This window comes from Terriglobia bacterium (assembly GCA_035712365.1).
GTDB lineage: Bacteria > Acidobacteriota > Terriglobia > UBA7540 > UBA7540 > SCRD01.
Genome location: DASTAW010000059.1, coordinates 1 through 49,060 on the forward strand (window position 1 = coordinate 1; position 49,060 = coordinate 49,060).

A 49,060-nucleotide genomic window follows, 5' to 3' on the forward strand; every position below is an offset into this window, starting at 1 on the left:
GCACAAAGTGTTGGAACTGCTCCGTCATCGGTGCTACTTTCGCCATGGGGTGTAAGCTCCTTTTCTAAGGATTTGGTTCCGCTTGCTCGGCGAAACCAACTTACACCCTCCTCACTTTTACACACACAAATTTACGTCACCTCCTCGATTGATGCATAAATATATGAAATTACGAGCTTTAATTGCTCAACTCGATTGGCCAATCGCTCTCAGGCGATGGGTCTTCCCGGCTGGAATTCATAGGGAATTTCCGCAGCGCAAATAGGTGGATTCCCTGATTGTTAGCATCTCTGCTCCGAGTTACTTTTGCGTTAAGGGTTCACACAGGTAAAGGGGGAAAATCGGCAGATCGCATCAGCCGACAGTCCCAGGAAAGCCAGGCATCACCCAGCACGCCGCATGAAGCGAGCGGATGATGCCGCGCATTTCTGGTCAGTATGGCCAGTGATTGTCAGTCGCCGAACGTGAAAGTTTGTACGGGGGAGACGGCCAGCGGCGCCCTTCCAGTTGAGGGTCACCGGCTGGAAATTCGCTGGCGGGAGGGGGATTTTCAAAGCAAGAGCGCACCATCAGCGGGAACGAGTGAGCTGAGAGTAGAAGGGGGATACCGGAATGATTAATTCTGAAGACAAGGTGAGATTGGCACTGGAGATGCTTTGCATTGCTATGGTGTGGGTTGCTGGATTGGAGTGGGTGGCAGCGGTGTTGTTGCTGACAGTTCTGCCGTGGAACCCCCTCTACCCGGCATTAAAATTGTTGGCCGCTCTTGGTGGATGGCTGGCGGAGCCAGTGGCAGACAAGGTGGAGGAACGGCTCGTCAGCGCGCAGCACGCAGATTCTGTCGCAAAGCTGGAGGAGATGGTCAGGATCGGGTGATCCTGACAGTTAGCCTGGCGCGACGTGCGGAGCGCGCCTTCGCCGCCGCGATATGTGCGCCACCGAAACTGATTGCCCGTGGTCGCGGCTTCGCGAAGGGGCCTGTAGGCGCCCGAGATCATGCTTCCTGCAGGCGGGGACGGCACAATGAGCAGCTTACGGTTGGAGGCTGAGCGCCTGCTCGGCCCAGGCGTTAGAAGCCTCGTGAGAGGGAGTATGGGCCGAGCGGGGCTGCAGTCTGAATTCCGCCACGACCGGCAGATGGTCTGAGGCAACCAGCGCCTTGCGGCTGCGGTGGAGCGCCAGCCGGTGGAGCTTGAGGGTATCGTCAAAATAGATGTGGTCAAGCCGCAGCAGCGGCAGGACACAAGGGTACGTCCGCCGGTGGGCGAAGCGTGACCGACGGGCCCAGCCGAAGTGGGCGGAGAGCAGCCGGGTGGCTTCTCCGGGAATCCACTCATTAAAGTCACCCAAAACGATGCGCGTTCCGGAGAGTTCGCTGTTGCAGAGGATTCGCAGGCTGGTCAAGTGGCGGGCCTGCTCGCCCCGCTCGCGGTAGGCGGTGCCGAGGTGCACGTTGAACAGGTGCAGGACGCATCCGTCGGGCAGCCGCACGTCGGTTCGGAGCACGCCTCGCGGCTCGCGGCCACGCGTTGTGATGTCGTAATTCCGCCATCGGACAATCGGAAAGCGCGAGAGCAGCAGGTTGCCGTAAGCCGCCCCGTTGTGCCGCCTGTTTTCGCCGAAGGCCGGATGATAACCGAGTGCGTCCGCCACGTAGCAGGTCTGGTCCTCGCACATAGGTGAACCGCACCCCACCACTTCCTGAAGTGCCACAATGTCCGCATCGATTTCTCGGAGCACCTGGGCAATCCTACGGGGACGCACGCGCTGGTCGAGTCCGCGGCATTTGTGGATGTTGTAAGTGGCTACGCGAAGGGTATGAGACCGTCCTGTTTCAATTTCCATAAGCGGATTAGCCCACTGGGTTGAAGCCCGGCGCTACAAACCCGTGAAATGCCGGGCGCTACAAACACCTGCCCATCTAATTATTAGATGCAAAGCCGGCGGCCGTCGGCTGAGTTTGGCGGAAAATTTCTGCTGTCTCAGGGCGATTCCAAGGGAGCGGGCGGGCTGCCCTCGGCGTCTCTCGCGTGCTCGGCCGGCTTCTTCCGTGGAAAGCGCAGCCGCCATGCCTGCACGAGGAGCGTCAGCGCGATCCAGGCGGCCAGAAAGGCCAGCACCCCGGCAACCACTTTGGGTAACAGGACGGCAAAGGCCACAAGCCCCAGAAGCGTGAGTCCCCCCGACAGCATCACGGAAGCCTCCGCCGGCCCCAGAACACGGCTGCTGGTGACCGCAGCGCCCACTGCCTTGCCGAGTCGCAGCACTCCCGTGGCCGCCCAGGTGGCGCTGCCACGGGCAGCCCCGCGGGGCCTCCTGCGCATTCCTCGCGGCACGACAGGGCTGGGATGGTGCTTGGCAGACAGGACAATCTCAGTGGCGCCGTGCAGATCGTCCAGATACATGGCCTGCATCTCGCCCGCGAATCCTTCGTCTTCTACAATCACGTCGAGTTCCCAGTTGCTGACCCAGCTCGCGATGTTGAGATTGGTTGAACCTACGCGCGCCCAGCGGCCGTCTGCGACCGCGGTTTTGGCGTGGAGCATAGGGCCATTCCACTCGAAAATACGCACGCCGGCTTCGAGCAGCGTGCGGTAACCGGCGCGCGAAACGGCCCGGATAAACGGCACGTCGGAGGCGCGTGGCAGCAGCAGGCGAACGTCCACACCGTCAGCCGCGGCGGCACAAAGGGCCTGGACGTAGGATGACGTTCCTAAAAAATAGGCATCGGTCAGCCAGATGGATTCCCGCGCCACGGCGGCAATCAACTGGTCGAGCCGGTACATCGACGCCACGCCCGGCTGGGTGGCGATGATCCGCAGGGCTACATCCCCCGTAGCCTCAGGGCAAGGTCGGCCGATCCCCAGATCGCTCTCAGGCAGCGGCGCGCCGCAGGTGGCCCAGGTTGACGCAAAGGCCCGTTCAACCTCGGGCAATGCCGGCCCTTCGATTGAAACGCCTGTGTCGCGCCAGGGAGCGATACGCCGCGCGGGATTGCCCGCCCACTCCCGGCCCACGCACAGCCCTGTGACGAAGGCGATCTGGTTGTCCACAATAATGGTCTTCCGATGGTCACGGCTGAGCCAGCCGAAGGCGCTATCGACGCGCGGCGGGTTAAAGCATCTCACCTCGACTCCGGCGCGCCGGAGTCGCCGCCAAAAGCTCCACCCGGTGCGGGCGATGGCTCCCATCCAGTCATAAAGCACCCGCACGTGGACGCCTTCGCGGGCCTTGCTGACAAACAGGTCTGCGAATTCGCGCCCTATGTCGTCGTCGTGGATGATGTAACTTTCAAAATGGACCGTGCGCCGGGCTTCGCGAATGGCTTTTTTCCAGGCGGGGTAATTCTCTTCCGCGTCGCGCAGCAATTGGACTCTGTTGCCGCCGATCAGCGGCGCCCCCGCCGCGCGCGAGAATGCCTGGTCAGCAAGCACGCGAACCGACGAAGGCGCGTTGCCTGCCACGGGCACAATGGGGATGTCGGGTGCGGCCATCAACCACTATCATACCGCGTGGAATGCAAGGAATCTCTGGTAGTGGCTCAGTTTGATTTGTGCACGGGCGTCCTCGCCCGTACTGCCGCGAAAAGACACGGCCAGGATGGCCGTGTCACAAATAGGAACCAAACTGAGTCACCACCGAATCTCGCCCTGACTTGCGGCGCCGTTATGGAAGATTAGGACCCCGGGCCTGGAATGACGAATGCGGAAATAAGGCGGGAGCTCTTGTAAGATTCCAGGCATGAAGAAATTGAAATCCGGCAAGGGCGCCGCTGTGGCGAAAGCCAAAGGCCCTGCGAAAAACGTCGATGAATATCTTGCCGGAGTCCCGGAACCAGCCCGAAGTACGTTGCAGAAGGTTCGCGCGACGATTCGATCCGCGGCTCCGCCCGAGGCCACTGAGACCATCAGTTACGGAATGCCCGCACTCAAGCACAATGGAATTCTGGTGTGGTTTGCCGCGTTTTCGAACCACTGCAGCCTGTTTCCAACCTCATCAGTCATAGAAGCCTTGAAGGATGAACTGAGGGGACTCCACATTTCAAAAGGAACTGTCCAATTCCCCACGGACAAGCCGTTGCCGGCTGCGCTTGTTAAGAAGATGGTGAAATTGCGGGTCACGCAGAACGAAGACAGGAAGCGGCGCTGACCTCACAGTTTGTCTGCTGTTTTTGCCTGGGTGGGTCTTGACGCGACCACCAACCATCAGCCCATCACTGCGTCGCCGATAATTCTGGCCGCAACCGGGCAGCCGACGGTGAAGCCGAAGAAGGGGCCGAAGTCGCGCGTGGCGGCCAGGCCGCTGATATAGAGGCCGCGGAGATTGGTCTGGAATTCCGGGTCGAGCGCAGGAAAACCGTCAATCGTCGCCAGCCGGTCAAGGACCGTATCGCGGTCCAGGAAGCCTACATTGCCCATGGCCGGGCGGTAACCGGTGGCGAGGATGACGTGGTGCACATTGCACCTTGAGTTGTCGCTCAACTTGACTTCATACGTGCCGTCGGCCTGCGCGCCCGCCGATTCGATGCAAGCCTTCTCGTGCCGGTGGATGTTGGGTTGATCGACGCGCGCGGCGAGCCACTCTTCCAGGACCAGTCGGCCCGCCATCCAAAAATCCTTTTGAATTTGCTCCCGCTCGCCGGACCCGAGCTTTCTCCACCAGGCATGGTCCTGGAGCGTTCGCCACACCATGGGCTTCACCCACGACCAGTCCGGCCCCGTAAAACTGGGCGTGGCATGGCGGTACACCACGTGGACTTCCTCTGCGCCATGCTCGCGGATCAGCGCCGCCCATTCGAAGGCGCTCTGGCGTCCACCGACAATCAAAACGCGCTTACTTCGGTACTGCTCGAAATGGACTGCGTCGCAGGTGTGCGTGAATGAGCCGGGAGGCAGTTTCCGGGTGAGATCATCCGGGTAGTGTTTGAAACAAGCGAACCCAAGACCGAGCAGGATCTTGCCGGCGCAAAGGCGCGATCCGTCGTCGAGCGACGCGACATAGATGCCCCCGGACCACATCAAGTGAACGACGTGGGCATTGCGCGGGATGACGCCGTATTGCCCCATGAACCACCCGGCATAATCGAGAAAGGTGTCGAGCGGCACGGGGCTGGCTTCGGCGGGCGTCAGTTCGCGCCCGCTCAGGTAGGCTTCAAACGTGGCGGTCTGGCGCGCATCAAGGTGCCAGTCCCGGCCTGAACGCAGGAACATGCCCGGCGGCATATTGCTCTTCCAGAAGTCCAGGGTTTTCCCGACGATAGTGACGCTGATTCCGAGCGATTGGGCATATGCCGCGGCAGCAAGACCGTATGGTCCCGCGCCAATAACGAGGAATTCAGTCCGTTCCAACCCCTGATTTCCTCCTCACCCTCGTCTATTCCGACCTGAGAGAAGCCATATCGATGGAGAAGCGGTATTTGACGTCGGACTTGAGCAACCTCTCATACGCTTCGTTGACCTTCTGAATGGGGATGACTTCGACATCGGAGGTGATGTTGTGCTGGCCGCAGAAATCAAGCATCTCCTGGGTCTCGGCGATGCCGCCGATCAGCGAGCCGGAGAGACTGCGGCGCCTGAGCAAAAGCCCGAAGGCGCCGACACTGAGAGGCTTTGCCGGCGCGCCAACCAGCGTGATGTTACCGTCGCGTTTCAGCAGGTTGATGTAGGCGTTGATGTCGTGGTCAGCGGAAACGGCGTCAAGGATGAAGTCAAAGCTGTCGGCATGCTTCTGCATCTCATCGGCATTTCGTGAAACCACTATTTCATCAGCGCCGAGGCGTAGCGCATCATCCTTCTTGCCGGGTGAAGTGGTGAAAACAACCACGTGGGCTCCGAGCGCGTTGGCAAACTTCACTGCCATGTGGCCAAGCCCGCCAAGACCCACAACCCCAACTTTCTTCCCCTTGCTCACGCACCAGTGCCGCATGGGCGAGTACGTTGTGATTCCTGCGCAGAGGAGAGGCGCCGCCCCGGCGAGGTCGAGGCCGGAAGGAACCCGCAGCACGAACCGCTCGTCAACCACTATGCTGTCGGAATAGCCGCCATAGGTGACGCCCCCGAGGTGCTTGTCCGGAAAACTGTAGGTGAGGGTCACGTTTGGGCAGAACTGTTCCTGGCCGGCACGGCACTCCGGGCAGGTGCGGTCGGAATCAACCATGCAGCCGATCGCGGCGATGTCGCCGGATTTGAACTTCTTCACGGCGGAACCGACTTTAGTGACGCGTCCGACGATCTCGTGGCCGGGGACGCAGGGATAGCTGGTGGGCATCGCCTCGCTCCATTCGTTACGGACCGTGTGCAGATCGGAGTGGCAGATGCCGCAGAACAGTATCTCAAGCTGCACATCGGTTTCAATCGGATCGCGCCTCGAAATTACCGCCGAGGCAAGTGGTGATGTGGCGCTCGAAGCAGAATAGGCCTTCGCTTTGTACATGGATTCAAGCTCCTATATAGAAATTATACTTTGCGTGCAGGGTGGGCCGGCGCGCGAGGCCAATAACAGGTCGTTGATCATGAATCTCCCGCTCCGCCGCAATCCTGCAGGGTCTCGGGCTTTGATGCTCACTTTCAAGTTCGGTTGCGGGCAAGCTGTCTTCTCCCGTTCTCCCCAAAATGGTCTCCGGACTTATTTCCGGTATTGTTCGTCGGATACCTTCTCCATCCACTCGACCACCTTGCCATCCTTTTTTTCGTGGACGGCGATGTGCATCATGGCGGTGGCCGGCGTGGCCCCGTGCCAGTGCTTTTCGCCTGGAGCGAACCAGACCACATCTCCCGGCCGAACCTCCTCGACTGGTCCGCCCCAGCGCTGCACCCAGCCACAGCCGGAGGTAACGATGAGAGCCTGGCCCAGAGGATGGGTGTGCCACGCAGTGCGCGCGCCCGGCTCGAATGTTACGCTGGCGCCTTGAACAAGCGCTGGATCAGTCGTCTGAATAAGCGGATCAATCCGCACCGTGCCGGTGAACCACTCTGAAGGACCTTTCACAGAAGGTTGCGAGCCCACTCTTTTGATTTCCATTCGCTGCACTCCTCTTGTCGATGCTGAGAATCATAGATTTCCTGTTCCCGGTTCACTGCCGCTGTCGAAAGGGAACCGGCAATTACACAGACGTCTTGGCTTCGGCCAGCATTCGATCGATCTCTTCCGTTCACCGAACCCCAAGGGTGGAGACTTCCAAGTTTACTCCTTTACGCTGCCTGGCAGGAAGAAGATACGACTCTATGTCCGTAAATGGACGGGCGCTCGTCCTAAAGCTTTGAAGCAGGGGAGGGAGGATGGCCGCGCCCGCCAAAGAAAGCAAGTCAACCGGCAGGATATGGATCACGTGCGGCGCTCAATGCTGTTGTGCTTTACACGCCGGGTTTCCAACCGTGCTCGATAAGTGAACCCCGGGGTAGAAATCCTGGTTGGTTTTCGAAATCGGATAGGCGCGGCTGGCGAAGTATAGATCCGCCCGGTCCAAGTTCCCACCGAGAAGAACTGCTGCCGAACCAAGCTCTCTTGCATAACGAACACGGGTGGTCAAGCGTGGCAGTGGGCGTTTACAGACAGTACAGAGTCATCCAATTAGCAGGAGCACTCACCGGCCCGATTACTGCTTCTCCTCCGTGTGCGCCGTTGGAATCGTGCGGCTGGCGCGCCCGGCCCGCCTTCCCGGGATACAAACAGCTTGTGTGCTTCACACCGCCTGCCTCTCACAGATATCTCAGCAGACGATTGCAGCGTTTTTTATCCGCAGCAAAAAATTAATTTATCCAAAAGTTTTTTATCGCACGCAACATAACTATTGATTGGACAGCAAATACACAATTTCATTATGGTAACCACGCTGGTTGGGGCAGAACTCCAAAAAGACAAGGAAGGGCCCTGGAATGAAACTCTCACGGCTTACCGTGGGGCCAATGGTGGTCTTCTTCACAATTGTAACGAACTGTTTCTGGTTGAATGCCCAGCAGGCCCCTGGAACGGCAGGATCGACAATCGCGGCTGACGCTTCTGCGAAGATCGAGGAACTCCAGAAGGAACTGGATGCGCTCAAAGCCCAAATTGATCAATTGAAGAAAGCCCGGGAAAAGAATGAGGCGCCGGCAGCCGATCCGGGATCTGCGGTGGTGACGCCAGTGCCAGCCGCGACCGCCCGGAAGCCAGGCTTGGCGGAAACCCTCTTTGATTCCACTACGATCAGCGGTTCTGTTGATGGGTACTACGGACTTGATTTTGAACACCCGGCAAGTCGTCAGGCGGGGCTGAGAGTCTTTGACAATTACACCAACCAATTCTCGTTGAACCTTGCTGAACTTGTTGTCAAAAGAAGCCCGGACAAGAACACCCGGTTGGGTTACAACCTGACCTTAGGATTCGGAAATGCCATGCACGTGGTTAACGCATTGGAGCCGGGAGGAGAATCGTTTGCTCAAAATGTGAAGGAAGCATATCTTTCGTACCTTGCGCCAATTGGCAAGGGAGTTCAAATCGACTTCGGGAAATTTGTAACTCCAGCAGGTGCAGAAGTGATCGAATCCGCTCCCGGCTGGAATTACAGCCGGGGCATCCTGTTCGGTTTTGCCATCCCGTTCTACCACTTTGGACTTCGAGCTGCATACTCCTTCAGCCCCAAGGTCGCGCTGACGGGTTATCTGGTCAACGGCTGGAACAATATTGTTGCTGTCAACACTGGAAAGACCTACGGGTTCAGCCTGGCATTGGCGCCCAGCTCCAAGGTGAGCATCACTCAAAATTATCTGGGCGGGCCCCAAACGCCAAACACCAATGCACATTGGCGGCATCTGTCGGACACGGTGGTTCAGTTCAACGTAACCCCCAAATTCTCCCTGCTGGAAAACTTTGACTACGGAGCCGGGGACATGATCCCAGGAGTAAATTCGGTGAAGTGGACCGGGATCGCAACCTACGCGCGATACGCGTTCAATGACAGGAACGCATTTGCCGCCCGGTACGAATACTACGACGATCAAAACGGCTTCACCACCGGGACCGTCCAGCACATCCAGGAATACACCCTAACTCTGGAACGCACTTTCGCTCATGGGCTGATCAGCCGCCTGGAATTCCGGCGCGACATGTCGGATGTCCCATTCTTTCGGCGCAGCGTGGACCTGACGAAGAACCAAAACACCATGGAATTAGGTCTCATCTACGTCTTTGATATTCATGGGGCCAGGTAAGTGTCAGACATGGCGTGTTGAAGAATGAAATTCAAGAGCGATTGCACATTTCACATTCAGGGCGAACCCGAACCATATTGATGCCCATTGTATTCTTTTCGTCGAAAGGAGAAAAACTGATGTCCGCCACTCTGAGAGAAGGCCCACAGCTTTCAATGTCAGAAAAACTCTCGCGACTGCGGAAGCGGTTGCGCGACCCTGAATGGCGCCAGTACGGGAAGATTTTGCTGGGCGGCAAGGCATTGGGAGTGGGACTCGTGATCCTCGTTGTGATGATTGGCGCCGGGAAATTTTTCACCAGCGCATACGCCGCTGACACGCCGGTAAAAGCAGGCGACGTGATTAACCCGGTGAACACTGCATGGACCCTCATCGCGGCGTTCCTGGTTTTCGGTATGCAAGTCGGCTTCACGATGCTTGAAGCCGGTTTCTGCCGCAGCCGCGAAACCGTTAACGTGCTCGTCGAATGCGTGGTAGATACTTGCCTCTGCGGCATCCTGTTCTACGCCGTAGGTTTCGCATTTATGTTCAGCCACGGCAATGGGTTCATCGGCTATCACTGGTTTTTTCTGCAGAACGCGCCCGCTACCTACGAAAGCACCGGTGTGGCATTTTTAGCGGTTTGGATATTCCAATTCGCATTTGCCGACACGTGTTCGACCATAACCTCCGGTGCGATGATTGGGAGGACCGGATTCGTCGGCGATCTTCTCTACAGCATCTGCGTCACGGGGTTTATTTACCCGATCATTGGACACTGGGCGTGGGGCCCCGACGGATGGCTGGCGACTATGGGAAGCTCCGGACATTTCTTCTCAGCCTTGGGGACGGGCTTCCATGATTTTGCGGGGTCGACAGTCGTCCATACGATAGGTGGATTCATCGCGTTGGCGGGCGCCATCGTTTTGGGTCCGCGCCTCGGACGGAAATTCAAACGCGACGGCGGCGCTCCGATGCTTCCCCATGATTTGACCATCGCCGTCACTGGCGGACTGATTCTGTGGTTCGGCTGGTACGGCTTCAACCCGGGAAGTACTCTATCCGCCATGGACTTTGAAGGCATCGGCCGGGTTGCAGCAAACACGACCCTGGCCGCGTGCGCTGCCGGCCTTACGTCCATCCTTTACGGCTATCTTAGGAACCAAAAATGGGATGCGGGCTATACCACGAACGGATTTCTGGCCGGACTCGTTGCAATTACCTGTCCCTGTTATTGGGTCAGCCCGACGGGCTCAATATTGCTGGGCGGAATCGCCGGAGTACTGGTCATTCTGGGAGTTGACTTGCTCGAATGGCTGCGAATCGACGATCCCATCGGCGCAGTTCCCGTCCATGGTCTTTGCGGTATTTGGGGAACCTTATCGCTCGGACTTTTTGCCTGTGGCAGTTATGGAGCCCCCGGACCTCTTGCCGCCGATAACTCTGCTCCTCTAAAGGGACTGTTTTACGGGGGCGGAACCCATTTGCTGGTTGCGCAAGCGATCGGTAGCGCAATCGTCACATCGGCGACATTTGCAATCGCCATGGCCGTTATGCTGGCTGTGAACGCAACCGGAACCCTTCGACTTTCACCAGAGGCGGAACTCTACGGTATGGATCTGCATGAACACGGGATCTCAGCTTACCCAGAGTATCAGATTTCACCGTTCGCCGCGCCGACTGGGCTGGCTGTCCAAACTGATGCCGCCACCAAAGCCTCGGGTCTTTCAGCCAAATCGCTGGCTCGTGCCAGTGTCTCCCCTGAGGAATTAACACCCTGACGCCGAGATCCATAGGGCAGGCCGGAAACTCGGCGAGGTCTTCCAACAAAGGCGAGGTCGACAAAACTTGAGCCACAGGCGCATCGTTGGCAGTACCCTATGACGCGACAGAAGTTACGGGCGATACGGAATCACGCGAGCCCAGGTGATATCCGCGCTGCAAAAGGAGAACGATGATGACGAAGGTCGAAGCGATAATTCAGCCTGCCAGATTCGAGTCTGTCAAACAGGCGTTGATTGAGATTGGCATAGAGGGAATGACGGCCTCGGAGGTGCGCGGCCACGGCCGGCAGAAAGGCCATACGGAAATGTATCGCGGTCACGAATACAGGTCCGATATGTTGCCGAAAATAAAATTCGAGATTGTGATAGACGATAAGAGCGTGGATGCCGTACTGGATGCCATCATTGAGAATGCTTCCACCGGGAAAATCGGCGATGGCAAAATTTTCCTTTCCAAGATCGACGATGTCATCCGGATCCGCAGTCGAGAGCGCGGGGTCGCAGCTCTATAGCCTGGATCGGCTGAGGATTCACGGAGCTATCGACTGCCGGCGCGTCACCCACTTCTCTAGCTCAACGGCGGCGAGGACTATCGAGCTAACCGCGGCTGTCAGCAGTAGATCTGGTACCGGCAGGGCGACCGTTTTGAAAATCGGTTGGAGGAACGGCACATAGATCAGGGCAAGCTGCAAGACTACCGTCAGCCCTACCGCGCCCAGGAGCGGCAGGTTGGATTTCAGCCCGATTTCAAAAACAGACCAGCGCTCTGACCGGATGGCCATAACGTGCGCCATTTGCGAGAGCGTGAGGGTCGTGAATACCATGGTCTGCCAGGCGGGATCATGGGCCTTCCAGTACTCGTAGCCGACAGCGAGAGAAAGGATCCCCATCAGCACTCCCACCCAGAGAGTGTGCCTTCCCAGGCCGCGCGCGAACATGCTCTCCTGCGGCGGTCGCGGCGGGCGCCGCATCACATCGGACTCTGCCGGTTCCACGCCGAGGGCAAGGGCTGGCAGGCCGTCCGTCACGAGGTTCATCCACAGTATCTGGAGCGGAAGCAGAGGCAGGGGCATTCCCAGGAATGGGGATGCCAGCATCAGCCAGATTTCGCCCGAGTTCGTTGCCAGGATGTAACGGATGAATTTGCGGATGTTGTCATAGATCACCCGGCCTTCTTCTACAGCAGCGACAATGCTGGCAAAGTTGTCATCCAGCAACACCATGTCAGCAGCTTCCTTTGAAACGTCTGTCCCCGTTATTCCCATGGCGATGCCGATGTCGGCTTTCTTCAGCGCCGGAGCATCGTTCACGCCATCACCGGTCATCGCGACGATATGGCCGCGCCGGTGAAGGCCCTCCACGATCTGCAGCTTGTGCTCCGGAGAAACCCTTGCGTAAACCGCGGCGGATTCCGTCAGTTGCGCAAGTTCCGCGGGCGAGGTCCGCTCGAGTTGCGTGCCTGTCACGACCGTCCCGCCATCGGAGATTCCAAGCTGGCTGGCGATATAGCGGGCGGTCAGAGGGTGGTCGCCGGTGATCATCATTGGCCGGATGCCGGCCGCCTTACAGGTGCTGACCGCAGCCGCGGCTTCCTGCCGGGGCGGATCAATCATTCCAATCATGCCAACAAAGGTGAGATTGCGTTCCACATCTTCCACATCGCCTTTGGGCGGGGCAGCAGCCAGGCAGCGATAGGCCACGCCGAGCACGCGCATCCCGTTGGCCGCCAGGTTGTCGTTCTCAGCAGAGAGCCGGTCACGCCAGGCGCCGTTCAAAGGCTCTTGCTGGTCGCTGAGCCAGACGGTATCCGAAAGGCCCAGGAGAACATCAACCGCTCCCTTGGTGAAGGCGATATAGAAGGCAGGCCTCATGTGGCAGGCCTGGTGAACTGCCGGAGGGAGGTCCGCGCGATCGGAATCGTAACGGTGGACTGTTGTCATTCGTTTGCGTTCAGACGTGAAGGGGGCTTCGGCAATTCTCGGCAGTGAGAGATCCAACTCCGGCTTCAGGAGACCTGTCCGGGCTGCCGCCACAACCAGAGCGGTTTCGGTAGGATCACCCAGAGGGCCAGACTGCTTCGAACTGCCGTCGGTTGACCGCATCACGGCGTCATTACATAACGCGGCTCCTGCGAGCATCAGGTCGAATCCAGGCTGCCTGAGTTCAGGAAACTCCTTGCGGTAGTCGTCCGAGCCGCGGTTTTGCAATTCTACCCTGTGATCGGCAAGCTGGAAAGAGGTCGCAGCCATCCGGTTTTCGGTCAACGTTCCGGTCTTGTCCGAACAGATCACCGTAACGGATCCCAGGGCTTCGACAGCAGAAAGCTTGCGGATCAAAATCCTGCGCTTCAGCATGCGCTGGGCGCCCAGTGTCAAAGCGATGGTCATGATGGCTGGCAGACCCTCCGGCACGGCAGCAACAGCAATGCTGACGGCAGTCAGAAAAAGGACCTTCAGGTCTTCACCCCGAAGCCAGCCAAGGGCGAAGATCAGAAGGACGATTAATAACGCCGCCGCAGCCAGGATCTTTCCGAGCTGCACTAGACGCTTTTGCAGCGGCGTGGCTTCCTGCCGCACGGCCTGGATCATGCCGGCGATCCGCCCCAATTCCGTCCGCATGCCGGTTTCCGCAACAAGAGCTTCTCCTCGCCCTGAGGTTACGTGGGTCCCCAGGTAAACCATGTTGTGGCGGTCAGCGAGCGCCAGATCGGGTTGCAGAAGCGCCGCGCTTGTTTTCCCGACGGGCAGTGACTCGCCGGTCAGAGCGGCTTCCTGAGTCTGGAGATTCGCGCTTTCTAGAACACGGCAATCAGCGGCAACAGAGTTACCCGCCTCGAGCAGGACGACGTCGCCGGGAACGAGTTCCTTGGCGGAGATCTCGCTAATTTCTCCGTCCCGCCGCACTTTCACTGTTGGTACGGCCAGCTTCTTCAGGGCCGCCATCGCCTTTTCCGCTCGATACTCCTGGGAAAAGCCGAGGACCGCGTTGAGGATCACGATGGCCCCGATGGCAATGGCATCATTGTAGTCGCCGAGTAGAGCGGAGACTATGGCAGCGATGATCAGGATGACCACCATCAGTTCCTTCAACTGATCGAGGAAAATCAGCCAGGGGCCCCTGGCTCCGCTCTCTTCAAGTTCATTGCGGCCGAACTCGGAGAGCCGCCGTGTGGCTTCAACCCTGGTCAGACCGGTGACGGGATTACTCCCCAGTTCTTTTGCCGCGGACTGTGGATCGATCTGGTACCAATTGGCCATGGAAATAGCGGGCTGTGAAGGATCCGCTGCAGCAGATGGCGAAATCTAGGCCCTGGTGTCTATCCTCGGTTGAGAATACACGAGAAGGAGAGGGATGCAAAGTTGCACCTCGACGAATCTTCCATCTCTCCCGATTTCCGCGGTCCGCGCGAGAACGGTGTTTATCGTAACCTACAGACTAATAAGCGCTAAATCCCAAGGAACAAAGCAGTTCAATTCGGGACTTGATTCCTGCCCGAGACGGTGGTACTTATGGTTACATGGACAGGCAAAGTCCACCGGAAGTAACCGTTTCCTGATCACACCGCTCTTGCGGTGCGGACCGACCCAGCGGCTAATCACTGGGCGACGGTCAGAGAGGAACCATGGGGGGAGCCACACGGCTCCCCCATTTGCTTTTTCTCGCGCGCGGAGGGCCTGCAGTTTCTCAATCGGAACCCATCAGTTAGCACCGGTCCAGCAGGATGTGGTTAGGGGTGGGGGGCGGCGAAACCGCCGTCTGGCGTGCGCCCAAAGTCCCAGGCGAGATGCTTGCTGGCTTCAGAAGTTCGCAATTTTTGGAGTTGGTCTGCCATCCCTATTCCCCAGTACAACATCCAAGCGAGAGTGAACCAAGCCGCCAGCATGGGTTGCCAAAAAGGCATTGTCGAACCTACTATTGAAGCTTGCCTGATTCTGCAACACAGAGGGAGGGGGTTAATAAGGTCGATTTGAGGACTATTGTTTATTTTGCTCTGCTGTTGCTGGCCAGTTCGTGCCGATGTCTTGCTATTAGTCCCGGCACATGCTCTGCCGGCACTCCCGTCACTCAGTTCCGCCTGATGCTGGTCCCGGAGCATGGCCAGCCTCCGCTTCCAATCAATTCGGTCAACGAGGTGCTGCGCGGTGAGAAGCTGAAATACGAACCGCCATCCGCCGATCAGAAAAGTGCGCCCAGAGGAAAGATCACCGTTATCCTTGTTCCCGCATCGAGCGGCCCATCCAGCAAGATTGAAGTCCTCGATCCCAAACCCGCGAATGCGGTTCAGGAATGGAACGTACCAGCCCGCGCGTCCATTGTTGGCGTGGTTTATGGACCTCATGGGCTTGATGTCAAGAAGTTCAATTCTCTCATCGAGCACAACCAAAACCTGATACCGCAGCTTGCGGATTATGCTGAAAAGGCTGCGACGGTCGAAGCCCTGGTTCAGACCCTTTCAAATTACGAGCAATCGCCGCCGGCCAGTCGCGATCTTGATGCCGTGCTTAAGGGATTTTCGTCGCAGTATGGAGTTTCGCTGCCCTCGATCAATTCGACCGCTCCGGCAGACCAGCAAGCCTCACAGTTGCTGCACGCCGTCGTTCCGGTGCTTTCTTCGTACGATCCGCTGGCAGAACGGAAAAGTTCGGCGGCGCTCCAGCAGTCCGCGGGTGTCGCCGCCTGGGTAGCGGCCTTGTTCTGGGGCAGCACTCCCGTCGGGTTGGCGGCGGGCGGAGCCTCATTGCTGCAGAATATGATGACCCTTATGTTTCCTGACACGGACTTCCGCGCCGCCTTCGCGCAGACCACAAGCTCGAAGAATTTGGAGCTTTGCACCACCCAGAAGCAGCCTGCCAAACGCATGCGGACGGCTTTCTTGTGGGTGCGGCGGGTCCCCAACTCCGGCCCGCCGGCGGCAACGCTTCCTGCGACGGCGTACGTCCCGCTTGACTGGAAATCGGAGGTCCAAGTGACCTGTGCCACCCGGGTTCAACTGAGAGACCTCTCGCGCGCCCGCGAATGGCGGCTGGTTTCGGATGACCACCACTCCTCCGTCCCGGTCGATGTTACTGTGGGTTCTGCCGCCGACACCTTGACCTTGGACCTCTCGAAGGCAAGCCTTTCGCCGGGCAAATACAAGCTGGCTGCCCTCTGGGACTGGACGCCCTTTGATGTCGGCGGAACGCTGGAACTTCACAAGTTTGCCGATCTGTCTTCGGCAAAGGTTGAGCAGGAATCTGAAGACAACCTTGTGCACGGAAGCGGAACCGTTGCTGTCAAGCTGACCGGACCCGACTTCGAATTCGTGAACAAGCTGGCCCTGGTGCGGGCGGGCAGCCAGAACGCCACGGCGAAAGACCTGAGCTTCACGCTTGACAAGGGTAAACAGGGAGGCGAGCAGAAGGCCCTGCAGACGGAAGTTGACACTTCAACCCTTGAGCCGGGGCGGTATCTGCTGATGCTGACTCAGTTGAACGGGGCGATCCAGGATGTGCCGCTCACCATCCATCCGCCGAACCCACAGCTTTTGGACTTGCCGCTACGCGCGAACCTGGGTGAAACGACGCAAACATTGACGCTTCAAGGCTCCGGCCTCGATCGTATTACCCGGATTACAAGCGATGGCGTCGAGTGGGCCCTTGCTCCGGAGCCAGAGGGCGAAATCAAACAGCGCAAAGCCACCCTCCATCTCGCTCCGAAAGTACACAAGGATGAACTTCTGAGTGCCAGCCTTTACGTTCGAGGAATTAGCAAGCCGCTGCCGGTTGCGGACATGGTTCACGTGGTGGGTCCGCGCCCGAGAATCACGGACGTGCGGGTCTCGTTCCCGAAGGACACCTACATCTCGCTGGAAAAGAATGAAATCCCAGCAGGCTCGGTGGTCAGCTTCGCCATCGAGACCGAACATATGGGGCCGAGCCCGGTTCTCGCCCTGGACTGCAGCAATGACAGCGATACCCGTCAGACGCTCACGTTACATCCCGGCGACAGGAATGGACCAGCCCAGCTTGATTTCGCTGGCAGCGGAGCCCTGTTTCTTTCAGTTGAACCCGGCGTGGTGGGCCAGTCGGGGTGCACGTTGGCCGCTACCGTAACGGACCAGACGACCGGCAGCTCAGATCCCTATGCACTTGGTCGCGTCACAAGGTTGCCGCAGATCACCAAATTCACCCTGAGCGATCAAAAAGTAGAAGACTCGCTTTATGCCGGGACGCTCACTGGGCAGGACCTGCAGATGATCGAAAAGACCGGGTGGGGTCCTGGAACAGGCTACCCGGTGCAGGGTATTCCTACTCCTGTTCCTGGAAGCGCCCAGTCCCAGACCCTCAAGATTGAAATGCCCTGGCCTCCGCCCAGCCCCCACGCCCCCATTTACATCTGGCTGAGAGGCGAAAATACAGGCAGATTGACCGAGGTGCAGTACTAGCTGCTTGTTTGGTGGGCGCCGAAGTGAGTTCTGCTCTCCGGAAAAATTGGTCCGGGCATCAGACAGGCAGGCTCCAGCCTTTGGCGCCTCGATTGTCGGGCAGGAGAATGGAGTAACTCGACTCCACGCCTTTTTCTCGCAAGACCCGGCAGATGGCCTCGCCCACCTCAGGTGCGTGTGTTTTGGTGAACGCCAGAATCGATGGTCCGGCGCCGCTCAGGCACAGGCCCAGCAAGCTCGAGTGTTTCAACGCAAGAACTTCACTCAGGCCGGGCATCAACTCCGCGCGGTAGGGCTGGTGCAGGCGGTCGTCAAAGAGACCCGGGTGGAAATCCACCTTGCCTGAAAACATCTGTGCTGACAGCACTGCGGCCCTCTGGATGTTGTGAGTTGCATCTGCCCGTGAATATTGGGCCGGCAACACGGCGCGGGCCTTTTCTGTAGCAAGCGCGTAATTGGGAATCACCAGCACCAGGTGGAACAAGTCCGGTACGGGAGAAGAATAGGCCACCACGCGCTGCTTCTCCTGCATCGCCACGGTGAAACCTCCGTGCCACGCCGCCGCAACATTGTCCGGGTGCCCTTCAATCTCGGTCGCGAGTGAAACCATCTCGTTATCGTAAAGCGCCCGCTCCGTAAGCCAGTGGGCCGCTGCGATGGCGCCAACAATAGCTGCCGCGCTGGATCCCAGTCCCACGCCTACCGGAATCTGATTGTTGATTTCCAGGTCGAATCCGTAGTCGTTGCCCCATCGCTGCAGGATCTTCTTCATGCTGGAGGCAATCAGATTATTTTCGTCGGAAGGGATTCTGTCCGGATTCGTGCCCTTGTAGTGGACACTGACGCCGAGGTCAGACCGCCGCGTTACGTGGATGTCGAGGTAAAGGTTCAGGGCCAGCGCCGCACAGTCAAAGGCACATCCCAGATTGGCGCTGGTGGCAGGAACTCGTACTGAACCGCGCTGGGGCATGGCCTTGCTGCGTCCGGGGAAGAGTGGTTCGGTCGCTTATACTGCGGCGCCACCGGCGATGGCAGGAATAAGCAGTATCTCATCGCCATCATTAAAACTGTACTGCGAGCCTCCCAGGAAGCGAATATCCTCATCATTGACGTAGATATTCAGAAAGCGTTGTGGCGTGCCGTCCTCGGCACAAAGCACCTTCTTGATGCCCGGAAACTTCTGATCGAGCCCGTCGAATAATTCACCGAGATTCTGGGCCGCTGTGTCAACGCTTTCGGCGCCATCGGTGTATTTTCTCAGCGGGGGTGGAATACGAACTGTGATCTGCAATCGAATCTGCCTCCAGTCTTACAAGTGTCTGTGATGGTCCACAATGCCTCAGTCGGCGCGTCATCCTTCTGCGCTGCGGCGCTTCAGGCGCTTGCCGCCGCGTGAAGTTTGAGGTAACGGTCCTCGAAATCCGCCAGCTTCGGCCGGATTGCTTCCTCGGCGCTGATGGCTTCCCTTACGGCCCCAATGGTTTTCAGTCCGTTTCCGGTTATCGCCAGCACTGTTGATTCATCGGGATTCAAAGTGCCATTTCGGATGAGCTTGCGCGCCACGGCCACGGTCACACCGCCCGCGGTTTCCGCGAAAAAGCCCTCAGTCTCGGCCAGCGATCGAATGCCTTCAACCACTTCGGGGTCTGAAACATCCTCCCCCGCGCCGCCGGTCTCCTGGATCACCTTGGAAGCATAAAAGCCGTCAGCCGGGTTGCCGATCGCGAGAGATTTTACGATCGTGTTCGGCTTCTGCGGGACGATTTCGCAGGTACCGTTCCGGGCAGCCGTGGTGATGGGAGAACATCCAGTGGCCTGGGCCCCGTAAAACCTGGTTGCCGCCGGCTCAATCCACCCGAGCTTCTTGAACTCTCCAAAGGCCTTGTGGATTTTTGTGATCAGCGATCCACCGGCCATAGGAACCACAATGTTCTGTGGTACCCGCCAGCCAAGTTGCTCCGCGATTTCATAGCCGAAAGTCTTCGAGCCTTCAGAGTAGTAAGTACGCAGGTTGACGTTCACCATCCCCCATGAGTACTTCTGTGAGATTTCGCTGCAGAGCCGGTTCACCTGGTCGTAATTCCCGCTCACCTTCACCAGAGTGGCGCCGTAAATTTGTGTGTTGATGAGTTTTTCCGGTTCCAGATCAGCCGGAACGAAAATAAAACTCTTGAACCCACCCGCTGCCGCCTGTGCGGCAACGGAGTTTGCCAGGTTTCCGGTCGAAGAGCATCCAACGGTCTCAAAGCCAAACTCTCGCGCCTTGCTAAGTGCTACGGCAACCACGCGATCTTTGAAGGAAAGGGTGGGGAAGTTGACGGCGTCGTTCTTAAGGTACAATTCCCGTACTCCCAGTGCCTTGGCAAGACGCGGAGCCGCTACCAGGGGCGTGAACCCCGTTGAGTGTCCCACAGCAGGCTCGCCGGTCACGGGCAGTAGTTCCTTATAACGCCACATCGTGGGCAGTCGCGATTCCACCTGTGTTCGGGGGACTTCCGCCCGGATCCGCTTGTAATCGTAAACCACTTCCAGGGGTGCCCAGCAATTTTCGCAGGCAGCGATTGGCTCAATCTGATAAGTCTGCCCGCACTGTCGGCATTCCAAAAATTTGAGATAGCTCACATTTCCTCCAAGCGTCGCTACGGTTCCAGAGTGGCTTGGGGTCGGTAGGAGATTTGGAGAGGGCAAACTAAAAAAGCCTCCCCGGTTCTCATCGGGGAGGCTCATACAAAGACTTACGTCCCCTTCTCATCTCCCCCAATCACGGGCGGGAGTTAGCACCTGACCCCGGACTTACTTCCCGGGCGGTTGCCGTGGCGTCTTAGGGCCCGTCCCTCGGCCACTCTGGATGAGATACAGGTCTTACACAACCAAATTGTAGTCTCCACTCTAAGCCAAGCTCAGCCGTCTTGTCAACTGGATTGCGCCGTTCTGTGACACTTTTGTCATGTGTCAAGGCGACTCTACAAACGATCCCGGTCGGGCATGCTTTTTGAAGAACGTGAGCCACTCCCGAGCCGAAATTCCTCTAACACCTTTTGCAGTCGTCTTTTGGACGTAGTCGCTCATAACCCCATAGCGCGCTAAACGTCCAAAGTTCTTTCCGGGGTCATACGCTGCCCGATCGGAAATCTTGTCTTTCTTGAGTGGATAAGTTTTGATGTCTACTGCGGGAACGACGCTGCTATCGCCTTCGGCAGTTCTTTCATGCTCCCAGTAGTAATTTCTGTGCTCGGCGGCGTACCGACCTATTTCCACAAATACATCGTAGACCACAGGAGAGCCGGAAATCACGTTTGAAAGTACCCATGGCACTACCACAATTAGGTCCCATGGGTTACAGCAGCCAGGATTGACGGTGAATCGGAAGTTCGGCATGCCTTCATTGTTGAGAAGATACCAGCCCTTTAACTCGATACCGAGAAGAATTTCGGTTCCGTTGTTCTTTTTACGTAGCAGCACGTCAGGGAACGTTTGGGGCTGGCGGACGAACCCATATGTCTCATAATTTTTGTCAGGGTCCCACACGGACCGAATACGATTTAAGGTTTGGACAACCTCATCTTCGATGGTTGCTCCCAGAGCAGCGGCAAGCGTGAATACGTCAGGTGCGAGCATACCATCGATTGTTGTCGGCGAACTGAAATGGCTAGGAAGAGCAAAGATAGCTTCCCGTATGCGTTGCCACAGCTTATAGTGTTCCCATTTATCGGGTTCTTTTCTCACCGGAAGGGCGGGTCGCTTTGGCATGGTTATTAAGTCTTTCAACGGCGGCGGCGTAGAACTCTGGGAGTATTTCCGCCGCATAATATTTTCGGTTAAGGTCACAGCAGACAACCGCTCCTGGACAAAGGCCACCGAAAGGCTCCCAAACGACGTCACTTTCATCGGTGCAGGTTCGGATGAGTAGCTCGATTAGGCGGCGGGGTTTCTGGCTGCCATGCAGACTGGCGAATTTGTAACGCATTCCATTGCGCTGGCCCTGAATGCGCTCGATGCCAGACACTTGCGGTTCGCGCCACACATTCGTGACGCCCGCTTCGCACTTAAATTTGGCGCGTAATTTCGACCAGTCGGTTGCGCTGATAGGAGCTAACCTGTCGGTGCTGAAGTAGGGTTTCCCTTCTGGCCTCCCGTGCTCGTTGGCAAAACGAGCCAGTTTTTCAAACGCTTCCGGAGGCGGGTAATACCACAGGTGGTCCGCAGTAAGGTACTTGCGCGTCGCAGCATTCGCGACTTCGCACGCTTCGTTCGCCAGATGGAATGGAAGGCCCGTGCGTTTCCATTCGTAGCGGAGCCAGTCCTGCATAGAAAGACTACAGCCCGCAATTTCGAATCGCGGCGGCTTAATGTATTGGACGCAAACCTCTGTGACAACAGGCAGTTTTCTCAGTGTCTGAGTGTTAGAGTTACCTGCGACATGGCTCATTCCCTTATCCCAAACGTGACACGCGCGGTACTCCCACTCATTCCGAACGAATATAGGATGGACAGTTGCCCAGCCAATCTCAGTACACCAGAACCAAAGCGTTGTTCGCGGAGTTGAATACTTGGACCATTGCTCGATATGCGGCTTGTACCACTCAGCTAAGTTACCATGGGCGGGCAGATCTCCCGGAAAGCCAGCGACTCCGTAGGGCCCATCGACGATGATGCAGGTCGGAGCTGGCCACTTGCGATAAAGGGTCTCTGCTGGCTGGAAGTATATGGTTGATTCCCGTACCTTAGATTTTCCCTCATGGTTCGGCAGACGGTTCCGCTCCTGCAGCAATCTGCCGTTTCCTGCGGGAGGCCCGAACAGACCTGGGATGATTTGGGCAGTTTTGTTCAGGATTTTACTCTTCATTGACATCACTTTAGCTTCCCAAGTTTATCTCAAAAGAGGTGTTTGTTCCAACAACCAAACGCTGTGTCATTGGTCTAGTCTGCGGGCTTTGCTTCCAAGCCTTCAAAATGTGTATTCGTCGAATAAATGCCCAGCCATGATGCTGATTTAGGAGGTCTACTCGTAAAGCAAAGGCAGATACCCGCACACGGGGCGCGGGAATATTTCTGAGCGTGCCCCGTACGATGAGTCTCAGGAACCGGTAATTACTCTTTCTCCGCTGCCACGGAACCGGCTGAAACATTCCAGCCGTCGATAGCCACATACGGCGTGGCGCCTCGTAACGCATCCTTCGAGTAGCTGGCAGTAATCTCCCGCTCCTCGCCCGGCATCAGCTCAAAGTAGTTGTCCTGCCACAGCACCGGGAGGATCTCTGGGCCGCGGTCGCCCTTGTCAATGCGGAGATGAGTAAAAAAGGCCAGGTGCGAAGATCGGTTCCTGACTGTCACGCTGGTCACCTCAATTGGGCCGTCCACACGCGTGGTCGCATGGAGGTTCAGGCCGACCTTGGGCAGGTCCTTCAGCGCCGTGAAGTCGGCATAGCTGCTGACCGGCGTGTAGTACCACCTGGTCTTTGACCAGTCGAGAACATCCGGTTTTGTGGAAAGCCAGTAGAAGTTTGTGCTCGCCAGTTTTCCGGCTGAATCCTTTAGGGTCAGGCGGATGAAATACGTGGTCGAGAGGCCCTGAAGCTTGGGAATGGGAAAAACGCGCGTGCTGCTGTTTGGAGCGATGTTGACACTTCGCTCCCGGGAGAATTCCTTTTTCAGATTGATGTCATAAACCGTGGCGCCGACCGCAAGCTTTTCATACGGGCTCAAATCTGAGTTAACAACCACCACGGAACGGTCATCATAGGAGTACTGGACGTGAAGCGGTTCGCACGCTTTCTTCGTGCCGAAATATCCACCCGCCGGCCGCAAATAATAGTCGTAGAGGTGCCAGATCAAGCCCGGCCAAGCCGTGTTCAGCATCCACTGGATCACGCCCGTAGAAACAAATTTATTCCGGCGGTAGCCCTCAAACATGGCTCGCTCGCCTTCATAGGTCATCAGTTGCGCTTTCTCGGCGTAATCTGCAACCCCGGTTGCCTGGCCGTAACGCTCATCGAGTGCTTTATTAAAAATGCCCATGCTCTTAAATTCGCCCCCGCCTGCGTGGAAGTCCCACACGGGGTTGATGGGCCAGAGGTCTTTTGCGGGCATCATCATCCTCAGAGAGGATAGCGGCGGCACAGCCGGACCGGGGCTGATCTCCGTCGCAAACCCAAAGGCGCCTCCGTTCTTCGTATCCAACAGCCAGTAGTTTGGCGGAACCCAGTCGTAAGGACCGTTCATCTTTAATCCTGAGGGGCCGGTCAGAGTTGTGGTCTGCGCGGTCGCCGAGGACTGGTACGGATTCGGCCAGTGGGATTCCGCCAGTACCTGCAAATACATCTTCTCGACGCGGGGAGGCGGCGCGTTATCACTTCCGTACAGCCAGTCCAGCATGCAAGGATGATTTCGCACGCGGCGGATCTGGTCTCGCAGAGAGTCTTCCGCCACGGTGTAATCTTCCGGTTTCCAGGTCTTCCACTTTTCCCAATAATCACAGCAGCACCACCCCGCCTGCACTAGAATTCCGTACCTGTCGCACAGGTCGAAGAAATGTTTGTCAATAATCTTACCTTCGAGGCGGATGGTGTTCAGGTGCATGTCCTTAACGTATTGGATTTCCTCTTCCGTCCTTCCCGGATCGAAGCGAAGCATCATGTCGGGGGCCCATCCGGCGCCCAGGATCAGGATGGATTTGCCGTTCACCATGAATTCCTGGTAGCCATGTGCATTCAGCTTGGAGGTGATTTCACGAATGCCGAACTGGGTCTCGTTGCTATCCGACTCCGCGCCGTCAGCCTCAAATTCCATCTCCAGGTGATAGAGATTTTGAGGCCCCATCTGCCAGGGCCACCACAGGCGGGGATTGTGGAAATTGAGCTGCGAAAAATGGTCCGGGAGGAAGTTGACCTCGCGCGTTTCATGGGGTTTCAGTTCCACCTCCTGCTGAAAGCTGACATCGCCGATGCTTCCTTTTAGAACGCCCCGGACGGCATCACCGGATCCATTTGCGAGCTCTGCGCGGACGGTCAGATGTGCGACATCGAGGCTCGGCAGGTCGAAGTTCGTCACCACCTGAGGATCACGCAACGCCACGGGCCCCGTCGCTGTCACGGTAACTCCCTGCCAGAGTCCCATGTCCTTGTCAGGGGGCGCCGGATTCCAGTCCACCCAGGTGATGCCGAGATCGTCGGCGCGCTGCGCGGTAACCTCGACGGCAAGCGAATTCGTTTTCCCCGGCAGGGCCTCGTCCGTCACATTGAAATCATAGGTTCGCCACATGCCGACCACCTGGTCGGGCCCTGCAATCTGGTGTCCGTTCAGCCAGATGGTGGCGCGATAGTTGATGCCCCCAAAGTGCAGCCAGATCTGCCTGCCGGCGAAGTTCGCGGGCAGCGGGAAACTGGTCCGGTACCACCACGGCACATTAAATGGGCTGTCAGGCGGCATCGGAAGGTTGGAAAAATTCTTGCCGATGGGGTAGGTGGTGCCGGGAATCTTACGAAGGTTCATCCCGAAATAGGGATCGCGATACAGGTTGTTGTTAACCAGCGCCGCCAGAACAGTGGAAGGAACGCTGGTTGAGTACCAGCCGGAGGGCTGGAAGCCTTCCTGTGAAATGACATCGCCCTGCTGCGGCACTTGCGCGGAGGACTGAAGTTTCCAACCCGTGGCCAGATCCAGGCGAAGCGGCGTGCCGTTGCCCGAGGCTTGCGCTCGGAGACCTGAACTCAACGTGATCAGCAGTGAAAGAAGGAAAAGGCAGACACGTAATCGCAAGGCACCCTCCCCGGGCCACTCGGTTCGTTGGTCTTCGGTTTAATCCGCCATTATACAGCAATCATCCTGGGAGGCAGTTTTGCGACGGCGCACTAGATTGCCTTAGCGCGACACGACCGGCAGCACCAGGACGGAAAGATGCGCACTGTCGTGGTAGACCACGTTAGTCGCCTTCGCCCACCGCTTGGCGCTCTCCGGGCTGTTTCCGGTGTTAGGGTTGCGGTCAAACCGCGGAAAGTTGCTGCTGGAAACTTCGAGCCGAAGCTTGTGCCCCGCCTTAAACACGTTACTGGTTGACCAGAGGTCAATGGTAAATTTGTAGACTTGGCCTGGGTTCATGTACTCAGGCTTTAGCTGTGAACCCCGGTAGCGGGCACGGACGATGCCTTCCGTAAGATTCTGCGCAAACCCGTTGGGCCATACGTCCACCAGTTTTCCCGTAAAGTCGGTATCCACTGCCGACGAACTGGCATAGAGCTCCAGCTTCACCGGGCCGGTAACCTCAAAGTCCTGCCTGAAGGCGGGAGTGGTGAAGACCAGCACATCTGGCCGGGCTTCATCAGGGCGCTGGTCAACGGGGCCTGGCATAAGGTGGGCGGCATCGCAGCAGAGCGGGCCTCCGAGGGTGGGCACAGGGTTCTCCGGATCGTAAACATACTGATCCTTGGGCTCCGATTCCGGGGCCTTCGTGGAAAGGCTGCCGTCACCTGTCAGAAGGTTTGAGTGGCCGCCGGAGTGGAGGTAGTATTCGGCGTTCTTTGCGCGTGCCAATGGCCAATCATCTTCGTCTCGCCATTGGTTCTCGCCCAGCACAAAAATCCTGACCGGCTTTTCATTCTCAATTCCGTTGTTGCTGCCCTTCAGCAGGTGGTCGTACCAGCGCAGTTCGATTTCATCCAGATCGAAGTCAGCCTGCGGCCCGAAATCGACCTCGCCAATCTTCCTTCCGCTGCCCGCATGCCCGCCGATCTCGACCATCAGGCGGGTTTCATTGCGCGCGGCTTCCGTACCGCCGTGCGCCCTGATGCCGATATAATTTTTTAATGAGCCGCCCTGGAAGATGTCATACCAGGCAGCAACAATGTACGCCGGGACTTTGATGTCCGGATAGTGTTCCTCAATCGCCCAGCGTTTCCAGTAGTCGTCGTAGGACGGGTGCAACAGCCAGTCGATGAAGTAAGTCGCCAGCGCGCCCAGGTCTGTGGGCCAGGGCGAAGATGCGCCGAAATTGAACAGCGGATATTGGCTGAGAGGGAGAGTCCACATGCCCTCCCGCGCATTGGTTGCAGACGTAACCCTGCGCTCAAGGGTGTTCTGTGCTAAGCCGGACGTCCACGACTCGTTGAACCACTGCTCGAACGCTCCTCCCTGGTAGGTCCAACCATCGTGATAATTTGAGGCTGTCACCTCTGGAAAGATTCCGGCGAGGTGCGGCGGATGCACGATCGCGGTGAGCATTTGCGTAGCGCCCACGTAGGAACCTCCCACCATTCCCACCTTGCCGTCGGAATATGGCAACCCGGCTGCCCACTCCACCGTATCGTAGCCATCTTGCGATTCGTGCATGAAGGGATACCATTCGCCCTGCGAGGTGTACCGCCCGCGCACATCCTGGACGATGGCTATGTAGCCGCGCTCCGCGGCCTTCATCGCGAAACCGAGGCTGCCATCTTTATTGTAAGGAGTCCTCTCCAGGATCACGGGAAACTTACCCTGCGAGTCCGGCCTGTAAATGTCTGCATACAGCACCACTCCGTCACGCATGCTGACCGGAACATTGCGTTGGATGATGACGTGATATCGCTCCGCGGCGCATAGGGGCAGGACCGCTGTCAGCATCAGGACAGCCATCCCAAGTGGCCAGCGAGAGGTTCGCTTCATGTTGTGCTCTCCCAAAGATGATTTGCAGGGGGATGCCAATGCTCTGTCCAGCCCGCAAGGCGGCAAGTATATGTCACAAACGCCGGCATGGGAAGCGCGATCAGTGGGAGGCTAGGCAGCAGATGGATCAGGTTGCTTGGGGTCGCGTCTCTTCCAGCGGTAGGCGGCGACGGAATTCTTCCACAAGACTTTTTCTGCGGCCACGCGCCCTTTGCCGAAAAGATATTTGCGAACCAGAGTGAGTTCTTGCGGATACTCTTCAATGTGGTCGCTGTTGGGCCAGTCGCTGCCGTAAATCAGGCGGTTTTCGCCGAAGATGTCCCACAAGCGGTCGAGCGTGGGTTTGTAGACATTGAGGTCAAGGCGCAGGCGGCCGTCAAGACGCTGCAGAACCTCCGAAACTTTCACGTATACCTGCGGCCGTTTGCCAAGCTCCAGCAGATTTGCCTCGAGTTCTTTTTTTGCCCTGGGTTCGGTGGGCTCCTTCATTTGCGGCAAGTGGTCGATCACAATGCGCAGGTTGGGAACCAGGTCCGTCAGCCGGACAACTGCCGCGATCAGCTCCGGATCGGGATTCGCCGTGTCCATTTCCAGTCTGGCGTCGGCAAGCTCCTTAAGACCGCGAACGAAATCCGGATTCCCAAGCTGCCTGCTTATGTTGCGGCCCCAAAGATTTCCACAGCGAATTCCGAGGAACAGCGGGTTGCGGTGAAAGCGTTCGAGCTGCTTCGGAAAATCGGCCCTCTCCGGCTCCAGGTCGCCGACCATTCCCACCATCACCGGAGCATTGGCGGCGGTGTCCAGCACCCACTGGTTGTCTTCCAGCCTCGGGCTGCATTCCACTTCAATGGCGCCCACAATGCTCTGCCCTTCGGTTACTTTCAAGTAGCGTTCCGGCAGTGCGGGTTTATAGAGCTTCGTGTCGTCCTTCGGCGGCCAGGGTATTCCTTTCGGGCGCCACGGATCGAACAGATGGATGTGGGTATCGATGATGGGAATGCTTGTGGTTTTGGTGCTCATGTCGATGTCCACAGCGGCCGCGGTCGCCGCGATGCCGAGGAAGGTTCTGCGATTCACGCCGGTATTCTAACGCAAACCACGTCTTCCGGCCGCACGAATCACGGGGTGACAAAGACTTCGAGGGCGTGGGACGGGAATCGAACGGGGGGCTTTAATTTAAGAGGCAGCTTCATAATTGCGGCTGCGCCCCCTGCGGGACTTTCTATGTCCCGCAAGAGGCGTGAAGCCGCAGAGGGTTAGAAGTAGAACTTCAGAGCGAACTGGATGTTGCGCTCGCCCTGTGAGCTGCGGATCTGACCGAACTGAGAGCTGGTCACGCTGCGATTGGGCGCGTTGAACACCGGAGTGTTCGTGAAGTTGAGGAACTCACTCCGGAACTGGAGGTATTTGGACTCTGTAAAGTGGAAGTTCTTCATGACTCCAAGGTCCCAGCCCGTCAATCCAGGCCCTCGCACCGTCCCATTAGAGCAGGTGCCGAAAGCTCCGACTGGCGCCTGCGCGAAGGACCCAATGCTGAACCATGAGGTGTTCGGCCCTACCCCGTGTGGATAAGTGGCTGGAGCTATGCAGCTTGCCTTGGCGCCGCGGCTCTTCGTCCCGGAGTTGTCAGGACCAGTGATGGTGATCGGATAGCCCGTGTGAGCGCTGACGATCCCGGAAATCTCCCAGCCGCCCAGCACGCCGTTGGTCACGGAGTTCCAGTTGCTTCCGAAGCTCTTGCCGTGGCCGAATGGCAACTGATAGACGTAAGAGGTGGTGAACAGGTGTGTGGTGTCGAAGTAGGAAGGACCCCATTCCGCCGCCATATTATACAGATTCTGCCAGTACGCAGAATTGGACGCCGCCTGCCCGCTGTCACCGTAGTAGCCAATGGAATTGGTCATGGTTTTGGAGTACGTGTAGGACACCTGAAGTTGCAGCCCATGCGTCATGCGCTTTGTCACGCTGGCTTGCAAAGCGTCGTAACGCTGGTTACCGTTTGATTCCGTTCCGGAGATCTGCCCGATCGAGTTGTAGAGGAACGGGTTGCCGGACAGATACGGGCTGCCGCATGTTAGCACGGTAGACCCCGAGAAGAAGGTGGCATTCGCTGATGTGCAACCAGCTTCACCCACCAGGCGTCGCTGAAAGAACGGCCTGGGAACCATCAAGTGCGTTCCATGCTGCCCAACATACGCCAACGACACCAGCGTTTGCGCGGGGAGCTGGTGCTCGACGCTGAGGTTCCATTGCTGGGTGGCATCCGGCCGTACGTTCGGATCCCAAAGCCGGATGTTGGTATTGACGAATGGATTGGCAGGAGCCGCCAGCACTGACAGACCCTGGCTCGAGGTCGAGCCGGGGAAGAAGAGGGCGCTGCCCGTGGTGTAATCGTTCTCGAATTCCGAGTTGAACGGAGGATTCAGAGGAAGGCGCAGGTTGGTGCCGGTTCCTTCCAGGAAAGAGGAGATGGTGTAAGCGCCGCGGACCACCGTGTTCTTGCTGAAGGCCGGCGTCCAGGCAAAGCCGATTCGAGGCTCCCAATCGTTCCAGTAATTGTTATAGAGGGCTCTGCAATTGCTGTAGGGGCAGTTGCCCTGGCCGGCAAAGTATTCGGTTCCGGTGATGGGCCCGAAGTTCGCCTGGCGATCATGGACCTCGGTAAAAGGCTGGGTGTATTGCCATCGCAGGCCGAGGTTGAGGGTCAGACCGTCCCTGATGCGCCAGTTGTCTTGAAAGTAGGGAGCATACATCCAGCTACGATGTCCCCAGGTTCCAGCACTGATTCCGAGTCCGACTGAGGGTGTGCCGCCGGGCAATCCCAGGAGGAAATCCGCTTCAGAGAAGCCCTTGGCAGATGCCGGAGCACCCGGACCCGAACTCGTATACTGACCGCTGTAAGCGAGCAACCCGAATTTACCGTTGTTGCCGGCGTAGAACGTGTTGATGATATACCGCAACGCCTGAAAACCGGCGTGCATTTCGTGATGACCCTTGGTCAAAATGAAATCGACCGTCGGTTCAAGCGTCGTGTCGGCGAACAACTGTTCGCTGTCAGAAGCGCCAAGATTGGTCGCGAAGCCATTGGTGAAGTTTAGCGCCAGGAGGCCTGGGCCATGAACGTTGGCGTCTCCGATACCGATCTGAGTGCCGAAATTTCCCAGAGCCGCGGTGGTAGCGCCGTTATTCAGATAGATGCGATTTATTCCCATTCTTGCATCCATCACCATGGTCGGGCTGAACGTGTGGGTCCAGTCGAGCACCGCGCCGTGGTAAGGAGAATTGTTAAAGCCCTGGGAGAGCAGCGGAAAAGAGTTCGTGCTGGGAATTGTCTGGAACCCCTGCGAATAACGGCCCCAGATGTGGTTGCTCTCATTGACCATGTAATCGACTTTGACGTCGCCCTGGTCATTCTTGGTTTGGCTACTGCTCGTATTGAGAGCGTTGTCTTGGAGCGGAAATGGAAACGCCGAACCCGAGGGATTCTGGATCGTCGGGCCGGGATATTTCCCGGAGTTAAAGAGATTTTGCGATACCGGATCGAGCATGCTGGTAGGAATGACGTTATCCGGAAGTCCGGTGTTAGCCGTGGTAAAGGGCAAGCGAGGACTCGCCCCCGGGTTCGCAGGCGCCGTGCACGGTCCGGAGAAGGACGCGCAGGGATTGTAAAGCTGAATCCCCTTCTCGGATAACAACTGCGAGAAGTCACCATTGCGTTCGGCGGGGGTCAGGACGGTGATGACTCCCGTCACGGGCGGGTTGTCCAGCCGCTCTCCCTCGTAATCCGCAAAGAAGAACAGCTTGTCCTTAATGATCGGACCGCCAATCGTGCCGCCATAAGTGTTCCAGCGCAGGCCAGGCTTCCCAAGACCCTGCCAGTTGCGCGCCCAGTTGTTGGCGTTGAGCTTGTCATTGCGCAGGAATTCAAACACGTCACCGTGGAACTGGTTGGTGCCCGACTTGATGGTGGTGCTGATCACGCCGCCCTGGAATTGGCCGTACTGGGCTGGGGCGTTGTTTGTGATCAGATTGAACTCCTGGATGGCATCCGGACTCGGTTGATAGGACGTGAGATTATCGGACGTCTGGTTGTTGTCGATCCCGTCCAGCAGAAAGTTATTGGCCTCCTTGCGGTTCCCGTTAACATAGGGCCGGCCGCCTCCGCCGGTCCGCTGGCCGTTTACAAATGAGCTTGGGTTTACGTTGGTCACGCCAGGCGCCAGCAAGGTCAACTGGATAAAGTTCCGCGTGGCGAGCGGCAGGTTGACATTGAAGTTCGAGTTGGTGACAAAGCCTCTCTGCATGGTGTCCGTCTGGAGCAGAGGCGGGGCGCCCGTCACCTCTACGGTTTGTGTCACCTGACCAACTTGTAGTTCGAGGTCTACGCGGGCCACTTGGTTCATTTGTAGCTCAAACGCCGATTTCGTAACGGTCGCGAAACCTGAGGCTGACGCCTTAACGGTGTAGCTTCCAGCGGGAAGTCTTGGAAAGTTGTAAACGCCCGCTGAATTCGTTGTGGTTTGCCATGTTGTGCCGCGCACCGTGTCAGTGGCAACAATAGCGGCAACGGGCACAGCAGCATGGGAGGGGTCTGTTACTGTGCCCGTAATGCCGCCTGTAACTTCCTGGGCAAGAAGAGGCATTCCGCCGCACAAGGTCAATACTCCAACTGCAATAATTGCAACCAGGAGCCGTGTGACAGTACGGAATAAACGGCCCCGCAGTACACGCAGTCCTGCCATATCAGTCCTCCAATTTGCAGGTGATGCCCTAGACCCTTTTTTGACAATGCCCTTTCAGGCAAAGACTTCATGGAGGGACGAGGTAGCTATCGAGATCATCTTGAAGAATGCAGGTGGCGGGTTACTACTGCAAGCATGCGGTCGCGATGGTAACTTTTATTGAACGCGCAACCGCCCCGCGGGTTCGCACTAAGTTACCTCAGCTTCCTTTGTAACTCTCTGTCAAGGAAGTGTCAATAGAATTTTCGTAAAAAACCTCCTAAGCATACGCATGATGTTCGTCAAATAATCGGTACTACAGGTACCAAGCTTTGGTAAACGGGCGCCACTTGCCAGGTAGTCCCCACGCGGGCGGCACTAGCGGGCAGGCTTACGGATCTGTCAGTCTCAATGAATAAGTTGCGGTCAAAGCTCTAAATGCTTGAAACCTTGGCTGTTCCAGGCGCATATGGCTTTAGCCCCAATTTTGGCATCAGGGAGATGTTCATTGAGAGCTTGCTACAGGGAGCGCCTTGGGTGTAAAAATGTCCCTTAATTTGTGCAGTAAACCGAGTGCCCGCTATCTGAGCGCGTCGGCAAATTCTGGATTTTGCGATGCGATGTTCCGGTGTTTCCTAGCCCGATTTTCGCCATCTAGCGGCGGTCACGCGGACAAAAAAGCTCGTCTCCGGCTGGTTGTTCAGTCGGGCCTGGATCAAATTCGTTACCTGAGACGAAGAACAGGACCGTATGTCATCTAAAACGTACTTTTCTCGAATCAACGAAATCATCAAACAGATCGAACAAACCCAGCAGGGAGCGATCGAAAAGGCCGCGGCGGCCATGGCCAAGTCCATCAGTTCGGGCGGGCTGGTCTATCTTTTTGGGAGCGGCCATTCGGTGATTCCCGTTCTCGACATTTTTCCGCGCTATGGCAGCTTTGTGGGTTTCTGTCCGATTTACGATCCGCGGCTGATGTGGTTCAACGTCGTCGGGCCGGGAGGCGCGCGCGAATTGCTGTGGCTGGAACGCGAGGAGGGTTACGTCAGGAACGTTCTGGCGAGCTACGCGCTTGAGTCACGCGATTCCATCGTGGTCTTTTCGCATGGCGGATTGAACGCCGCTCCTGTGGAGGTGGCGCTTGAAGCCAAAAGCCGGGGCCTCACGGTTGTGACCGTTTCTTCTGATCAGAACTACCGCCAGGCGGCCGCTACGCATTCCACCGGCAAGAAGCTGTCAGACTTTGCGGACGTCGCCATCGACAACTGCGTGCCGCCGGAAGACGCTCTGGTGGATATGGAGGGAATCAAGGAGAAGTTTGCGGCAGGCTCAACCGTCGCCGGCGTAACCATCGCCATGGCTCTGGTGGCTGAAGTCGGCTCGCTGCTGGTGAAGAGCGGACACAAGCCTGCCACTTTTGTATCGCCCAATGTGGGACTTGAACCCGGCCACAACCAGAATGTTTTCGTGGAATTTGCGCGGCGCATTTCCCAGCGAGTTCCATAACAGCGCGCAAACATGCGCGCAGTCTCGCAATGGAGCCGGACTGCCGCTTCGAACCAGCAAGGGTAGGGGTTCATAATGAAGGTCGCGAAGATAAAGCTCGGCTGGCGCGGAATTCTCGCCGCAGCGTCGGTCCTCGTCCTCACCTGGGCAATGGCGGGCCAGGGCGCGCCGCAAACCGCCCCTGCCTCGCTGCCGTTCTTTCCGGTAGCCGTTTGGTACGGAGGCGGCAAAGCGCGCGCTCCCATGCTGGAGCCGGTGGACGCCTCGAGCGCTGACCGCTGGGGCAGGGACCTTGACCAGATCAAGGCGGTTGGCTTCAACACGGTCAAGTGCTGGGTGGATTGGGCCACTGCCGAGCCCAAGCCCGGTCAGTTTGATCTCCAAAACCTCAACCTGCTGTTACGGCTCGCGCAGGAACGCGGCCTGCGGGTGATCGTTCAGATTTATACCGATTCCGCGCCCGACTGGGTGGGCCAGCGCTTTCCTGATTCCCGTTTCGTGGACCGTTCGGGGGCCGTAATCAATTCCCAGACCGCGCCCGGCTTCTGCATCGATGATGAGGCTGTCCGCAATGAGGTCGTGAAATTCATTGAGACGCTTTCGCAGGATGCCAATCATTACAACGCGCTTTACGGCTGGGATGTGTGGAGCGAACCGCACCTGGTGAACTGGGCGGGATTCGATTATCTCAAGGACCCTGAGTTCTGCTACTGCCGCTACACGCAGGCGCGGTTCCGCCAGTGGCTGCAGGCGAAGTATCAGACCCTCGCGGCGCTCAATAAAGCCTGGTACCGCGGATTCACAAGCTGGGATGACGTTGCGCCGCCGCGCTTCTCAACCATTCTCTCCTTCACCGATTATCTCGACTGGCGAGACTTCATCACCGCCAAGCTGGCCGCCGATCTCAAGGCCCGCGTCGATGCCGTCCGCAGCGCCGACCACATACACGCCATCACCAGCCATGCCGCCGTGCCGGGCCTCTTCACCGATCCGCGCGACGGTTACGGCGAGCCGGATGACTTTCTGATGGCGGGCAGCGCTGACTTCTTCGGTACTTCGCTCTATCCCAAGCATGCCGAATCGCGCAGCCCCTGGACTTATGAACACCTGGCCGCTGGTCTCGACTTCTCGCGCTCGGCCGGGCACAGCATGGGCAAGGGTTTTTGGATCGGCGAACTCCAGGCGGGCCAGGGCGTCACCGGGATGCGCATCGCCGAGCCCGTCACGGGCCATGATGAAGCGTACTGGATGTGGCAGGTGGTCGCTCACGGCGCACCCGAAATCGCCGTCTATGCCTGGTATCCGATGAATGCGGGCTACGAGTCGAACGGCTATGGCCTGATCAATCTGGACGGCACGCTCACGCCGCGCGCGCATGCCGCCGGTGAAACGGCGAGTGCCATCGCGCAAAACGGCGCGTCCCTCGACCAGGCCCAGCCGGCCCCGGCTGAGGTGGCCATCCTTTACAACAGGCTCTCTTACATGGTGGGCGGAACGGAGCCGTCGCTTTCTACCCTCGGGAATGCGGAGCGGGATTCGCTCGAAGGCCTGCACCGCGCCTTTCTCGAAAAGCAGATTCCAGTCGATTTCGTGAGCACTCAGGACGTGATCGACGGCAGGGTGAAAGCCTACAAGATTCTGTTTCTCCCCTACGCGGTGATGATCTCCCAGCAGGTCGCCGAGGGTGTGAAGCATTACATCGAGCAGGGCGGGACGGCGGTGGCCGGGGCGCGCCTGGCCTGGAACAACGCACGCGGGTTTGCCAGCGACGTCATTCCCGGCTTCGATCTTGCGCAGGTGTTCGGCGCGCGCGAAAAAGTTATTCGACCGGTCGAAGCCGCCCGCTTGCTGATGGAATCTTCACCCAGCCTTCCGGGCATGAAGGCCGGTGAATCGGTGCGCGGCGACAGCTTCGAAGAGGAGCTTGAGCCGCTGGCTGGAGCGCAGGTTCTGGCGCGCTTCGCAAACGGCCAGCCTGCCATGATTGAAAAGGAATACGGCAAAGGAAAAGCCATCCTGGCCGGAACCTTTCTCGCGCTTTCCTACGAGCGCGAACACGATCCATCCACCGGGCGGCTGTTGCGCTCACTCGCCCAGGCCGCCGGCGTCAGCCCGGAAGTGAAAGTTTCGGGTGAGGGCACGAACGAAATCGAAGTCCGCCGGCTGGTGAGCGCGTCGGAGCAGTTGATCTTCGTTTTCAATCACGACCAGAAGCCTGCTCAGGCTTCCATTTCGATCCACGTTCCATGGAGCGTCCACGAAGCGCGAGACGTTGTGACCGGCCGCCCGGTGGCATTTAAAGCCGCGAATGGCGGTGTGGTGCTCGATAAGAATCTGAGCAGTGGCGAAATCTGGGTGGTGAAGCTGAGCGGGGCGGGATAGCAGCGGGCCTCGCGCAAAGGTGCCAAGACGCAAAGATTGCAAAAGCGCGCTGCGACAAAATGAAGCCCCGCTTTGCGCCGCTGCGCCTGGGCGCGAAAGGCTCTCCCCGGCAGTTGTCGATATGACAGCGTATAAAAGGAAACTGCGGCAGCCCAACGCTGTTTGGGCAGTGGATATTGGCGGAACAAAGATCGCCGCTGCGCGCGTCAGCCGAAAAGGCGAACTGTCGGACTATGCCGAAATCCCGACGCCTCCAGCCGGCGGGCGCAAAGTAGTGGAAGCTGTAGTGGAATTGCTGGAGCACATGCCGGCCAAAGGCATCGGAGCCATTGGAGTTGATGTTCCTGGCCTGGCATGGCCGGACGGCCGCGTGTGGGCCCCGAACATTCCCGGCTGGAAGCGCATGCCGCTGGGTCCGATCCTCAAAAAGCGCTTCGGGCTGCCCACGCTGGTGGAAAGCGACCGCAACGCTTTTGTGATGGGTGAAGCCTGGCATGGCGCGGCGCGCAACTGCCGTGACGTGGTTTTCCTGGCCGTAGGCACCGGCATCGGCGCCGGCATCCTTACCGGCGGGCGGCTGCTGCGCGGGCATGGAGAACTGGCCGGGTCGGTGGGCTGGATGGCGCTGCGCAACCAGTACCAGCCCATCTATGAATCAATCGGCTGCTTTGAAGCCCATGCCAGCGGCACGGGGATCGGCCTCGCAGCGAGCAAAGAACTCGGCCGCAAACTCTCAGCCCGTGAACTCACGCTGATGGCGCGGCGTGGCAACCGGAAGGCAAAGCGAGTGCTGGAACGCGCCGGACACGACCTGGGACTTGGCCTCGCGAACCTCGTCGATGTGCTCAATCCGGAAGTCATCGTAATCGGCGGCGGGGTGGCTGCGGCAGGAAACCTGATTCTCGATGTGGCGCGGAAAACAATGAAACAGTGGGGACAGCCGCTCGCCGTAAGGCAAGTTCGCGTGGTGCGCAGCCGCCTGGGTGCGCGTGCGAGCCTGCTGGGTGCGGCCAGGCTGGCGTTTGATTTTTGTGATCGCTGATCGCGCCGTGCCGGGCTGAAGCCCGGCGCTACATTGTTGATTGCGGCCGGCTGGCGGAGCGTACGACAAAATCCTGAAAGGCTAATCTCACGCAAAGGCGCTAAGACGCAAAGCCCCATAACACAATGGCCAATGACATCGAGATTCGCCGCTTTGCCCTGGTGCTGACCGCCAATGCGTGCATGTTCGTGTTTGGCGTGGTGCTGCTGCTGATGGGCTCGCTGCTGCCGTCGCTGGAAGTCAATTACGTTCAGGCGGGCAGCCTGGGGTCGTTTCCCCTGGCGGGTATTCTGGCCGCCACCATTCTGGTAGGGCCGGTGCTCGACACCGTGGGAGCCAAGCCCGTGCTGGCCGCGGCACTGGCGATGGTGGCGGGGGCCGTGGCGCTGATGCCGTCGCTCCACACCTACGCGGCGCTGGCAGTCGCGGCGCTGGTCTACGGGTTCGGCGGAGGCGTGCTGAATACGGCCACCAATGCCCTGGTGGCGGACCTCAGCGCGTCGGGGCGGGGAGCGGCGTTGAACCTGCTGGGATTCTCATTCAGCCTGGGCGCGCTGGCGGCCCCGCTGCTGATGTCCACCGTGGGCGGAAGGTCTGGAGCGGCTTCGGTGCTGTACATCCTGGCCATCGTCACCGGGCTCATCCTGGTCCCGGTGCTGGCGTTTCGCTTCCCCAAGCCCAGCTTTGCCGGAACGCGCCTGGCGGAACTGCTGCGCGTGTTGAATCATCCCATGGTGTGGCTTTTTGGCGCGCTGCTGTTTTTTGAGTCAGGCAGTGAGAACAGCATGTTCGTCTGGGCGGGGAAGCTTGTGGCAGGCACGTTCCACGCGGGGCCCGAACGCGCCAACTGGGCGCTGGTGGGATTGAGCGCAGCGATCGGAGCCGGGCGGCTGGGCGCGGCGTTCCTGCTGCGGGTGCTGGGCAACCGGCGGACCATACTGCTCTCCACCGCTATCGCCGTGACCGGCGCGATGGTGGTCTATAACAGCCGAGCGTTCACGGTCGCGGTGCTGGGCATGGCCGTTATCGGACTTGGCCTCGCACCCATTTATCCCACGGCGCTGGGCGTTGCGGGTGACCGCTTCCCGCGCCAGACGGGCACCGTGTTTGGCGCCATCATGGCGGTTTCGCTGGTGGGCGGAACGGCCGGGCCAAGCATCTGCGGAAGCCTGGCGTCAACCGGGTTGCGGAACATTCTGTGGGTCCCCATGATTGCAGCCGTGGCCGTGGCAACATTCACCATTCTGGCCACGCGCGAGTCGCGGGAGATGGTTTCCAAAGGTTGATCGCCCCTGGCAAGCTGCTGAAAGATATCGTCGCGTCATGCTGAGAGAAGCGAAGCATCCCCGTATTTGGCTGGAGATAAATGCAGAGATCCTTCGCTGCGCTCAGGATGACAGGCGGAAAGACCCGGGAATAAATCTCGCCGCCACTGGTATTTTACAAATGAGTGGCTGCGAAAATAGCGGCGGACGCATCTCAGGTTTAGGGAGGAAATCGTGAAATCTGGTCCTGTTAAGAATGAACCTGGCATGCGAGCCGGCCGCAGGGCCTTTCTTGGATGGTCCGCAACTGCCCTGGCAGGCTTTGCCGTGGCGCGAAGGTTGGAACCGAGCGCGGCGTCCGGGAAGCCCACAAAGACCGGGAAAACGAAGATGGTTCGAATCGTAGAGTTTGACAGCAACGGTTTGCGTCGGGGCGTGGTGGAGGTTCCGACGGTAGTAAAAAGCGACGCCGATTGGCGTGAACAGCTTACGCCCACTGAATTCGAGGTCGCGCGCAAGGCGGGGACCGAGAGGGCATTTTCGGGCGCTTACTGGAACCTCCACCAGAAGGGTTTATATCGGTGCATCTGCTGTGACACGGCGCTTTTCAGTTCCAGCACCAAGTTTGAGTCCGGCACCGGCTGGCCCAGCTTCTGGGAGCCGATCGCCAAAGAAAACGTTCGGGAAATTGCGGACTACAGCATTGGCATGAGCCGGACGGCGGTTTCCTGCCGGCGGTGCGACGCGCACCTGGGCCACGTGTTTGACGACGGTCCAAAACCCACCGGACTGCGCTACTGCATGAATTCAGCGTCACTGCGCTTTGTAAAGCTGGCGTAGTCCGCCCTTTTTGCGGGGGAGCGGGCACGAAAGCGGATTCCTCTCCCGCTCTGCGGGATCGGAATGACAAGGTACTGGAATTTTTGACATCCTAATCAGTTGCAACACGGAGATGATTGAAATGAAGAACTCATGTGCCAATCCGTTCCAGAAAGCGGTTCTAATACTGTTGCCTTTGGCTGTGCTGGCAGGGGCGGGCTGCTCGACCAGCGCCAACGGTCAGGTTCCGGCCTATGCAGGACCGGCCAATGTCTCCGCAGTGCAGGGCAAGGAGACGGCCGTTCTGGCGGGAGGCTGCTTCTGGGGCGTCGATGCCGTCTTCAAACACGTGAAGGGCGTTGAGAGTGTCGTTTCCGGCTATTCGGGAGGAGCCGCCGGCACGGCAGAATATGAGACGGTCAGCACAGGATCGACCGGCCACGCCGAGTCCGTAAAGATCACCTATGATCCGTCACAGGTTCGGTTCAGCGAACTGCTCCGAGTCTTCTTTTCAGTGGCTACCGATCCCACACAACTCAATCGCCAGGGGCCGGACGTGGGCTCGCAATACCGCTCGGTGATTTTCTATACCAATGACCAGCAGAAGCAAGTCGCGCAGGCTTACATCCAGCAGCTTGACAAGGCCCGCGTGTTCTCACGGCCCATCGTGACTCAGGTGGTTGCTTTCAGGGCTTTCTATCCTGCGGAGGCCTATCACCAGAACTTTCTTGAGCGCCATCCCAACTATCCGTACATCGTCTTCAACGATCTGCCCAAGCTGCGATCGCTGAAGAAGGAGTTTCCCGACTTCTACAAGAAATAACCGCGCGGCGGCAGCGTGTGGATCAATCTTTCCTGAAAGCCGCTTACTGAGGATTGCATAATGGACTGATGAGTTTCTGTAGCGCCGGCAGCTTACGGCCCTGAAAAGTGCCGCCGGGACGGCGGCGCTACGAAAAAGCGTTGTCACTATATTTGGCAATCCTCACTGCGGTCGAGGCAAGCAGCAGCCGGCGGGGCAGAAGTCGGGCCACGGGCCCAAAGTTCCCAGGCTCGGGCGGTCTGACTTTTCTTCGATTCTTTCTACAATCAGTTCACGCACCACTCGCGCAAATCCAGAATTGGCGCCCACGGCCGCGGCGCGGACCATATTCAGACCGAGTTCCTCGCAAAGCTGGCCTGCTTCCGTATCGAGATCATAAAGCACTTCAATATGATCTGAGACAAAACCGACGGGGACGATGACCACGTCTTTCACTTGCCCTTTATCCCCGATTGCTCGCAGGTACTCCAGGATGTCGGGACCAAGCCAGGGCTGCGTGGGCGGGCCGCTGCGGCTCTGGTAAACCAGTGGGTCGCCCGATCTGCCCAATGCGACGGATACCAGTCGCGAGGCTTCATGCAGTTGCTGCTCATACCGGCAATTCTCCGCCATTCCGAGCGGAATGCTGTGCGCCGTGTAAACGATGTGGGCGGCGCTCCTTTTTCCCGCCGGGACTTGCTCAAGAGCATCCAGCACCTGCTCCGCCATGGCGGCAATGTAGTCGGGATGATTGTAGAAGGGCCGAATTTTGTCAATCACCGGAGCGCCCTCGCCCGCGGCGGCACGGGCATTTTCAATATTCTCGAGGTACTGACGGCAGCTCGAATATGAACTGTAGGCCGCCGTGGCAAAGGCGAGCGCACGCCTCACTCCCTCGGCCTTCATTTTGGCCACCGTATCTGTGAGCAATGGATGCCAGTTGCGATTGCCCCAGTAGACGGGAAGATGCGGCCCGTGGGCAGCCAGTTCGGCTTCAAGCGCACTGATCAGTTGCCGGTTCTGCTGGTTGATGGGGCTCCGCCCGCCGAAATGGTAGTAATGCTCTGCGACGGCCAGCATGCGTTCGCGAGGAACGTTTTTGCCGCGCAGCACGTTCTCAAGGAAGGGAATAACATCCTCTTCCTTTTCAGGCCCGCCAAATGAGACCCAGAGGATTGCATTGTACTGCATGGATTTATCTTAGCCGACCGCCGCTCGTTCCACTAGATGCGCGTGGGTGCGTGCCGCCGCGGGGCAAAGCCAGCGTGGCATCCGATGCTTCGACCGGCTGGCGGAGCGGAGGAAAAAATCTGAAAGAGCAGTCTCACGCAAAGGCGCGAAGGCGCAAAGCTCCCTTGTTGTCGCAGGTGACTTGCGCAGCATCATCCCTCTTCCTGCAAGACCTGTAACAAGTTGGAACCATTTTCACGGTTAGCTTGCGATTTCCTCATTGACACTTCTCAACAATAGGTGATAAATACGGCTTAGGTCCTTTTCCGAAAGAACTTGAAGATGTAGGGTAGCAAACGAAACGTCGTTTGTAAGTACTCGGAGGGCCGGGGTTTAGCTAGTCCCGGGTGGTCACGAACCGCTAGAGAAGGTTACCCGTAAGGAGGACGACCATGCGTAACCGTCTGTTAAAAGTGGTTGCCATTGGGATATTTCTGGTTATCGGTTCGGCTGTGAGAGGATTTCCCCAAGTTGACACCGCGACCATCGTCGGAACCGTCACGGACACAAGCGGAGGGGTAGTTCCCGGCGCTGCGATAACGGCGACGGAAGTTAATACCGGGATCACCACAGCAGTGAAGAGCGGCCCTGACGGCAATTACGTGATCACACCGCTCAAGATCGGGACGTATTCGGTGACGGTTGACGCCCAGGGTTTTCAAAAAGTGGTGCGGCAGAACGTTGTGCTCAACGTCCAGGCAGGGGTGCGCGTGGATTTCAGCCTGCAGGTCGGCTCGGTGACGCAGACGGTGGAAGTCAGCGGCGCGCCGCCGTTGGTGCAGACGACGGACGCTTCACTGGGCAGCATTGTCGCCAGCCAGCAGGTGGAACAGTTGCCCCTGAATGGACGCCGGTACACTGATCTTGCGGCCCTGACTTCAGGCGTGGCCAAGGTCATCGAGGGACCCGTCAACGGCGGCAGCTCGCCGACAAACGGGAACACAGGCGGCAGTTTTGCCGTGAACGGGACGCGCGGCGACCAGAACAATTTCGTCCTCGATGGCATCCAGAACAATTCCAACGATAACGGTGACATTTCGTTCCTGAGCAGTCCTGACGCCATCGCGGAATTCAAAATTCAAACCACAAACTACTCGCCGGAATTCGGCCGCAGCGCCGGAGGCGTGGTCAACGCCACAACGAAGTCCGGCACGAACCAGTTCCACGGAGACGTGTTCGAATTCCTGAGAAATGAAGCTCTCGATGCGCGCGGATTCTTTGAACCCGCAGACCAGCCCAAGGCCCCGTACAAACAGAACATGTTCGGTGGAACTCTGGGCGGCCCTATTGTAAAGGACAAGACCTTCTTCTTTGCGGATTACCAGGGCAATCGGATCCACCAGGCGAATACGTACCATTATAAGATCCCAACCCCATCCGAGCGCCTCGGCGATTTCTCCGAAATCCTCGACGTGAGTTCCACAAACGGCACGGATGCGCTAGGGCGCCCGATATACCAGGGCGAAATCTATGACCCATCGACCACCCGCACCGTGAATGGAAGCGTGGTCCGAGACGGTTTTGGGTTTGATCCGACGACCGGCCTGCCTACGGCAACGGCAAACATGATCCCCCAGGCGAGCATGAGCCCATTGGCCCTGAACGTCCTCAGTTTATACCCAAGTCCCACCCAAAGCGGTGTGGAGGGTAACAACTACGTGGTCAATAAACCTGCCACGAACCAGGCGGACCAGTTCGATGTGCGGATCGACCAGAACGTCTCGACACAGACGCAGATTTTCGGAAGGTATTCGTTCGACAAAGAACTACGCGTTGTGCAGCCGCCATTTCCCGGAATTGCCGATGGCGGAAGCTACAACACGGGCACGCGGCCTTTAAAGGCACAGGGGGCCGTGTTTGGCTGGACTCAGACTTTAAGCCCCACAATGGTGAACTCGCTTCGGCTGGGTTTCAACCGGGCGCATTATATTGCCAACCAGCCTGCTTATGGCCAGGTATATCCGCCGGCAGGGTTGGTTGTTCCGGGCCAGCCCGATGATCCCGCGATTAACGGCCTGGCTGTGTTTTCGCCTTCATCGTACCGCCGCGTCGGCGAGCCGACGTTCACACCTACCACGAGCGTGAGCCAGCAGTTCGTACTGAATGACACCTTTAGCTGGATCCACGGAAAACATACCATCAAGACGGGTCCGCAGATCGTCGCTGACCAGTTTAACCTGCTTCAGATTGGCCAGCCCCGCGGCAATATCGGGTTCAATGGCCAATTCACGGCCATTGATCCGGGCAACAAGCAGGGCACGGGTAACTCGGTTGCCGATATGCTCGTCGGCCTTCCGAATTCCGCCAGGATTTCCACTGTCACTTACTTTGGCAACCGCCAGAAAGTCTTCGGTGGATTTGTGCAGGACACTTACAAATTCAGCCAGTCCCTGACGCTCGACCTCGGTTTGCGGTATGATTACATAACTCCCCTCGGAGAAGCACATAACCGAATAGCCAATTTCTGGTACCCGACGGGGCAGATCATTACAGCCGGGACTAAAGGCTATCCCTCGAACCTGGAGGTGACTGACAAGGCCGATTTCGCGCCGCGCGTCGGCATCGCCTACAGCCCGCTCAGTTCCCAAAAGTTGGTTTTGCGTGCCGGATATGGGCGCTTCTTCTCGCCTCAGGAAATCCGGACGGGCGATCCCCTCCAGGTCGGCTACAACCTGCCGTTCTTCTATGAGCCCATATTCACAAGCGACGGGCTGACGCCGTCGATCACGTTGGCTTCCGGATGGCCTTCCCTCAATCCGGCGAATGCCGTGCTGCCGAGTGTCACCAGCCAGGACTGGTACCCTCACAATCCCGTAGTAGACGAATGGAACCTGAATGTGCAGTATGAGCTTCCCGGTCAGGTCCTGGTGACAGGGGCCTACGTTGGCAATAAAGCCACTCACCTCCAAGTCCTTGTTGATCGGAACCAGGTTCCCACTCCCGGGCCTACGTTCGACCAGTCGCTCAGGCCTTATCCACAGTATGGGCCGTTCACTTCCATCGAGAACCACGGAAATTCAACCTATGATGCCTTCCAGCTCACAGTGGAGAAGCGAACCAGCCATGGCCTCTATCTTCTCAGCGCCTTCACGTACGGAAAAGGCATCAACGACCAGCCGGAGATATGCTGCAACTCGCCCTGGCCTCAGAACAGCTATAACCTTAAAGCTGAGAAGGGCCTTTCGGATTTTGACAACCGCGCGCGCTGGGTGACGAGCTTTGACTATGCTCTGCCCGTTGGCCAGGGTCAGAAGTTTCTAAGCCAAAATAGGGGCCTTGACTATGTTTTGGGCGGCTGGCACGTGGGCGGAATCGTCACTTTCCGCTCAGGTTTCCCCTTTTCGCCTCAGACCGACACCGATCCAACTAACACAAGCAGCCAGGGTCTGTTGCGGACTAATCGCATCGGCAACGGTACGCTCTCGAATCCCACTCCCGATCTGTGGTTCAACATCGATGACTTTCCCGTGCCGATCTGTTGTTCCTTCGGCAATGCCGGCAAGAATATACTGGAAGGTCCGGGCGAAAAGAGCGCAGACATTTCGCTGCGGAAATACTTCAGCTTCACTGAGCGATACCGCCTGGAGTTTCGCGCTGAGTTCTACAACGCGTTCAACACCCCGGTGTTCTCGCAGCCCGATCCATTCATCACAGATGGCCCCGGGTCGGCGGGCGTTATTACCGGCACTGTGATACCGCAGCGTCAGATCCAGTTGGCTTTGAAGTTCCATTTCTGAGTCTTCCTGCCCCGGAGCGGGAAGAGCTGCAAGCAGCCAGACGAATTGCGGTGCTATCTAGGCCGCTGCGGGGATCGTGTGTCTAAGGCGCTGCGGCAGGCGAGGCTAGCCAATCTTTATCTGAGATTTGGGAGGATGATGCGGCGACGCGACTTTGTGAAGATGGGCGCACTTCTGGCGGGGGCTGGCAGCGTCGCACCTGGACGCATCCTGGCGGATGTGCCTGACCACTTGTGGCAGGGATACAACTTCGGTCCCGGTCCGCGCGTTCCCAATCGCCTTAATCAGGGGCCCTTCGGCGTAGGGCAGGACCAGGGCTGGTTTACCATCCACGTCACCGAACCCTCGACAAAGCACATTCGAAATTTCGGGACGGGCCTGGTGGGCTATTCCTGGGAGGAAAACGGGCCGGCGTTGGGTGTGAAGTGTGGCAGAGAAAAGCTGGAAGCGGCCGTGGAAAAGATGGCGGCGCTGCCGTTCGTCGATGTTCTCTACATACGTTGTGACTGGCGCGATGTGCAGGACCAGCCAGGCAAACTGGACCTCAATCCGGTTTGGGAAGCCACCCTGGACGCCGCCAAACGCCATAACCTGGGCGTGGGCTTCCGAATCCAGCTCTCCAGCCCAAACATTCAGCCTGCAAAGCTCTCGATGCCGGATTTTCTGAAGGGGAAGGTTCCCATCTTCAACATCGGCCACAAATCAAGGGAACACCGTGTAAGCTTCGACTTCTATGAGCCGCGATACGATTCCCCGGAGTTTCTGAAAGCCTTTACGGAGCTCAATGAGCTTCTCGCCGCGCGGTTTGACGGAAACCCCATGATCGAGTACATGGACCTGATGATGTACGGCTTCTGGGGCGAGGCCCACACCAACGACTTGCCGAATCCGTTTCCCGACTATCTGACGGCCGAGAAAACTTTTGTCCATCTAACGCAGTTGCAGCTTGACGCCTGGAAACGCACGCCTCTGGCTGTCAACATGGAACCCGACATTTCTTCGGTTGGCAACCGCCAGGTGCAGGATATGGCGGTCCGGGCCGGATGCTGGCTGCGCTCCGACAGCCTGATCATGGATGAGCCGATCCAGATCGAGGCGCTCGCGCATCGTCCCCCGTGGGTGGCCACAGTGCTCGAGGACGGCGGAAATCGTCACTACGTTCTTCCTGAATGGGAAGCTGAAGAAAGGGCCTGCATCGAAAAGCTGGGCGGTTCCGCGCGCATGTTCATGGGTGGCGATCGGGAGACGCCTTCTACGGATGATTATCCGCGCGGTTCGGGCGGCCCCATGGACCGGCCTTATCGCGAGGTCGCGGGCTTTCACGCTCTGGATATCGACACAAACTATTTCGGTCTATGGACGGAGGCGGACAACATACGGCGGTACTACGAGAAATATCCGGATTCGTTGCGCGCACTCGAGCAGCGGCTTGGCTACCGCGTTCGGCCCTCGCTCGTCTGGCAGAGGAAGCGCTACGATACGATGGAACTGATTCTCTGCATTGCCAATGACGGCGTGGCGGGCGTGCCCGGAGTGCTGGGGATCTATGCCGAAACCCTCGACGGACGCGTCAAGGTGGGCGGTAACCTTGATGCGGGGCACCCTTACGGCGGACAGATTCGCGAGGCTTCATTCATCCTGCCAAAAGGTATGGATGGACAGCAGGTGGTTCTGCGGGCTGAATTGGAGACCAAAGGGACAACCCGCCCGGTCCGGTGGGCCTGTTACGAACCCACAAATCCCGATGGTTCACTGACCATCCGGCTTAAGAAAGGCAGCGACACGAACTGGCGAAAGGGCGTGTGAGTTGTCCGCTTCGCCTGTTTGAGCAGAAACTTCAGTCACTAATCAGGGAGTGCCAGATGATGCGACGCCGGGAATTTATCGCTTCCATCCCCATTGTTTCCGCAGCGGCTTATGCTCAAGCGATTCCTTCGCAGCGCGTCCGGAAGCTGGCGCCCTCGGTTTACTGCTGGATGGGAGACCGGGCGACACACCAGCAAACCAACGTGGGATGGGTGGTGTTCCGCGATTACGTCCTGGTGATCGATGCAAACTTTCCCTGGGCGGCGCCGAAGATCATCGCTGAGATCAGGAAGACCGCCGATAAGCCGATCCGGTTTGTCTTCAACACTCACTACCATGCCGACCACAGTTACGGCAACATCGTGTTCGTGCGGGCTGGAGCAGCCGTGGTGGCCACGCAGGCATTCGCCCAGGAGTTTGACCGTTATGCTCTGAAGGATGCGCGTGACCAGGTGGAAGCTCCGCCCGCTCCGTACCCGTTCCAGTGGCCGCTTGCCAACGCCAGCGTGCGGTTCCGTGATTCGCTGATTTTTGATGATGGCGAGCAGCGCGTGGAACTGATCCGCAAAGGGCCGGCCCACACCTCAGGTGACGCTGTGGCTTATTTCCCCAAGCAGGGAATACTCTTCGTCGGCGACCTGGCGGTCAACTGGACGCTCGGAAACAACTTTTCTGATCCTGAAGCGAATTATGAAGGATGGCTCCGCGCGCTGGATGAAATGGCTGGATGGAAATTGAAGGTCGTCGTTCCTGCTCACGGTGATCTTGGAACGGCGGAAACGCTTCGAGCGCAGCGCGTTTACTTCAACGCCGTCCTGCGCCAGGTGAGGGCCGGGATTCAGCAGGGAAAACCGGTCGATCAGCTTGTCCGGGAAAACGATCTGGCCCGCTACAAACCCTTTGGCGGAGATGCGAGAGAGAATGCCGACGCCATACGGGACGCCTATCGCTACTACACTTCAAAGCGTTAGCTCGAGTGTGCCTGCCTGGCGCCTGCAAGGTCGTACTGCGAGGTTGGTCGTCACGCCGCGTTGTCTTGCGCCTTCTTGAGAATGTTGATGGCGTTGTCGTGATAGATATTTTTGAGCACGTTGTCCGGCAGCCCGAAGGCGTTCAGCGTCCAGTGATAATTGAAGTTGAAATTGGCGGTATCAACCAGCCCGCGCTCGTAGAAGTGTTCATCCTCGGTTTCCAGGATGCGAAATGTGGTGCTGAAAAACGGCTTGCTGTAGGTCACGTCGGTTCCATAAACGACGCGGTCGGGATACTTCATCAGGAACTGGCGGGTGAACCGAGGAATGGTGGCCGTTTCCGCAAAGCGCGCCGCGATATCGGCGTAGAGATTGGGATGTCGGTCGAACATCTGGCCGAGCCGCGCAAGATCGTAATCGAGGTTGGATAGATGGCAGGCGATGAAAGTAGTTTTGGGATGACGCCCCGCCGTTTTGTCCAGGCTGTCAACAAGCTGATTGTGATCGTACATCCCAGGTTCGACAACGATGCGCCAGCTCCATCCGTTCATGAGCCCATCGTTGGTATGGTCCATCTTCTGGTAGGACCAGATAGGGTCTGAAACATGAATGCTGATCGGCATGCCGAGCTGGCCGGCACGGTCCCACAAGGCATCGAGGCGCGGATCGTCCGCGTGAGGCCCGCTGGGACCGTTGGGACTGGGCGGCATGGGAGGACGCGTGTACGTGGGCCCTCCATTCAGAGGCATACGGGCGAGACGGGAAAATTGGGAGCTCCGGGGACGCCTGCCGGAATATTGCCAGGTGAATCCCCGGCCCTTGTCGTGGATTTCTCCGACGCCGTGCGCGCCGGCGCGACGGCACTCCTCCAAAGACTTCAGCGCCGATTTTTCAAAATCGGGCTTCCCGAAATCGTCCAGGTCGAACATGCACCACATGTCGAATCGGCCGGGGTAGGCGGAATACTGGCGGCTGATCTCGGTGAAGTGGTGGGCATCCCAGGCGCCGGTGAAAACGACCCCTTTTTCCACTCCGACCTCGTCCATGATGCTCACCATCCGGCGGACACTGATGTCTCCGCGCCCATGGCAGTGGGCGTCATAGATGGGGAATTTTGATTTGTTAATGGTCGTTACAGGGATTTTGTAGATGGAATGCGGGATATAGTCATTTAAAAGGATGGTAGGCGGTGAACCCGAAGGCGCTTCCTGCGACGACGGCTCAGGACGCGCCGTGGCGTGCTCCTGCGCTGCGGTGACGGCGGGCGTGATGCCAAGCGCCATGCCGGCCAGCATCAGTTCTCTGCGATTCATACGATGATCCCCCTTATCAGGTGTGTCAGGCGGACGGTTTTGAGATCCACCTTGCCATGAGTGGCACAGGATTTTTGAGCAGCGCGCCGCTCGCGCGGGCATGCTTTTTCTCGGCTGGTGTTAGGCCCTTCGCGCCCAGTCAAGTTCTCAATGCCGCACCGCCGCCGGAGCGAGACAATATAACAGTTTCACCCGGGATGCAATGTCACCAGGGCAGCGCTACTCAGAGGGGACAGCAAACGACCAGCCATTCATGAGACCTGGGACGATTCAGTGTAGGGAACTGATCCGGCTGAAGCACTGGCGGAGAGGCAGGGATTTGAACCCTGGGTACAGGTTTTCGCCCGTACAACGGTTTAGCAAACCGCCGCCTTAAGCCACTCGGCCACCTCTCCGGCGATTGAGCGTTAATTCTAACCCGCGGCGCCCGCCCATGGCTAGTCTAAAACCAC

General features: G+C 58.1%; 32 protein-coding genes, 1 tRNA gene and 1 riboswitch. Of the genes, 15 read left to right on the plus strand and 18 right to left on the minus strand.

Annotated elements, in window-relative coordinates:
- Positions 1-612 precede the first annotated feature (612 nt).
- Entirely contained in the window at positions 613-876 is a 264-nt protein-coding gene (locus VFQ24_17865) for a hypothetical protein (protein ID HET9180226.1), read from the plus strand.
- Between the two features lie 156 nt (positions 877-1,032).
- Here VFQ24_17865 and VFQ24_17870 read toward each other — a convergent pair whose 3' ends face one another.
- Both VFQ24_17870 and VFQ24_17875 read right to left on the minus strand, forming a co-directional pair.
- Positions 1,033-1,845 (minus strand): endonuclease/exonuclease/phosphatase family protein, encoded by an 813-nt coding sequence (locus VFQ24_17870; protein ID HET9180227.1) that lies wholly within the window; start codon positions 1,843-1,845, stop codon positions 1,033-1,035.
- A 137-nt stretch (positions 1,846-1,982) separates the two neighbouring features.
- Positions 1,983-3,494: a phospholipase D-like domain-containing protein gene (locus VFQ24_17875; protein HET9180228.1), complete on the minus strand. Its 1,512-nt coding sequence runs from the start codon at positions 3,492-3,494 to the stop codon at positions 1,983-1,985.
- A gap of 247 nt (positions 3,495-3,741) precedes the next feature.
- On the opposite strand from VFQ24_17875, the gene VFQ24_17880 reads away from it, so the two are divergent.
- Complete coding sequence (locus VFQ24_17880) at positions 3,742-4,149, plus strand: DUF1801 domain-containing protein (GenBank protein ID HET9180229.1); 408 nt, start codon at positions 3,742-3,744, stop codon at positions 4,147-4,149.
- A gap of 56 nt (positions 4,150-4,205) precedes the next feature.
- Here VFQ24_17880 and VFQ24_17885 read toward each other — a convergent pair whose 3' ends face one another.
- The 3 genes from VFQ24_17885 to VFQ24_17895 all read right to left on the minus strand — a co-directional run bounded on the left by VFQ24_17885 (position 4,206) and on the right by VFQ24_17895 (position 7,020).
- Complete coding sequence (locus VFQ24_17885; protein ID HET9180230.1) at positions 4,206-5,348, minus strand: FAD-dependent oxidoreductase; 1,143 nt, start codon at positions 5,346-5,348, stop codon at positions 4,206-4,208.
- 25 nt (positions 5,349-5,373) lie between these two features.
- A complete protein-coding gene (locus VFQ24_17890; protein HET9180231.1) occupies positions 5,374-6,432 on the minus strand; it encodes an NAD(P)-dependent alcohol dehydrogenase in 1,059 nt (352 codons plus the stop codon).
- Positions 6,433-6,624: 192 nt separating this feature from the next.
- The gene (locus VFQ24_17895) at positions 6,625-7,020 is read right to left on the minus strand and encodes a cupin domain-containing protein (GenBank protein ID HET9180232.1); all 396 of its coding nucleotides are present in this window, start codon (positions 7,018-7,020) and stop codon (positions 6,625-6,627) included.
- An 854-nt stretch (positions 7,021-7,874) separates the two neighbouring features.
- On the opposite strand from VFQ24_17895, the gene VFQ24_17900 reads away from it, so the two are divergent.
- From VFQ24_17900 to VFQ24_17910, 3 genes are all read left to right on the plus strand, one after another.
- Positions 7,875-9,188 (plus strand): outer membrane beta-barrel protein, encoded by a 1,314-nt coding sequence (locus VFQ24_17900; protein ID HET9180233.1) that lies wholly within the window; start codon positions 7,875-7,877, stop codon positions 9,186-9,188.
- Between the two features lie 119 nt (positions 9,189-9,307).
- Positions 9,308-10,948, plus strand: coding sequence for an ammonium transporter (locus tag VFQ24_17905; protein HET9180234.1), 1,641 nt, complete (start codon positions 9,308-9,310; stop codon positions 10,946-10,948).
- A 176-nt stretch (positions 10,949-11,124) separates the two neighbouring features.
- Positions 11,125-11,463: a P-II family nitrogen regulator gene (locus tag VFQ24_17910; GenBank protein ID HET9180235.1), complete on the plus strand. Its 339-nt coding sequence runs from the start codon at positions 11,125-11,127 to the stop codon at positions 11,461-11,463.
- An 18-nt stretch (positions 11,464-11,481) separates the two neighbouring features.
- Here VFQ24_17910 and VFQ24_17915 read toward each other — a convergent pair whose 3' ends face one another.
- The gene (locus VFQ24_17915; GenBank protein ID HET9180236.1) at positions 11,482-14,208 is read right to left on the minus strand and encodes a cation-translocating P-type ATPase; all 2,727 of its coding nucleotides are present in this window, start codon (positions 14,206-14,208) and stop codon (positions 11,482-11,484) included.
- A 710-nt stretch (positions 14,209-14,918) separates the two neighbouring features.
- On the opposite strand from VFQ24_17915, the gene VFQ24_17920 reads away from it, so the two are divergent.
- Complete coding sequence (locus tag VFQ24_17920) at positions 14,919-17,375, plus strand: hypothetical protein (protein HET9180237.1); 2,457 nt, start codon at positions 14,919-14,921, stop codon at positions 17,373-17,375.
- A 58-nt stretch (positions 17,376-17,433) separates the two neighbouring features.
- Here VFQ24_17920 and thrB read toward each other — a convergent pair whose 3' ends face one another.
- The 9 genes from thrB to VFQ24_17965 all read right to left on the minus strand — a co-directional run bounded on the left by thrB (position 17,434) and on the right by VFQ24_17965 (position 31,756).
- Positions 17,434-18,345 (minus strand): homoserine kinase, encoded by a 912-nt coding sequence (gene thrB / locus VFQ24_17925; protein HET9180238.1) that lies wholly within the window; start codon positions 18,343-18,345, stop codon positions 17,434-17,436.
- Positions 18,346-18,381: 36 nt separating this feature from the next.
- Complete coding sequence (locus VFQ24_17930; protein HET9180239.1) at positions 18,382-18,666, minus strand: MoaD/ThiS family protein; 285 nt, start codon at positions 18,664-18,666, stop codon at positions 18,382-18,384.
- Between the two features lie 83 nt (positions 18,667-18,749).
- Positions 18,750-19,997: a threonine synthase gene (thrC, locus tag VFQ24_17935; GenBank protein HET9180240.1), complete on the minus strand. Its 1,248-nt coding sequence runs from the start codon at positions 19,995-19,997 to the stop codon at positions 18,750-18,752.
- A 123-nt stretch (positions 19,998-20,120) separates the two neighbouring features.
- Positions 20,121-20,230: riboswitch (SAM riboswitch) on the minus strand.
- A 97-nt stretch (positions 20,231-20,327) separates the two neighbouring features.
- Complete coding sequence (locus VFQ24_17940; protein ID HET9180241.1) at positions 20,328-21,125, minus strand: hypothetical protein; 798 nt, start codon at positions 21,123-21,125, stop codon at positions 20,328-20,330.
- Positions 21,082-22,221, minus strand: a complete 1,140-nt coding sequence (locus tag VFQ24_17945; protein HET9180242.1) for a DNA methyltransferase — start codon at positions 22,219-22,221, stop codon at positions 21,082-21,084. The genes VFQ24_17940 and VFQ24_17945 overlap by 44 nt, the downstream gene beginning before the upstream one ends.
- 245 nt (positions 22,222-22,466) lie before the next feature.
- Positions 22,467-25,133 carry a glycoside hydrolase family 2 protein gene (locus tag VFQ24_17950; GenBank protein ID HET9180243.1) on the minus strand — a complete coding sequence of 889 codons (2,667 nt, stop codon included), beginning with the start codon at positions 25,131-25,133 and terminating at the stop codon, positions 22,467-22,469.
- A gap of 102 nt (positions 25,134-25,235) precedes the next feature.
- Entirely contained in the window at positions 25,236-27,014 is a 1,779-nt protein-coding gene (locus tag VFQ24_17955) for a CocE/NonD family hydrolase (GenBank protein HET9180244.1), read from the minus strand.
- 111 nt (positions 27,015-27,125) lie between these two features.
- The gene (locus VFQ24_17960) at positions 27,126-28,091 is read right to left on the minus strand and encodes an amidohydrolase family protein (protein HET9180245.1); all 966 of its coding nucleotides are present in this window, start codon (positions 28,089-28,091) and stop codon (positions 27,126-27,128) included.
- Between the two features lie 179 nt (positions 28,092-28,270).
- Complete coding sequence (locus VFQ24_17965; GenBank protein HET9180246.1) at positions 28,271-31,756, minus strand: carboxypeptidase regulatory-like domain-containing protein; 3,486 nt, start codon at positions 31,754-31,756, stop codon at positions 28,271-28,273.
- 729 nt (positions 31,757-32,485) lie between these two features.
- Here VFQ24_17965 and VFQ24_17970 point away from each other — a divergent pair.
- From VFQ24_17970 to msrA, 6 genes are all read left to right on the plus strand, one after another.
- Positions 32,486-33,241, plus strand: a complete 756-nt coding sequence (locus VFQ24_17970) for a sugar isomerase domain-containing protein (GenBank protein HET9180247.1) — start codon at positions 32,486-32,488, stop codon at positions 33,239-33,241.
- Positions 33,242-33,316: 75 nt separating this feature from the next.
- Positions 33,317-35,623, plus strand: a complete 2,307-nt coding sequence (locus VFQ24_17975; protein ID HET9180248.1) for a beta-galactosidase — start codon at positions 33,317-33,319, stop codon at positions 35,621-35,623.
- Between the two features lie 121 nt (positions 35,624-35,744).
- Positions 35,745-36,665 carry an ROK family protein gene (locus VFQ24_17980; GenBank protein HET9180249.1) on the plus strand — a complete coding sequence of 307 codons (921 nt, stop codon included), beginning with the start codon at positions 35,745-35,747 and terminating at the stop codon, positions 36,663-36,665.
- A 125-nt stretch (positions 36,666-36,790) separates the two neighbouring features.
- Positions 36,791-37,951, plus strand: a complete 1,161-nt coding sequence (locus tag VFQ24_17985) for an MFS transporter (protein HET9180250.1) — start codon at positions 36,791-36,793, stop codon at positions 37,949-37,951.
- A 213-nt stretch (positions 37,952-38,164) separates the two neighbouring features.
- Positions 38,165-38,770 carry a peptide-methionine (R)-S-oxide reductase MsrB gene (gene msrB / locus VFQ24_17990; GenBank protein ID HET9180251.1) on the plus strand — a complete coding sequence of 202 codons (606 nt, stop codon included), beginning with the start codon at positions 38,165-38,167 and terminating at the stop codon, positions 38,768-38,770.
- Between the two features lie 121 nt (positions 38,771-38,891).
- Positions 38,892-39,572, plus strand: a complete 681-nt coding sequence (gene msrA / locus VFQ24_17995; protein HET9180252.1) for a peptide-methionine (S)-S-oxide reductase MsrA — start codon at positions 38,892-38,894, stop codon at positions 39,570-39,572.
- 162 nt (positions 39,573-39,734) lie between these two features.
- Here msrA and VFQ24_18000 read toward each other — a convergent pair whose 3' ends face one another.
- Positions 39,735-40,742, minus strand: a complete 1,008-nt coding sequence (locus tag VFQ24_18000; GenBank protein HET9180253.1) for a ferrochelatase — start codon at positions 40,740-40,742, stop codon at positions 39,735-39,737.
- 431 nt (positions 40,743-41,173) lie between these two features.
- On the opposite strand from VFQ24_18000, the gene VFQ24_18005 reads away from it, so the two are divergent.
- From VFQ24_18005 to VFQ24_18015, 3 genes are all read left to right on the plus strand, one after another.
- The gene (locus VFQ24_18005) at positions 41,174-44,518 is read left to right on the plus strand and encodes a carboxypeptidase regulatory-like domain-containing protein (protein ID HET9180254.1); all 3,345 of its coding nucleotides are present in this window, start codon (positions 41,174-41,176) and stop codon (positions 44,516-44,518) included.
- 135 nt (positions 44,519-44,653) lie between these two features.
- Positions 44,654-46,324, plus strand: a complete 1,671-nt coding sequence (locus VFQ24_18010; protein HET9180255.1) for a hypothetical protein — start codon at positions 44,654-44,656, stop codon at positions 46,322-46,324.
- A 56-nt stretch (positions 46,325-46,380) separates the two neighbouring features.
- Complete coding sequence (locus tag VFQ24_18015) at positions 46,381-47,295, plus strand: MBL fold metallo-hydrolase (protein HET9180256.1); 915 nt, start codon at positions 46,381-46,383, stop codon at positions 47,293-47,295.
- A 50-nt stretch (positions 47,296-47,345) separates the two neighbouring features.
- Here the strand turns inward: VFQ24_18015 and VFQ24_18020 are convergent, their stop codons facing one another.
- Both VFQ24_18020 and VFQ24_18025 read right to left on the minus strand, forming a co-directional pair.
- Positions 47,346-48,608 (minus strand): amidohydrolase family protein, encoded by a 1,263-nt coding sequence (locus VFQ24_18020; GenBank protein HET9180257.1) that lies wholly within the window; start codon positions 48,606-48,608, stop codon positions 47,346-47,348.
- A gap of 301 nt (positions 48,609-48,909) precedes the next feature.
- Positions 48,910-49,003, minus strand: a tRNA-Ser gene (locus VFQ24_18025).
- Positions 49,004-49,060: the final 57 nt, after the last annotated feature.

Excerpts from the sequence above, each read along its gene's own strand:
- VFQ24_17870 (HET9180227.1), bottom strand. The coding sequence starts at position 1,845 with ATGGAAATTGAAACAGGACGGTCTCATACCCTTCGCGTAGCCACTTAC.
- VFQ24_17945 (HET9180242.1), bottom strand. The coding sequence starts at position 22,221 with ATGAAGAGTAAAATCCTGAACAAAACTGCCCAAATCATCCCAGGTCTG.
- VFQ24_18015 (HET9180256.1), top strand. The coding sequence starts at position 46,381 with ATGATGCGACGCCGGGAATTTATCGCTTCCATCCCCATTGTTTCCGCA.
- VFQ24_17955 (HET9180244.1), bottom strand. The coding sequence starts at position 27,014 with ATGAAGCGAACCTCTCGCTGGCCACTTGGGATGGCTGTCCTGATGCTG.
- VFQ24_17905 (HET9180234.1), top strand. The coding sequence starts at position 9,308 with ATGTCCGCCACTCTGAGAGAAGGCCCACAGCTTTCAATGTCAGAAAAA.
- VFQ24_18020 (HET9180257.1), bottom strand. The coding sequence starts at position 48,608 with ATGAATCGCAGAGAACTGATGCTGGCCGGCATGGCGCTTGGCATCACG.
- VFQ24_17970 (HET9180247.1), top strand. The coding sequence starts at position 32,486 with ATGTCATCTAAAACGTACTTTTCTCGAATCAACGAAATCATCAAACAG.
- VFQ24_18000 (HET9180253.1), bottom strand. The coding sequence starts at position 40,742 with ATGCAGTACAATGCAATCCTCTGGGTCTCATTTGGCGGGCCTGAAAAG.
- VFQ24_17890 (HET9180231.1), bottom strand. The coding sequence starts at position 6,432 with ATGTACAAAGCGAAGGCCTATTCTGCTTCGAGCGCCACATCACCACTT.
- VFQ24_17865 (HET9180226.1), top strand. The coding sequence starts at position 613 with ATGATTAATTCTGAAGACAAGGTGAGATTGGCACTGGAGATGCTTTGC.
- VFQ24_17880 (HET9180229.1), top strand. The coding sequence starts at position 3,742 with ATGAAGAAATTGAAATCCGGCAAGGGCGCCGCTGTGGCGAAAGCCAAA.
- VFQ24_17910 (HET9180235.1), top strand. The coding sequence starts at position 11,125 with ATGACGAAGGTCGAAGCGATAATTCAGCCTGCCAGATTCGAGTCTGTC.
- VFQ24_17875 (HET9180228.1), bottom strand. The coding sequence starts at position 3,494 with ATGGCCGCACCCGACATCCCCATTGTGCCCGTGGCAGGCAACGCGCCT.
- VFQ24_17915 (HET9180236.1), bottom strand. The coding sequence starts at position 14,208 with ATGGCCAATTGGTACCAGATCGATCCACAGTCCGCGGCAAAAGAACTG.
- thrB (HET9180238.1), bottom strand. The coding sequence starts at position 18,345 with ATGCCCCAGCGCGGTTCAGTACGAGTTCCTGCCACCAGCGCCAATCTG.
- VFQ24_17940 (HET9180241.1), bottom strand. The coding sequence starts at position 21,125 with ATGCCAAAGCGACCCGCCCTTCCGGTGAGAAAAGAACCCGATAAATGG.
- VFQ24_17975 (HET9180248.1), top strand. The coding sequence starts at position 33,317 with ATGAAGGTCGCGAAGATAAAGCTCGGCTGGCGCGGAATTCTCGCCGCA.
- VFQ24_18005 (HET9180254.1), top strand. The coding sequence starts at position 41,174 with ATGCGTAACCGTCTGTTAAAAGTGGTTGCCATTGGGATATTTCTGGTT.
- VFQ24_17965 (HET9180246.1), bottom strand. The coding sequence starts at position 31,756 with ATGGCAGGACTGCGTGTACTGCGGGGCCGTTTATTCCGTACTGTCACA.
- VFQ24_17900 (HET9180233.1), top strand. The coding sequence starts at position 7,875 with ATGAAACTCTCACGGCTTACCGTGGGGCCAATGGTGGTCTTCTTCACA.
- VFQ24_17895 (HET9180232.1), bottom strand. The coding sequence starts at position 7,020 with ATGGAAATCAAAAGAGTGGGCTCGCAACCTTCTGTGAAAGGTCCTTCA.
- VFQ24_17980 (HET9180249.1), top strand. The coding sequence starts at position 35,745 with ATGACAGCGTATAAAAGGAAACTGCGGCAGCCCAACGCTGTTTGGGCA.
- VFQ24_18010 (HET9180255.1), top strand. The coding sequence starts at position 44,654 with ATGATGCGGCGACGCGACTTTGTGAAGATGGGCGCACTTCTGGCGGGG.
- msrA (HET9180252.1), top strand. The coding sequence starts at position 38,892 with ATGAAGAACTCATGTGCCAATCCGTTCCAGAAAGCGGTTCTAATACTG.
- VFQ24_17985 (HET9180250.1), top strand. The coding sequence starts at position 36,791 with ATGGCCAATGACATCGAGATTCGCCGCTTTGCCCTGGTGCTGACCGCC.